This is a genomic window from Sulfolobus sp. A20 (assembly GCF_001719125.1).
Taxonomy (GTDB): Archaea; Thermoproteota; Thermoprotei_A; order Sulfolobales; family Sulfolobaceae; genus Saccharolobus.
In genome coordinates this window covers 515,232-572,219 of record NZ_CP017006.1, presented here as the reverse complement: position 1 = coordinate 572,219, position 56,988 = coordinate 515,232, and the positions used below count along the sequence as shown (strand labels likewise).

71 protein-coding genes (2 of these 71 running past the window's edge) are annotated in these 56,988 nt (G+C 34.8%); 39 read left to right on the top strand and 32 right to left on the bottom strand.

Annotated elements, in window-relative coordinates:
* The 3 genes from BFU36_RS03125 to BFU36_RS03115 form a co-directional block, all read right to left on the bottom strand.
* Window positions 1-172: the 5' end (the start) of an acetolactate synthase large subunit gene (locus tag BFU36_RS03125; protein WP_069282225.1), read on the bottom strand. 1,547 nt of this gene lie to the left of the window's left edge; only the first 172 of its 1,719 coding nucleotides appear in the window; the start codon lies at window positions 170-172; its stop codon lies beyond the left edge, outside the window.
* Between the two features lie 207 nt (window positions 173-379).
* On the bottom strand, window positions 380-877 hold the full coding sequence (locus BFU36_RS03120; RefSeq protein WP_069282224.1) for a magnesium-dependent phosphatase-1: 498 nt from the start codon (window positions 875-877) through the stop codon (window positions 380-382).
* On the bottom strand, window positions 870-1,655 hold the full coding sequence (locus BFU36_RS03115) for a GTPase (protein WP_069282221.1): 786 nt from the start codon (window positions 1,653-1,655) through the stop codon (window positions 870-872). Before BFU36_RS03115 ends, BFU36_RS03120 begins: the two co-directional genes overlap by 8 nt.
* Window positions 1,656-1,689: 34 nt before the next feature.
* Here BFU36_RS03115 and BFU36_RS03110 point away from each other — a divergent pair, with 34 nt between their 5' ends.
* A complete protein-coding gene (locus BFU36_RS03110; protein ID WP_069282219.1) occupies window positions 1,690-2,667 on the top strand; it encodes a hypothetical protein in 978 nt (325 codons plus the stop codon).
* On the opposite strand, the gene BFU36_RS03105 is transcribed toward BFU36_RS03110, so the two are convergent.
* The gene (locus BFU36_RS03105) at window positions 2,664-3,506 is read right to left on the bottom strand and encodes a UbiA family prenyltransferase (RefSeq protein ID WP_185957847.1); all 843 of its coding nucleotides are present in this window, start codon (window positions 3,504-3,506) and stop codon (window positions 2,664-2,666) included. The genes BFU36_RS03110 and BFU36_RS03105 overlap by 4 nt on opposite strands.
* Window positions 3,507-3,517: 11 nt before the next feature.
* On the opposite strand from BFU36_RS03105, the gene BFU36_RS03100 reads away from it, so the two are divergent.
* Window positions 3,518-3,748: a DUF6995 domain-containing protein gene (locus BFU36_RS03100; RefSeq protein ID WP_069282217.1), complete on the top strand. Its 231-nt coding sequence runs from the start codon at window positions 3,518-3,520 to the stop codon at window positions 3,746-3,748.
* Here the strand turns inward: BFU36_RS03100 and BFU36_RS03095 are convergent.
* Both BFU36_RS03095 and speD read right to left on the bottom strand, forming a co-directional pair.
* A complete protein-coding gene (locus BFU36_RS03095; RefSeq protein ID WP_231961223.1) occupies window positions 3,719-4,594 on the bottom strand; it encodes an NAD(P)/FAD-dependent oxidoreductase in 876 nt (291 codons plus the stop codon). The genes BFU36_RS03100 and BFU36_RS03095 overlap by 30 nt on opposite strands.
* 41 nt (window positions 4,595-4,635) lie before the next feature.
* Complete coding sequence (gene speD / locus BFU36_RS03090; protein ID WP_069284564.1) at window positions 4,636-5,007, bottom strand: adenosylmethionine decarboxylase; 372 nt, start codon at window positions 5,005-5,007, stop codon at window positions 4,636-4,638.
* A 115-nt stretch (window positions 5,008-5,122) separates the two neighbouring features.
* On the opposite strand from speD, the gene BFU36_RS03085 reads away from it, so the two are divergent.
* A complete protein-coding gene (locus BFU36_RS03085) occupies window positions 5,123-5,398 on the top strand; it encodes a DUF211 domain-containing protein (protein WP_069282213.1) in 276 nt (91 codons plus the stop codon).
* Entirely contained in the window at window positions 5,395-6,372 is a 978-nt protein-coding gene (locus BFU36_RS03080; RefSeq protein ID WP_069282211.1) for a TIGR00269 family protein, read from the top strand. The genes BFU36_RS03085 and BFU36_RS03080 overlap by 4 nt, the downstream gene beginning before the upstream one ends.
* Here the strand turns inward: BFU36_RS03080 and BFU36_RS03075 are convergent.
* Entirely contained in the window at window positions 6,348-6,872 is a 525-nt protein-coding gene (locus BFU36_RS03075) for a cob(I)yrinic acid a,c-diamide adenosyltransferase (RefSeq protein WP_069282209.1), read from the bottom strand. The two genes, BFU36_RS03080 and BFU36_RS03075, sit on opposite strands and share 25 nt — an antisense overlap.
* A gap of 82 nt (window positions 6,873-6,954) precedes the next feature.
* On the opposite strand from BFU36_RS03075, the gene leuS reads away from it, so the two are divergent.
* Window positions 6,955-9,786, top strand: a complete 2,832-nt coding sequence (leuS, locus tag BFU36_RS03070; protein ID WP_069282204.1) for a leucine--tRNA ligase — start codon at window positions 6,955-6,957, stop codon at window positions 9,784-9,786.
* On the opposite strand, the gene BFU36_RS03065 is transcribed toward leuS, so the two are convergent.
* Window positions 9,770-10,363: a hypothetical protein gene (locus tag BFU36_RS03065; protein WP_069282202.1), complete on the bottom strand. Its 594-nt coding sequence runs from the start codon at window positions 10,361-10,363 to the stop codon at window positions 9,770-9,772. The genes leuS and BFU36_RS03065 overlap by 17 nt on opposite strands.
* 10 nt (window positions 10,364-10,373) lie before the next feature.
* Here BFU36_RS03065 and hisC point away from each other — a divergent pair, with 10 nt between their 5' ends.
* Genes hisC through serS form a run of 11 tightly spaced genes read left to right on the top strand, consistent with a single transcriptional unit; the run spans window position 10,374 to window position 18,630 of the window.
* Window positions 10,374-11,498, top strand: a complete 1,125-nt coding sequence (gene hisC, locus BFU36_RS03060) for a histidinol-phosphate transaminase (protein ID WP_069282200.1) — start codon at window positions 10,374-10,376, stop codon at window positions 11,496-11,498.
* The gene (gene hisG / locus BFU36_RS03055; protein WP_069282198.1) at window positions 11,476-12,336 is read left to right on the top strand and encodes an ATP phosphoribosyltransferase; all 861 of its coding nucleotides are present in this window, start codon (window positions 11,476-11,478) and stop codon (window positions 12,334-12,336) included. The genes hisC and hisG overlap by 23 nt, the downstream gene beginning before the upstream one ends.
* Window positions 12,337-13,044, top strand: a complete 708-nt coding sequence (gene hisA / locus BFU36_RS03050; protein ID WP_069282197.1) for a 1-(5-phosphoribosyl)-5-((5-phosphoribosylamino)methylideneamino)imidazole-4-carboxamide isomerase — start codon at window positions 12,337-12,339, stop codon at window positions 13,042-13,044.
* Entirely contained in the window at window positions 13,028-13,609 is a 582-nt protein-coding gene (hisBd, locus tag BFU36_RS03045) for an imidazoleglycerol-phosphate dehydratase (protein WP_069282196.1), read from the top strand. Before hisA ends, hisBd begins: the two co-directional genes overlap by 17 nt.
* The gene (gene hisF, locus BFU36_RS03040; protein ID WP_069282195.1) at window positions 13,606-14,361 is read left to right on the top strand and encodes an imidazole glycerol phosphate synthase subunit HisF; all 756 of its coding nucleotides are present in this window, start codon (window positions 13,606-13,608) and stop codon (window positions 14,359-14,361) included. The genes hisBd and hisF overlap by 4 nt, the downstream gene beginning before the upstream one ends.
* Window positions 14,358-15,569 (top strand): histidinol dehydrogenase, encoded by a 1,212-nt coding sequence (gene hisD, locus BFU36_RS03035; protein ID WP_069282193.1) that lies wholly within the window; start codon window positions 14,358-14,360, stop codon window positions 15,567-15,569. The genes hisF and hisD overlap by 4 nt, the downstream gene beginning before the upstream one ends.
* Window positions 15,559-15,846: a phosphoribosyl-ATP diphosphatase gene (gene hisE / locus BFU36_RS03030; protein WP_069282191.1), complete on the top strand. Its 288-nt coding sequence runs from the start codon at window positions 15,559-15,561 to the stop codon at window positions 15,844-15,846. The genes hisD and hisE overlap by 11 nt, the downstream gene beginning before the upstream one ends.
* A complete protein-coding gene (hisH, locus tag BFU36_RS03025; RefSeq protein ID WP_069282189.1) occupies window positions 15,843-16,442 on the top strand; it encodes an imidazole glycerol phosphate synthase subunit HisH in 600 nt (199 codons plus the stop codon). Before hisE ends, hisH begins: the two co-directional genes overlap by 4 nt.
* Window positions 16,427-16,792: a phosphoribosyl-AMP cyclohydrolase gene (gene hisI / locus BFU36_RS03020; protein WP_069282187.1), complete on the top strand. Its 366-nt coding sequence runs from the start codon at window positions 16,427-16,429 to the stop codon at window positions 16,790-16,792. Before hisH ends, hisI begins: the two co-directional genes overlap by 16 nt.
* 40 nt (window positions 16,793-16,832) lie before the next feature.
* Complete coding sequence (locus BFU36_RS03015; RefSeq protein WP_069282185.1) at window positions 16,833-17,231, top strand: metal-sulfur cluster assembly factor; 399 nt, start codon at window positions 16,833-16,835, stop codon at window positions 17,229-17,231.
* A 25-nt stretch (window positions 17,232-17,256) separates the two neighbouring features.
* Entirely contained in the window at window positions 17,257-18,630 is a 1,374-nt protein-coding gene (gene serS / locus BFU36_RS03010) for a serine--tRNA ligase (protein ID WP_069282183.1), read from the top strand.
* Window position 18,631: 1 nt separating this feature from the next.
* Here serS and BFU36_RS03005 read toward each other — a convergent pair whose 3' ends face one another.
* From BFU36_RS03005 to pyrB, 12 genes are read right to left on the bottom strand one after another with little or no spacing between them, the layout of a single operon-like run.
* A complete protein-coding gene (locus BFU36_RS03005) occupies window positions 18,632-20,155 on the bottom strand; it encodes a radical SAM protein (RefSeq protein WP_197490541.1) in 1,524 nt (507 codons plus the stop codon).
* A gap of 40 nt (window positions 20,156-20,195) precedes the next feature.
* Window positions 20,196-20,435, bottom strand: a complete 240-nt coding sequence (locus BFU36_RS03000; protein ID WP_069282179.1) for a hypothetical protein — start codon at window positions 20,433-20,435, stop codon at window positions 20,196-20,198.
* Window positions 20,436-20,470: 35 nt separating this feature from the next.
* Window positions 20,471-20,776: an RPA12/RPB9/RPC11 RNA polymerase family protein gene (locus BFU36_RS02995; RefSeq protein WP_069282177.1), complete on the bottom strand. Its 306-nt coding sequence runs from the start codon at window positions 20,774-20,776 to the stop codon at window positions 20,471-20,473.
* A 40-nt stretch (window positions 20,777-20,816) separates the two neighbouring features.
* A complete protein-coding gene (locus BFU36_RS02990) occupies window positions 20,817-21,290 on the bottom strand; it encodes an Lrp/AsnC family transcriptional regulator (RefSeq protein ID WP_069282175.1) in 474 nt (157 codons plus the stop codon).
* 54 nt (window positions 21,291-21,344) lie between these two features.
* Window positions 21,345-21,953, bottom strand: a complete 609-nt coding sequence (locus BFU36_RS02985) for a MarC family protein (protein WP_069282174.1) — start codon at window positions 21,951-21,953, stop codon at window positions 21,345-21,347.
* Entirely contained in the window at window positions 21,950-22,258 is a 309-nt protein-coding gene (locus tag BFU36_RS02980; protein WP_069284563.1) for a hypothetical protein, read from the bottom strand. The genes BFU36_RS02985 and BFU36_RS02980 overlap by 4 nt, the downstream gene beginning before the upstream one ends.
* Window positions 22,245-22,556, bottom strand: a complete 312-nt coding sequence (locus BFU36_RS02975; RefSeq protein WP_069282172.1) for a hypothetical protein — start codon at window positions 22,554-22,556, stop codon at window positions 22,245-22,247. The genes BFU36_RS02980 and BFU36_RS02975 overlap by 14 nt, the downstream gene beginning before the upstream one ends.
* Entirely contained in the window at window positions 22,557-23,432 is an 876-nt protein-coding gene (gene pyrD / locus BFU36_RS02970) for a dihydroorotate dehydrogenase PyrD (RefSeq protein WP_069282170.1), read from the bottom strand.
* The gene (gene pyrC / locus BFU36_RS02965) at window positions 23,429-24,598 is read right to left on the bottom strand and encodes a dihydroorotase (protein ID WP_069282168.1); all 1,170 of its coding nucleotides are present in this window, start codon (window positions 24,596-24,598) and stop codon (window positions 23,429-23,431) included. The genes pyrD and pyrC overlap by 4 nt, the downstream gene beginning before the upstream one ends.
* A complete protein-coding gene (locus tag BFU36_RS02960) occupies window positions 24,582-25,178 on the bottom strand; it encodes a 2-polyprenylphenol hydroxylase (protein WP_069282167.1) in 597 nt (198 codons plus the stop codon). Before BFU36_RS02960 ends, pyrC begins: the two co-directional genes overlap by 17 nt.
* Complete coding sequence (gene pyrI / locus BFU36_RS02955) at window positions 25,175-25,654, bottom strand: aspartate carbamoyltransferase regulatory subunit (protein WP_069282165.1); 480 nt, start codon at window positions 25,652-25,654, stop codon at window positions 25,175-25,177. The genes BFU36_RS02960 and pyrI overlap by 4 nt, the downstream gene beginning before the upstream one ends.
* Before the next feature lie 3 nt (window positions 25,655-25,657).
* Entirely contained in the window at window positions 25,658-26,563 is a 906-nt protein-coding gene (gene pyrB, locus BFU36_RS02950) for an aspartate carbamoyltransferase (protein ID WP_069282163.1), read from the bottom strand.
* 62 nt (window positions 26,564-26,625) lie between these two features.
* Between pyrB and pyrE the strand changes: the two genes are divergently transcribed.
* The 3 genes from pyrE (at window position 26,626) to BFU36_RS02935 (ending at window position 28,496) form a co-directional block, all read left to right on the top strand.
* A complete protein-coding gene (gene pyrE / locus BFU36_RS02945; RefSeq protein WP_069282161.1) occupies window positions 26,626-27,213 on the top strand; it encodes an orotate phosphoribosyltransferase in 588 nt (195 codons plus the stop codon).
* The gene (locus tag BFU36_RS02940; protein ID WP_069282160.1) at window positions 27,203-27,844 is read left to right on the top strand and encodes an orotidine 5'-phosphate decarboxylase / HUMPS family protein; all 642 of its coding nucleotides are present in this window, start codon (window positions 27,203-27,205) and stop codon (window positions 27,842-27,844) included. Before pyrE ends, BFU36_RS02940 begins: the two co-directional genes overlap by 11 nt.
* A 247-nt stretch (window positions 27,845-28,091) precedes the next feature.
* Complete coding sequence (locus BFU36_RS02935) at window positions 28,092-28,496, top strand: hypothetical protein (protein WP_185957807.1); 405 nt, start codon at window positions 28,092-28,094, stop codon at window positions 28,494-28,496.
* On the opposite strand, the gene BFU36_RS02930 is transcribed toward BFU36_RS02935, so the two are convergent.
* From BFU36_RS02930 to BFU36_RS02915, 4 genes are all read right to left on the bottom strand, one after another.
* The gene (locus tag BFU36_RS02930) at window positions 28,480-29,493 is read right to left on the bottom strand and encodes a phosphate uptake regulator PhoU (protein WP_069282156.1); all 1,014 of its coding nucleotides are present in this window, start codon (window positions 29,491-29,493) and stop codon (window positions 28,480-28,482) included. The genes BFU36_RS02935 and BFU36_RS02930 overlap by 17 nt on opposite strands.
* Window positions 29,494-29,506: 13 nt before the next feature.
* On the bottom strand, window positions 29,507-30,016 hold the full coding sequence (gene cdvB3, locus BFU36_RS02925; protein WP_069282154.1) for a cell division protein CdvB3: 510 nt from the start codon (window positions 30,014-30,016) through the stop codon (window positions 29,507-29,509).
* Window positions 30,017-30,060: 44 nt separating this feature from the next.
* Window positions 30,061-30,381 carry a winged helix-turn-helix domain-containing protein gene (locus BFU36_RS02920; protein WP_069282152.1) on the bottom strand — a complete coding sequence of 107 codons (321 nt, stop codon included), beginning with the start codon at window positions 30,379-30,381 and terminating at the stop codon, window positions 30,061-30,063.
* A 464-nt stretch (window positions 30,382-30,845) separates the two neighbouring features.
* Entirely contained in the window at window positions 30,846-31,247 is a 402-nt protein-coding gene (locus tag BFU36_RS02915; RefSeq protein ID WP_069282150.1) for a hypothetical protein, read from the bottom strand.
* A 35-nt stretch (window positions 31,248-31,282) separates the two neighbouring features.
* Between BFU36_RS02915 and BFU36_RS02910 the strand changes: the two genes are divergently transcribed.
* The gene (locus tag BFU36_RS02910) at window positions 31,283-31,903 is read left to right on the top strand and encodes a tRNA-wybutosine modification methyltransferase TYW3 (RefSeq protein WP_069282148.1); all 621 of its coding nucleotides are present in this window, start codon (window positions 31,283-31,285) and stop codon (window positions 31,901-31,903) included.
* On the opposite strand, the gene BFU36_RS02905 is transcribed toward BFU36_RS02910, so the two are convergent.
* Genes BFU36_RS02905 through metG form a run of 3 tightly spaced genes read right to left on the bottom strand, consistent with a single transcriptional unit; the run spans window position 31,844 to window position 33,793 of the window.
* Window positions 31,844-32,476: a 7-carboxy-7-deazaguanine synthase QueE gene (locus tag BFU36_RS02905; protein ID WP_069282146.1), complete on the bottom strand. Its 633-nt coding sequence runs from the start codon at window positions 32,474-32,476 to the stop codon at window positions 31,844-31,846. The two genes, BFU36_RS02910 and BFU36_RS02905, sit on opposite strands and share 60 nt — an antisense overlap.
* A gap of 1 nt (window position 32,477) precedes the next feature.
* Entirely contained in the window at window positions 32,478-33,455 is a 978-nt protein-coding gene (locus BFU36_RS02900) for a GTPase (RefSeq protein ID WP_069282144.1), read from the bottom strand.
* On the bottom strand, window positions 33,449-33,793 hold the full coding sequence (gene metG / locus BFU36_RS02895) for a methionine--tRNA ligase subunit beta (RefSeq protein ID WP_069284562.1): 345 nt from the start codon (window positions 33,791-33,793) through the stop codon (window positions 33,449-33,451). The genes BFU36_RS02900 and metG overlap by 7 nt, the downstream gene beginning before the upstream one ends.
* A gap of 110 nt (window positions 33,794-33,903) precedes the next feature.
* Here metG and purC point away from each other — a divergent pair, with 110 nt between their 5' ends.
* The 15 genes from purC to lysX all read left to right on the top strand — a co-directional run bounded on the left by purC (window position 33,904) and on the right by lysX (window position 51,075).
* Window positions 33,904-34,605 (top strand): phosphoribosylaminoimidazolesuccinocarboxamide synthase, encoded by a 702-nt coding sequence (gene purC / locus BFU36_RS02890; protein ID WP_069282142.1) that lies wholly within the window; start codon window positions 33,904-33,906, stop codon window positions 34,603-34,605.
* Between the two features lie 14 nt (window positions 34,606-34,619).
* Complete coding sequence (locus tag BFU36_RS02885; protein ID WP_069282140.1) at window positions 34,620-34,874, top strand: phosphoribosylformylglycinamidine synthase subunit PurS; 255 nt, start codon at window positions 34,620-34,622, stop codon at window positions 34,872-34,874.
* The gene (gene purQ / locus BFU36_RS02880) at window positions 34,871-35,545 is read left to right on the top strand and encodes a phosphoribosylformylglycinamidine synthase I (RefSeq protein ID WP_069282138.1); all 675 of its coding nucleotides are present in this window, start codon (window positions 34,871-34,873) and stop codon (window positions 35,543-35,545) included. Before BFU36_RS02885 ends, purQ begins: the two co-directional genes overlap by 4 nt.
* A complete protein-coding gene (purL, locus tag BFU36_RS02875; protein WP_069282136.1) occupies window positions 35,536-37,671 on the top strand; it encodes a phosphoribosylformylglycinamidine synthase subunit PurL in 2,136 nt (711 codons plus the stop codon). The genes purQ and purL overlap by 10 nt, the downstream gene beginning before the upstream one ends.
* Complete coding sequence (gene purF, locus BFU36_RS02870) at window positions 37,664-39,016, top strand: amidophosphoribosyltransferase (RefSeq protein ID WP_069282134.1); 1,353 nt, start codon at window positions 37,664-37,666, stop codon at window positions 39,014-39,016. Before purL ends, purF begins: the two co-directional genes overlap by 8 nt.
* 6 nt (window positions 39,017-39,022) lie before the next feature.
* A complete protein-coding gene (locus BFU36_RS14040; RefSeq protein ID WP_069282132.1) occupies window positions 39,023-40,231 on the top strand; it encodes an amidophosphoribosyltransferase in 1,209 nt (402 codons plus the stop codon).
* Complete coding sequence (gene purD, locus BFU36_RS14035; protein WP_069282130.1) at window positions 40,232-41,671, top strand: phosphoribosylamine--glycine ligase; 1,440 nt, start codon at window positions 40,232-40,234, stop codon at window positions 41,669-41,671. It abuts the gene before it with no gap.
* Window positions 41,665-42,636: a phosphoribosylformylglycinamidine cyclo-ligase gene (purM, locus tag BFU36_RS02855; RefSeq protein ID WP_069282128.1), complete on the top strand. Its 972-nt coding sequence runs from the start codon at window positions 41,665-41,667 to the stop codon at window positions 42,634-42,636. The genes purD and purM overlap by 7 nt, the downstream gene beginning before the upstream one ends.
* A gap of 57 nt (window positions 42,637-42,693) precedes the next feature.
* Window positions 42,694-43,149 (top strand): hypothetical protein, encoded by a 456-nt coding sequence (locus tag BFU36_RS02850; protein WP_069282126.1) that lies wholly within the window; start codon window positions 42,694-42,696, stop codon window positions 43,147-43,149.
* Window positions 43,150-43,242: 93 nt separating this feature from the next.
* Window positions 43,243-43,392: a ribbon-helix-helix protein, CopG family gene (locus tag BFU36_RS02845; RefSeq protein ID WP_069284561.1), complete on the top strand. Its 150-nt coding sequence runs from the start codon at window positions 43,243-43,245 to the stop codon at window positions 43,390-43,392.
* Between the two features lie 76 nt (window positions 43,393-43,468).
* Window positions 43,469-44,644: an argininosuccinate synthase gene (locus BFU36_RS02840; protein ID WP_069282122.1), complete on the top strand. Its 1,176-nt coding sequence runs from the start codon at window positions 43,469-43,471 to the stop codon at window positions 44,642-44,644.
* Window positions 44,645-45,985, top strand: a complete 1,341-nt coding sequence (argH, locus tag BFU36_RS02835; protein WP_069282120.1) for an argininosuccinate lyase — start codon at window positions 44,645-44,647, stop codon at window positions 45,983-45,985.
* A complete protein-coding gene (gene carA / locus BFU36_RS02830) occupies window positions 45,963-47,072 on the top strand; it encodes a glutamine-hydrolyzing carbamoyl-phosphate synthase small subunit (protein ID WP_069282119.1) in 1,110 nt (369 codons plus the stop codon). The genes argH and carA overlap by 23 nt, the downstream gene beginning before the upstream one ends.
* Window positions 47,069-50,224, top strand: coding sequence for a carbamoyl-phosphate synthase (glutamine-hydrolyzing) large subunit (gene carB / locus BFU36_RS02825; protein ID WP_069282117.1), 3,156 nt, complete (start codon window positions 47,069-47,071; stop codon window positions 50,222-50,224). Before carA ends, carB begins: the two co-directional genes overlap by 4 nt.
* 2 nt (window positions 50,225-50,226) lie before the next feature.
* A complete protein-coding gene (gene lysX / locus BFU36_RS02820; protein WP_069282115.1) occupies window positions 50,227-51,075 on the top strand; it encodes a lysine biosynthesis protein LysX in 849 nt (282 codons plus the stop codon).
* Here lysX and BFU36_RS02815 read toward each other — a convergent pair.
* On the bottom strand, window positions 51,056-51,658 hold the full coding sequence (locus BFU36_RS02815) for a haloacid dehalogenase (protein WP_069282113.1): 603 nt from the start codon (window positions 51,656-51,658) through the stop codon (window positions 51,056-51,058). The genes lysX and BFU36_RS02815 overlap by 20 nt on opposite strands.
* A gap of 238 nt (window positions 51,659-51,896) precedes the next feature.
* On the opposite strand from BFU36_RS02815, the gene BFU36_RS02810 reads away from it, so the two are divergent.
* Window positions 51,897-52,880, top strand: coding sequence for a 3-hydroxyacyl-CoA dehydrogenase family protein (locus tag BFU36_RS02810; RefSeq protein ID WP_069284560.1), 984 nt, complete (start codon window positions 51,897-51,899; stop codon window positions 52,878-52,880).
* Window positions 52,881-52,904: 24 nt separating this feature from the next.
* On the opposite strand, the gene BFU36_RS02805 is transcribed toward BFU36_RS02810, so the two are convergent.
* Both BFU36_RS02805 and BFU36_RS02800 read right to left on the bottom strand, forming a co-directional pair.
* On the bottom strand, window positions 52,905-53,450 hold the full coding sequence (locus BFU36_RS02805; RefSeq protein ID WP_069282111.1) for a cupin domain-containing protein: 546 nt from the start codon (window positions 53,448-53,450) through the stop codon (window positions 52,905-52,907).
* 70 nt (window positions 53,451-53,520) lie between these two features.
* Window positions 53,521-54,072 carry a hypothetical protein gene (locus BFU36_RS02800; protein WP_069282109.1) on the bottom strand — a complete coding sequence of 184 codons (552 nt, stop codon included), beginning with the start codon at window positions 54,070-54,072 and terminating at the stop codon, window positions 53,521-53,523.
* 49 nt (window positions 54,073-54,121) lie between these two features.
* Here BFU36_RS02800 and BFU36_RS02795 point away from each other — a divergent pair, with 49 nt between their 5' ends.
* On the top strand, window positions 54,122-54,523 hold the full coding sequence (locus BFU36_RS02795) for a hypothetical protein (RefSeq protein ID WP_069282107.1): 402 nt from the start codon (window positions 54,122-54,124) through the stop codon (window positions 54,521-54,523).
* Between the two features lie 84 nt (window positions 54,524-54,607).
* Window positions 54,608-55,096: an adenosine-specific kinase gene (locus BFU36_RS02790; RefSeq protein WP_069282105.1), complete on the top strand. Its 489-nt coding sequence runs from the start codon at window positions 54,608-54,610 to the stop codon at window positions 55,094-55,096.
* Here BFU36_RS02790 and BFU36_RS02785 read toward each other — a convergent pair.
* Window positions 55,025-55,462 carry a DUF309 domain-containing protein gene (locus BFU36_RS02785; RefSeq protein WP_231961285.1) on the bottom strand — a complete coding sequence of 146 codons (438 nt, stop codon included), beginning with the start codon at window positions 55,460-55,462 and terminating at the stop codon, window positions 55,025-55,027. The genes BFU36_RS02790 and BFU36_RS02785 overlap by 72 nt on opposite strands.
* A gap of 120 nt (window positions 55,463-55,582) precedes the next feature.
* Here BFU36_RS02785 and amrS point away from each other — a divergent pair, with 120 nt between their 5' ends.
* Window positions 55,583-56,638, top strand: a complete 1,056-nt coding sequence (gene amrS, locus BFU36_RS02780; RefSeq protein WP_069282102.1) for an AmmeMemoRadiSam system radical SAM enzyme — start codon at window positions 55,583-55,585, stop codon at window positions 56,636-56,638.
* On the opposite strand, the gene BFU36_RS02775 is transcribed toward amrS, so the two are convergent.
* Window positions 56,631-56,988, bottom strand: the 3' portion of a protein-coding gene (locus BFU36_RS02775) for an enoyl-CoA hydratase/isomerase family protein (protein WP_069282095.1). Its footprint extends 401 nt past the window's final position; the window shows 358 of its 759 coding nt (coding positions 402-759); the start codon falls outside the window, past its right edge — the gene reads right to left on this strand; the stop codon is at window positions 56,631-56,633. The two genes, amrS and BFU36_RS02775, sit on opposite strands and share 8 nt — an antisense overlap.

The window sequence follows — 56,988 nt, the reverse complement described above, 5'->3', positions numbered from 1 at the left end:
CGTGTGCAGCAGCTTGTTCATGCCTCATTAATACGTGCCTTAGTTCTCCATTCTGTAGATCCTCTACGAAAGCATCATAAATTTGCATGTTAGATAATCCTGGAATTCCGAATATTACCTTCACTCCTTCTCTTTTTAACGCATCTACCAAAATTCTAGCTCCTGTTGGCATTTATAATCACCTTTTCAACACAACTACTAGACGGAAGACTAACATAATATACAATTTTTTTACCTTGAACGAAAAATCCTTTAGAAGAATTAGTCGACTTGGAGGGAGAAATCACCTATCATCTTTTTCACGACTACTTATTTCAGTTTAAGTGTTTTTAAACTTTTTTATAGGATCGTTTAGATTACATGAAGATTAGATTAAAAATTATTTATCATTCACGTATGTGATCATATTAAGTATATCTTTATAACCCATAATGTCTTTCCACATTTCTAAACATTTTACATCACCTAAATATAGCCACACATTTCCAAAATGACCTCTTCTATCGTCCACAAAAAGTATCTCATTTGGTTTCACTTTAAGCCCAACCTTATCTAATTCTACGATTATTTGGCTAATCATCAAGAACTTGTATGGATATGGCCTGGCTACAATTACATCGAAATACTTCGAAAGGTCTAGCACATTAAAAACTTTTTTAGCTATTTCTTCTACATTCCACGTGGCAACCGCTAAAATTAGTCCTCGTTCTTTCAGTTCCCTCAAAGTCTCTCTAACATGTGGAAAAAGATTAAGCCTTCTACCCCTAGCGTCTTCCAACGTATTCTCGTCAAGTAATTTTAACGGCTCTTCGAACTCGGAAATATTGTGATGATCCCAAAGAGTTTTATCAGCATCAAATACTACTACTTTAATCATTCTTATTAAGACTAGGAGGTAAGGTATAATAAGCAATTTTGCCCTCATGATAATCCCTAATTATCGTCTTTGCTGACATCTCTATATTAGGTTCTTTATCACTCTTATAATACCATCCCCTCCTCTCAGCTATCTTAACTAATAAGTCGTAAGGATCTGAAAAATCTACCTTATAAACATCTTTAAGAGACTGTGGAGAATAATCAAGTATCCTTTGAATTAGGAGTATTGCAGGCTTTACTGGATCATCTAACTTGTCGACATTATATCCCCTAATTATTCTTTCCAGCACTTCACCATCTGGTGGTATAATCCCGGGCGTATCCCAAGCATATAACTTATTATCAATTTTGAATAATTGAATAGACCTAGTATAGCCGTGTTCCAAGGGATGCGCTGAAGTTGACGCTGAGTGTTTACCTTTAAGTGCATTTATTATTGAAGATTTTCCCGTTTTAGGATACCCTACGAATAATACGATACCTTTTTTACCCTTAAGTAATGATTTCATAGTGTCTCGCAGTACTTTAGTTCCTAGATGAATAGTGGATGAAATGTATACTGCTTTAAATCCTTCACTTTCAAAGTATTTTTTCCATTCTTGAAGAACACTTACTGGTACTAAGTCTCCTTTATTTAATATTAATAGTAACTTTTTATTATTTTTTAACACAATTTCTTCAATCTTCTTAGATCTTGTTAAGCTTGGCTCTCTCGAATCTAATACCTCAGCTACTATATCTGATCTCTTGACTAACTGAATGATCTTTCCTAGCATTCATTTTATTTTCTTGAGTTTACTCTTTTTATATATGCCTAAAGGAGAACTAGCGATATTTGATGAGGGCACATTCGAAGGAACTATAGATTATCAAATGTTTACAAAAACATCAAGATTGGATTTAAATAATAGAGAAATTAGCTTTCCAATAACGTTGTCCTCAAATCCGGAAAAACTCTATGTAATGATTCAAACCAAGTATAATAAATCATACAAACCAAGATGGAGAATTTGGTTAGATAGTTTCTCTTTGACTAAGGAGTTTAAGCCAAACGTTGAGTTGGACCTTGATGATAAATACGTCATATCTACTATAATTTATGATTTAACTCCCATAATTAAGGAAGGGAAACATGAATTAATCATCTCTCACTCATCAGTAAATTCACTTGAATTACTTAACGTATCTACAATATCGTTCTATAGACAACATGGATTTAGCACAACATATAGGTTAAGTAGTGGCCCTCTTGTTTTAAGTTGTAATGAGAGAGTGGAATTAGAGCTCTTAAATAAGGCATTCTTAGTTGCAAGAAATGAAAGCAAATTCGGCAATCTGAAATTTATCGATGATAAAGGTGACTTGATTTACGTTTTCAACCTTTCATCAGATAGTGAAGAATTAGAGATTCAAGGGAAACGTAAAGTGATTGTTACATTGGATTCAAAGAACGAGAAAGATTACGGTGTTATCTTAGCCTCATACAGTTTCGTTGAGGTAACCCCAAGGATAGATTTGAATATAAACAGTAGGTTAGATAGTAATTCTATAATCTTCGACATAAAGAACGTTAGCGAGATCAAGTTAGATAAGGTCATCATAAATGTTTTTGTGAATGGAGCACAAGTGCACTTTAGAATTGTCAACAATATGGAAAAGGATTCCAATTTAACTATAAAATTGCCTCTTCAACAGTCTCAACAGAACAAGAAATTATTAATAAACATGAGAGTCGTAGGGATAAAAGGTAGTTATAGACGAGTGTTTGATAGACAAATAACCCTTTAAATGAAAGGAATACTTCCAATTAAAAAGGCAATTATTCCACTTATAGCGGAAATTTTTAAATATGTTCTCGCCCTAGAAGCACCGTCGATAGACTCCTTCTGGGTAATTGAGAGTATAACGAAAGGTAAGAAGGTTATTGCTAACAATATAGGGTAAAGAAAATTAAAGCCCAAGAAATAAGGTATTGGCGATATTAATATTAATACTATTAGAAGCGCCTTGGCTATTTTCCAGGCTTTACTAATCCCTAATGTAGTGGCTAACGTTTTAACGTTATAGGCTAAATCACCATTATAATCCTCTATTCCCTTAACTATTTCTCTCGATAAAGTGAGAAAAAATGAGTAAAAAGTAGGGACAGTTATTCTAATTAGCCATTCTCCAGAAAAATATGCTAAACCGCCATAAAATATTGAGAGAGCAGTATTAGTTGCAACTAGAATATTTCCATATATTCCGGTTTTCTTTAGGCTCTTCGCGTAATATATAAGACTTATTGAAACCAATATGGCTAGAATGAAATTATATATCCCTAAGGAAATAGATAGAAAAATACCTGTCAAGAAAGTCAAAATTGTAACTACTTTAGCCATTTTTAGTGATACTCTACCAGATGGTAAAGGCCTATAAGGCTTATTTATCTTATCTATCTCAATGTCGTAAATATCGTTTATTACATAACCACCTGCTGCAATTAAACCTACTACTATTGCCGAAATAATTAACTGTTTGAGTTCAATGTGCCATCCCGATGATACTAAGAATCCCATGATCGCGCCTATCGATGCTCCTATAACGTTATGTATTCTCACTAGTTCTATGTAAGATTTTAAACTCACGATAACGTTAAATGAATCTAAGATTAAAATATCTTATGTCAGTCAGTGAGAAGGACATTAAGATAGCAATAGAGTACTTCAAGGCAAATCTATCTGTAGGGGAGATAATAGCTTCAATAGAGTTGAAAGCTAGGGGAGTATCCAATCCGGAATCCACAATATCGAAATTACTGGAAATGGGAATAATCGAGAGAGGAGAAGGCTGTTATAACCTAGTGAGGAAGCCTTCGGAAAAGAAGTGAATGAAGATCGAATTCCTCTGAGACATTAATTGTCTTATCATTGTACATCCTAAATAATATAGGAAGAAATTTCCATAACACTTCCAAAACATTTGTTATTCGATACTGCTTTCTTATTTCTCTAGCGATATTTGAGTACGTAAAAAAATATTTCTCAAAATTATTATTAGTTATTCCAGCTACAAGAGGGGATAGAAGTTTAGCTATACTAAATATACCTCCCCCTGTAAAAGTCTTTATTAATCCCGTAGAGTCACCTAATCTTAGATCGTAAATCTTCTTTTCAGGATAAACTCTTGGAATTGCTCCTCCGTGTTTATCTAAGACTCTCTTTTCGATCTTAGGTAAAAAAAACTCTGGATTAATATAAGAAATAGAACCTATTAACGTGCCATAAGGTAATGGAACAATCCAACTGAACCCACCCTTATTTCTACTATCAAAATAGACTATTATCTTATCCTCATTGATAGGTTCCGTAAGATATTCTATTGCTTTTAACCACTTAGCTTTACCTTTCCAACCCGAACAATCTATTATCACTCCCTCATATTTTTCATTTTCTGAAATTACAATATTCCCTTTGATAACAGCATCCCTAGGCCTTTTAGTTTTCACTTCCTCATCAAGCCAAATTTCTAATTTTTCCCTATTGAGTCTGGTTACATTAGTATTTACATGAACTGAATATTTATTATCGTAAAGGATCTCAATATTTTTAAATTCTCTATCTAAGAATTCTCTACTAATATTAAGAGAATAAAAAGTATCGTAACTTATTATTCCAGTACATTTCTTTCCAGCTTTCCTCCTTCTATCAAAAACTATAGGATCAAATTCTCTCAAGTTATACGCTAAAATTAATCCAGCTAGACCTCCACCTATTATTAAAACTCTGATGATCTATCAGCCTCGTTGATTGTATATCTCTTAGCCCCTAATTTTTCTACAATATACATAAATGCTCTATATGGATCGGTATGAGCTCCACACGAATATACGTCAACAGTGGCGAATTTATATTCTGGCCACGTATGGACCGTTATGTGGCTTTCCAATATAATTGCTACTATACTCGCGCCCTCCCCAATTTTCCAAGATTTTATATCAAGAACATTCATGTTACCCTCTCTTGCTGCCCCCTTTATTATTTCCTCTATTTTCTTATTATCCTTGAGGATATCCTCATCGCACTCGTACAAACTGCCATAAACTTGTTTTCCCACTACCTTCGGAAAAGATATACTTACCCCTCTCATCAAACCCCCCACTTAAACCCCTCTATCTAATCATATATAAATTTATTTCCCCATGAGTGGGGCTAAAAGCAAGTTTTTAATGCTAATGGATAAATACTATCTTATCTGATGAGGAGTGGCTATTAGACGACTAGTCTTAGATGTTTTAAAACCTATAAGGGGAACGTCAATAGTTGATTTAGCGGAAAAAATATCCCTCTTGAAAGGGATAGACGGTGTCAATATTAGTGTTACTGATATGGATGTAGAGACGATGGGGTTGTTAATCATAATTGAAGGAACTGACATAAATTTCGATGAGATTAAGAAAACGTTAGAGGAAGAGGGTTGTGCAATCCATAGTATAGATGAAGTAATAAGTGGAAATAAGATAGTTGAGGGAAAGAAATGATTTGCCAAGTATGTAAGTTAAGGGAAGCTGAAATATATCAACCACATACTGGAAGAAAACTTTGCAAACAATGTTTTATAGATGATGTTAAAAATAGGATAAAGATTGAAGCTGAGAAACAAGGCTTGTTGAAAGCTGGCAAGGTTCTCTTAGCTGTCTCTGGGGGAAAGGATAGTTTAGTCTTAGCTGATGCGTTATCTTCCTTTATCAACCCATCTAACTTGATAGCCTTTAATATTAATGAAGGGATTCATAATTACAATAGGGAAGATCAGACAAAAAAATTAGAGAAATATCTTACAGATTTAGGAATTGAATTAATTACTACGAGCTTTAAGAAAGAAGTAGGTTTTACGCTTGATGAGATGGTAATTGCGTCAAAGAATAAAGGGTTAAAGGTTTCAGCATGTACTTTTTGTGGAGGTTTTAGAAGGAAGCTGATAAATGAAGCTGGTTTAAATGTTAATGCAGATTATGTCGCTACAGGGCATAACTTGGATGATGAAGTACAAACTATAATTATTAACTTAATTAGAGGGGATTTACTCAGACTAGTGAGACTTGGGGATAAACCACTAAAGGTTAGTAACAAATTTGTAACCAGAGTAAAGCCGTTAAGGAAGATATATGAATGGGAAACTACCATGTATGCTTATTCTAGGGGCTTTGAATTTCAAGAAGTGGAATGCCCTCACATTTCAGAAAGACCAACTTTAAGGGCTAAAGTGAGAGAGCTATTATATCTGCTAGAGGAAAAGTTACCAGGCAGTTTGCTCAAGATTCTTGAGGAATTTGATGAAATCTCAGCTAGAATTAAGAAGAATTATACTACAATTGGTGAGTTGCCGAATTGCATAATATGTGGAGAACCTACAACTCCAGGGAGAAAAATTTGTAAGAATTGTGAACTCTTAATAAGAGCCAGTCTATTACCTCATTCAGAGGGATATCAGAAGTACTTACCTATATCATAAATTCTTTCCTCAACACCATTTCTCTTATTTGCAACAATTGCCATGGCAAACAAAAGGGATGATAATCTATTAAGATAAACTATTATCCACTTGTTGAACTGGACTTCCTTAGAATACTTTACAGCATTTCTTTCTATTCTCCTTGCTACACTTCTAACTACGTGTAACCTAGATGCTTCTTCCGACCCACCGGGTATTACGAATAATTTTACTGGACCACTTTCCTTTCTGTACTCCACAGTCCTTTTCTCTATCCATTTAACGCTCTCTTCTGTAATCTTCCCCTCATTTTTTACTGCCTCTTCACCTACTATAAATAGCTCTTGCTGAACTCTCATCAAATCTTGTCTAATATCTTCCCATTTTATTACACTTAGGGCAAACCCTATGAATGAATTCAATTCGTCAATATCGCCAAGAAAGTTTACCAATGGAGAATCTTTCCCTATACGCTTATTTATCACGTTGGTATTACCATCATCTCCGGTTCTAGTAAACATTGAATAATATTTAAAAAAGTCCTAGTTATATCATTTTTGGTGAAGTGAGATAAGCTCACGTTATAAGGACTTTGTTGATTTTCTGAACACTGTTGCAGTTAAGTGGCAAAAGAAGTGGGAGGAGGCTAAAATATATGAGTCGAATCCAGATCCTAATAGACCAAAGTTCTATACTACAGTAGCTTTTCCCTATCCGAATAGTCCTTGGCATATTGGTCATGGTAGAACGTACGTCACTGCTGATGTTGTAGCGAGATTCAAGAGAATGCAAGGGTACAATGTATTATTTCCCATGGGTTTCCATTATACGGGAACTCCAATTATGGCTATGGCTGATGGGATAGCTAAAGGAGATAAAGATCTAATAGATACATTTAAGGACATTTATGAGATTTCCCCAGATGTAATTCCTAAGATGTCAGACCCTCTATTCATGGCTAATTACTTCAAAGAAGATATAAAGAGCGCTATGAAGGAAATAGGATTAAGTATAGATTGGAGAAGGGAGTTCACTACTATTGACCCTGAGTTCTCCTCATTTATTATTTGGCAGTTTCACAAGTTACAAAGCAAAGGGTATGTAGTTAAGGATACACATCCAGTCGGATGGTGCCCAGTCCATCAACTTCCAGTTGGTATGCACGATACTAAGGGTGACGTGGAACCCGAAATTGGGGAGTTTGTATTAATATACTTTAATTCAGATAAAGGAATATTTCCTGCTGCAACGCTAAGACCAGAAACGGTGTTTGGGGCAATAGGTATATGGGTAAACCCGAATGAGAACTACGTTGTAGCCAATATTTTTGGAAATAGGATGATAATAAGTGAGAGGGCAGCCTTTAAGCTCTCCTTCCAAATAGATAAAGACATAGAAATTATAGAGAAAGTTAAAGGCTCTAAACTAGTAGGGATGAAGGTAAAGAATCCTATCACTGGTAAGGAGATAGAAGTTTACGGAGGTAGTTTTGTTGATGTTGATTTGGGAACTGGAGTTGTGATGAGTGTTCCTGCTCATGCTCCTTTCGATTATTACTATATGAAGAAAAATAATAAAGATGTTGAAGTAATCCCAGTTATTTTTGTAGAGGGATTAGGAAATACATTAGGCAAGGACGTTGTAGAGAAGAATAATCCTAAAAGTGATGCTGATCTAAAGAAACTAACTGAGTATGTCTATAGAACAGAATATAATAAAGGAGTAATGATAAGTGACCTAGAAAAATTGGTTAAGGAAGATTATAAAGAGGAATTAAGGAAGTTAAGTGGTCTTCCCGTACCTAAAGCTAGAGAGGCGATAACAGAGTTTATGATATCAAATAACATAGGGAGAAAAATTTTTGAAATAATGAATAAGCCAGTGTACTGTAGATGTGGTACAGAGATCGTAGTTAAGTTACTCAAAGACCAATGGTTTCTTGACTATTCCAGATCAGATTGGAAAGAGCTAGCTAGAAAATTATTAGGAAACATGAGGATTATCCCTGACGAGGTAAGAAAAGATTTCGAATTTACTATAGGATGGTTAGAGAAGAGGGCATGTGCGAGGACTAGAGGTCTAGGAACTCCATTGCCTTGGGATAAGAAGTGGATAATAGAAAGTTTAAGCGATTCAACAATATACATGGCCTATTACACGATAGCTCACAAGATTAAGAAATATAGAATAACCTTATCCCATCTTACCCCAGAGTTCTGGGATTATGTGATGTTGGGATTAGGAAATGTAGAAGAAGTAAGTAAGAGAACTGGTATAACAGCAGATGTACTTAAAGAATTAAGAGAAGAGTTCTTGTATTGGTATCCATTGGATATAAGACATAGTGGTAAGGATCTGATCCCTAATCATCTAACCTTCTTCATTTTCAATCATGCTGCGATATTTCCAGAGAACTTATGGCCTAAAGCTATCGCAGTTAACGGCTTAGTGTTATATGAAGGAAAGAAAATGAGTAAATCACTTAGGAACATAATACCATTGCGGAAAGGTCTGAAGATGTTTGGAATTGATATAATGAGAATAGCGTTATCTTCCACAGCTGACATGGGTTCTGATGTTAACTTTTCTGAAACCCTAGTTAAGACTATTGGAGAAACTGTAAGAAAAATATTTGATCTATTTAATAATTTGGATAACTATAAGGATGAAACACATGGTTTTCCAGAGAAGTGGCTTTTATCTATATCCTATAAGATGGTTGAAAATGTTACAAAATATATGGAAAACATTGAATTAAGAAATGCAATAAATGAAATCCTCTTTATGTTTACGTCTAATCTTGACGAGTACTTTAACATGGTCTCTGCAGAAAATAGGAACGCTAATGGTAGGATCCTAAGAGAGGTGCTAATTACGTGGTTGAAGCTAATTACGCCGTTTGCTCCACACTTAGCTGAGGAGATTTGGCATGAGATTCTTCATAGGCAAGAATTCATAGTTAATGAAAAATGGCCAGAGGTGGAGAAGGCTAAGATAGATGAATTAGCTTTGCTAGAGTATGAGTACATGAACAGAATAATCGAGGATATAAGATCTATATTAAACGTATATAAAGGAGAACCTAAAAAGGTCTCCTTATATTGTGTAAGAGATAAAGAAATTAAAGAATTATTAAAAGATGCTATTAAATCGAATGGACAGTCTAAGACTTTCATGGATTTACATAGGCCTAAGAACAAAGATGAAGCTAGGCTCTTTCAGAGAATATTTAATGAGTCTTTAGAACTTGATGATGACATGAAAAAATTAGCACTAAACTTTGATATAGATGAAACATCAGTATTAGGTCAATTATCAAGGTATATGGAGAAGAAGCTAGGAATTAAGGTAGAGATTAATGAGTATAATTTAAAGATTAAGGAATTGTATAAGAAAGACGCTTTACCTCTAAGACCAGCTATAATAGTTGAGTGAGAAACACTTTCTTGTTTTTTATATCTAGGATACCTAGTTGCTTAAGGAATAACAATTCTTGTCTAGTTGCATCTTTACTTAATCCGTATTTTTTTGATATAATATTAACCACATCACTCATATCAACCTCTCCACCATACTCCTTCAATAAGCTAACTATAGTCTCTTGCAATGGCTTTAATGATTCCTCAACTATGTTGTCATTTACTATTTTAAAAAGAAACATATTGCCTGCCTTGTTTTTAGCCTTATACATACTTTGCGAAATCTTTTCTATTTTTACTATCTCATCAAAGTTAGCTTTGATCTCGAAGGTACTTATTACTAGATCGTACCTCATAGTAAGATCGTCTTCACCTTTAGGTTCAAAAACTATTACATATGAATTCTCATTACAGCTTTGTTTTATTGAAAAGTTAACTATCTTTATTAGCTTCTCAAAATTAATGACACATATGTTGGAATTGTTTAATTTTTTAATTATATTATAAATTAGATTAACTTTTACATTGATGAAGTATGAGACTACTAAAACTCTATTACCTCTTAAACTTAATATGTAATCTACAATATTCACGGGATACTATATTTCATCAAAGCTTATTTACCTTTTTTACTTGTCTTATATAGGGTTTTGTATTGCACCAACCAACTTAATTAGAAATAAATTAAAGTCTTGGTTATTAACGGCAGAAGAATATGATTTTACAGATATCAAGGAAGGAACTAGATTACATCTAAACGAGTCACCCCTTGAGCCCCCTAAGTTCATAATCGAAGCCGTGAAAAACTATCTTGATAAAGGAAATAGATATCAACACCCTGACTTAATTAGAAGATATAGAGAGCTTGCTGCAGAGTACGCTAAGGTAGAATTGGATAACATTTACCCTTCAGTAGGAGCAGATGGGTCTTTAAGGGCAGTGTTCTATAACTTGTTAGAGCCTGGAGATCTGGTAGTTACTAATTTCCCTTCCTATAGTATGTACTCAGTTTACACAAAAGCTAGGGGAGCTAGAATCGTTAGAGTAGATTTAATAGAAGATAAAGAGTGGTGGAGAATGAACCTTGAAAAAGTTTTGGAACTAGCTAAGAATGCGGAACTGGTAGTGATAGATGATCCAAACAACCCTACGGGTTCACCAATGCTTGGAGGAAAAAAAGATTTAGTAGCTCAATTAGCTGAAAACACTAAAGGTTTTGTGTTAATTGACGAAGCATATCATGAATTTGCCAACTATACTGTATCTCCTTTAATATACGAATATCCAAATCTTTTGGTAGTCAGAACTCTAAGTAAGGCTTTTTCCTTGGCATCGTTTAGGTTAGGTTACCTTATTGCTAATGAAGAAATAGTCAAAGCTTTAATGAAGACTGCTACACCGTTTGATATACCTTTACCATCTTTAATAGCTGGTATTGAAGCACTTCAAAATTACTCTTATGTGAAAGAAGTAGTAGAAATGATAAATAGAAATAAAGAAATATTATACAATAATTTAAAGAAAATGAATCTAAAAGTTTATAGATCGTTAGCTAACTTCCTCCTTGTTAGAGATAAGAGAGATTTGTGGAAAATGCTGATCAAGCACGGAATTGCTATAAGGAAACTATATGACGATTTTTACAGAATATCTGTAGGTACGGAAGAGCAGTGTAATATGTTAATAGAAAAATTGGGTGGGGAACTTGAAAATAGCAATACCAAATAAGGGAAGACTTCAACAGCCAACTCTTCAATTTTTACAATCAGTTGGAATAAAACCCTCTGCAAGTGACGATAGGGCATTGATAGTTCCGACAAGTTGGGAGGGAGTTCAACTAGTAATGGTAAGAACGGAAGACATTCCAAGTATTGTTGAGAGTGGAGCATCAGAATTAGGAGTGACAGGTCATGATTATGTAGTGGAGAGCAATGCCAGCGTAGAGGAATTAATAAAATTAGACTTTGGACGATCTAAAATAGTCTTAGCTATTCCTCAAGTATGGAGAGAAGAGTCAGTTGAAGAATTAAGAAAAAAAGATTTGAGAATCGCAACGAAATATTATAATATAGCTAAAGAATATGTAAATAAAAAGGAATTAAATGCTAAAATAGTTAAGATAAGCGGAGCAGCTGAAGTGATGCCATCATTAGGTGCTGCTGATGCTATTATAGACGTTATGAGTACCGGCACTACACTTAAGTTACATGGATTAAAGCCAATAGATGTTGTAATGGAATCTTATGCTACAGTAATAGGGAACAGAAATTGGATGAAAAGTGATGAAGCTGAGAGGATTAACTTAGTTCTTACAATGATGAAGGGGGCTCTATCAGCAAAGGGTAAAAAGATGATCTTTATGAACGTACCTGACGATAAACTGAATCTAGTGATAACTTCATTACCTGCTATGTTAGCGCCTGCGATATCTAGACTCAGCAGGGCTGATATGTGGGAAGTGATTACAGTAGCCGATGAAAACGAGTTACCAGAATTAATCGCTAAGGTAAAAGTTGCTGGAGCAAGAGATATTGTCGTAATAGATATAGAGAAGGTGATAAAGTAAATGATTAAGGTATTACCAAGCATTGATATAAGTGAAGGAAAAGCAGTGAAAAGAATCAGGGGCGTAAAAGGTACTGGTCTGATTCTAGGCGATCCGGTAAAAATAGCATATAACATATATGAAGAAGGATATGACTCTATACATGTAATTGATTTGGACTCGGCAGAAGGTGTTGGAAGTAATGAGGAATATATTAAGGATATTTGCAAAATAGGTTTTAAGTGGATTCAGGTAGGTGGTGGCATCAGAAGCCTCGATAGAGCGAAAAAGCTAATTTCATTAGGAGTTTCCGCAATAATACTTTCCACATTACCATTTATAAATTTTAAGGAATTTAAACACATACTCGATGAGATTGGTGAGAATAAAGTTCTAGTATCTATAGATTATGATAACGATAGGAAAATTTTGATTAAAGGTTGGAAGGAGAGGAGTATTAATGCCGAACAAGCTATAGAAACTATAAATAGTCTTAATGTATTAGGAATAATACTAACATATATAACCAATGAGGGAACGGCTAAAGGTGTTGATCATAAAGTTAAAACTTTAGTTGATAAAATAAAGGGAATAAGAGAATACGCAGGAGGAGTCTCCTCACTTTCTGATATACAGTTTTTAGGAAGCATTGGTTTTAATTATGTGATAGTTGGCATGGCTTTCTATCTAAATAAATTGAGGGAAGGTAGACTTGGCGAGGATATCTAATCGAGTAAGGGAAACTAAGGAGACTAGGATTGAAATCTTTCTTGATATAGATAAGAGAGGAGAAATTAAAGTATCTACTCCAATTCCTTTCTTCAATCATATGCTCTCAACTTTATTCACTTATATGAACTGTACCGCCACAGTTAACGCCATAGATAAGTTACCATATGACGATCATCACATAATAGAAGATGTTGCAATTACATTAGGTAAAGCATTAGAAGAGGCGTTAGGAGATAAGAGAGGAATAAAGAGGTTTTCTCACGCTATAGTTCCAATGGATGAGGCGTTAATATTAGTTTCAATAGATATCTCTAGCAGAGGTATGGCATCTGTGAATCTTGATCTAAAGAGGGAGGAAATAGGTGGTATGGCGATAGAAAACGTATTTCACTTCTTTCAATCCTTTGCTTATAATAGCGGGATTACCTTACATATCATGCAATTAAATGGTTTTAATACACATCACATCATTGAAGCCTCGTTCAAAGGATTGGGGATGACATTATATGACGCAACTAGGATTATCGATAACGAAATAAGGAGCACAAAGGGAGTATTATGACAGCTAAAAGAATTATAGCTTGTTTAGATGTAAAAGATGGGAAAGTAGTAAAAGGAATTAATTTCCTAAATTTAAAGCTTAAGGGAGATCCAGTTGAGTTAGCGAGCAGATATGAAGAAGAAGGTGCTGATGAGATAGTGTTTCTAGACATAACCGCAACAATAGAGGGAAGAAAGACATTTTATAAGGTAATAAAGGATACTGCAAGCGTTTTATCAATTCCGCTAACCGTAGGAGGAGGTGTTAGAACTCTAGATGATATCTCTACAGCTCTAAGTTCAGGTGCTGATAAGGTTAGTATAAATACTGCAGCTGTAGAAAATAAAATGATAATAAGGCAAGGAGCTATGGAGTTTGGTTCACAAGCTATTGTAGTAGCTATTGATGGTAAAAAAGTCGGAGACAAGTGGTTAGTTTTTACAAAATCTGGTACTTACAATACAAATATTGATGTTATTAGATGGGCTAGAGAAGTTAATGAATTAGGAGCTGGAGAAATTTTACTTACCAGCATTGACAGGGATGGCACTAGATTAGGATACGACATAGAATTAACTAAGAAGGTAGTGGAAGAAGTTAACGTTCCAGTTATAGCCAGTGGAGGAGCAGGTAAGCTTGAACATTTCTATGAAGTTTTTTCTATAGCTAATGTTGATGCTGCGTTAGCTGCAGGAATATTTCATGATGGAATAGTTAGAATTAAGGAACTTAAGAAATATTTGAGAAATAAAGGTGTAGAGGTAAGAATATGATCCACCATTCTTTACCACAAAGAAGACCGAACGACTTCAGTAATGTTATTCCAACTGTAAAAGAGATAATACAGAAAGTGAAAGAGAAGGGAGACTCAGCACTTTATGAACTCACCGAGAAATTCGATAAGGTAAAAGTAAATAGTATAAAGGTTAGTCCTAAAGAGTTAGAAGATCAAGCATCAAGACTAGACGAAAAAGTAGTCAAAGCGTTAGACCTTATTTACGATCAGATAAGAGCATTTCATGAAACTACAGTTCCTCCCAACATAGGCGGGGGCTTAAGAGGTATAAGCTTTGGAATATTGTGGAAGAGCATAGAGAGGATAGGAATTTATGTCCCAGGGGGAAGACACTCCTATCCATCTACTTTATTAATGGCTGGGGTACCTGCTGAAGTCGCGGGAGTCAAAGAAATATACTTTGCTTCACCTCCAAACCCTAAAGGCGAAATTGATCCTGCATTGGCTTACGTTGCGCTTAAATTAAAAATAAAAGAAGCATATAAGATAGGTGGAGCTCAAGCGATAGCGGCTTTAGCATATGGTACTGAGTCAGTTAGAAAGGTTGACAAGATAGTTGGACCAGGTAACATTTATGTCCAGGCTGCTAAGTATTTAGTAAGTAGTGAGGTAGGTATAGACGGCATTGAAGGACCAACGGAATTAGTTATTATTGCCGACGAAAGTGCAGATCCAATCAATGTCTATTTTGATATGCTTGCGCAAGCTGAACATGGCAGTAATACCTTCATCGTATTACTATCTCATTCAGATGAACTGATAAGTAAAATCAATGAAAAATTGGTAAGTGAAAATTATAGTAATATAAACGACTATTATATCATAAAAACGAAAGATTTAGAAGAATCTATACAAATCGCTAATCAGATTGCCCCCGAACACTTGTCATTATATGTTAAAAACTATGATGTAGTGGTTAATGAGATTTATAACGCTGGAGCTATTAGCTTAGGAAACACTCCACCAGCCTTAATTGACTATTCAGCAGGACCTAATCACATATTACCAACTAATGAATGGGCAAGAATAAGAGGAGGAGTTACAGTTTATGACTATCTTAAACCGATAATGTATGCAAATTCTATAGAGCCATATAAGGAGATAATTGAGGCTTCAATGATATTAGCCAATTATGAGGGTTTTGTTATACATGGAAAGAGTATAGGTGTTAGGTATGGCAAATGATCAAATTATCAATGAATTGTATAGAGTAATAGTGGATAGAATAGAAAAGAAGCCTAATAATAGCTACACTGTTGAAATTGTGAGCAAGGGTAAGGGATATGTGGCTAGGAAAGTAGGAGAAGAATCTGTCGAAGTAATTGTAGCATCCTTAGCGGAAAGTAGAGAGAGGTTTATAAGTGAGATTGCGGACTTGATTTACCATTTACTGGTCTTAATGGCAATGGAAGGAGTGACCCCAGATGAGGTATATGAAGAGTTAGAGAGGAGGAGAAAATGAAGGCTTTAGTAATAAATTATGGTGTAGGTAATCTTTATAGTATATCTTCAGCGTTAAAGAGGCTAGGATTTGACGTAGAAATAAGAAATGAACCGCTAAAGGGTTATGACATTATCGTACTTCCCGGTGTAGGTGCATTTTCTGCCGTATCAAGTTTTATATCCAAATATAATGATCTTCTAAATGACTTAAGGAAATCTGGTAATATCTTTCTAGGTGTATGTTTAGGTATGCAAATTATGTTTGAGAAGGGTACGGAAGGTGGAGAAAGTAAAGGGTTAGGGTGGTTTAGAGGTGTTGTAGACAAGATTAAGGCTGACGTTAAACTACCACATATTGGCTGGGATTTGGTTTATAAAGCCAATGAAGGCTGTGAGCTATCAGAAGGTTTGGAGGGTAAATACGTTTATTATGTTCACAGTTATGTTGCCTATACTCCAGATAGTGAAAAAATATACATGAAAAGTAAGTATGGTGTAGAATATCCAGCGTTAATCTGTGATAGAAACGTTGTAGGGACCCAATTTCACCCTGAAAAAAGTAGCGAAACGGGAAGAATATTTTTAAAAAACCTTAAAAGGTGGGTAAAACGTTAAAATTAAAAAGTGAAGATATAAATAAGATTATTTCAACACTAAATTTTAGACATGAGGATAATACAGTAATTGCTGTAGTACAAGATTATAATACAAACGAGGTTCTAATGGTAGGTAATATGAACAAGGAAGCCGTGATAAAGACGTTAACTACTGGATATCTCCATTTCTGGTCATTAAGCAGGAAAAAGTTATGGCTGAAGGGGGAAACTAGCGGAAACTACCAGATAGTTAAGGAAATAAGAGTAGACTGTGACGCTGATGCTTTGCTTTTTAAAGTTAAATCTTTAGGTCCTATTTGCCATACTGGTAATCGTACTTGTTTCTTTAGAGACTATAGTCAACTATAGATAGTAAGAGTTAAAATTTACTTTAACATAGTTAAAGAATATGAGTACAAAACAACAAGATGTCAATAAGGAGGAGTGGAAGAAAAAGATAATAGATGCATTAAAGGACGTTTACGATCCAGAGATACCGGTAGACATAGTAAACCTAGGATTAATTTATGATTTAAAGATCAGTGATGATGGAGATATTTACTTAAGATTGGGACTAACTGCCCCTGGTTGCCCAGTTATAGATGATTTAATTTACACTGTTGAGCAGGTTATAAAGGAGACTGTTCCAGCTAAAAGCGTTGAAGTTGATATCGATTTAGATACCCAATGGACTCCATTAAAAATGACTCCAGAGGGAAGGGAGAAATTTAAACAACTATATGGTTACGATATCGTAGAGATGTGGGTCCAAACTTATGGACTACCTGCTGATGAACAGAAGTCATAAAATGGTTTAGTAGATTACTTATTTAATGTCTTGGAGCATATTAGAGCTTTTGCGCAAAAATCCTGATGAGTTAAAAAATAATTTGAAAAAGAGATTTGTAGATGTTTCTTTAATCGATAAAGCTGTAGAACTAGATAAAAAGTGGAGAACCGTATTACAAGAAGTGGAGAAATTAAGACATCAACATAATCTCTTAAGTTCTCAAATCTCTAAATTATCTGGAGAGGAAAGGAAAAAGAAAATAGAAGAAACTAGGCAACTACTGAAAGTACTTGAGGAAAAGGAAAAAGAATTAGAAAACATCGAAAGAGAGAGGGATGAAATGCTATCCTCTTTGCCCAATTTGGTAGCAGAAGATGTTCCCATAGGTCCAGATGAAACTTACAGTATTCCAATAAAGTTCTGGGGTAAATTTAAAGTATATGAAAAGGATTTAGAAGCCTTCTTAGCACAAACTAAGAACGCAAATGTAGAGTATGAAATAATTAAATGGAAACCAAAAGGTCATGCTGAAATGCTTGAGGACGTATTACATTTAGGGAATACGTTAAAGGCATCTGAAATTGCGGGATCTAGATTCTACTATCTTTTTAATGACATAGTTTGGCTTGATTTTGCTTTACTGCTTTTTGCAATAGACTTCATGACTCAACAAGGTTATACACTAGTCTTACCCCCTTACATGTTAAGAGGAGACGTGATAAAGTCAGTAATTGATCTAGATACCTTTAAAGACGCAATATATAAGATAGAAAATGAGGACTTATACCTTATAGCTACTGCAGAACACGCAATAGCTGCCATGTTCTATAAGGAAGAGATCGAGGCAGAAAAACTACCCTTAAAATTCGTTGGAATAAGTCCAGCATTTAGAAAGGAAGCTGGAGCTGCAAATAAGGATTTGAAAGGAATATTCAGAGTCCATCAATTTCATAAGGTTGAGCAATTTATCTTTTCGAACCCTCAAGAGAGTTGGAAATATCATGCAGAATTGATCTCTAATTCTGAAAATCTGTTTCAACAGCTTGAATTGCCATACAGAATAATAAACATAGCTTCTGGTGATTTAGGAGGATGTGCTGCTAAAAAGTTTGATCTCGAGGTTTGGATGCCAGCCCAAGCAAAATTCAGAGAAATGGTAAGTTGCAGTAATTGTACAGATTGGCAGGCTTTTAGGATGAAGATAAGATACGTAGATAGGAAAAACAATGTTAAAGGATACGTGCATACTTTGAATAGTACAGCTATAGCAAGCACTAGGACTATAACAGCTATACTAGAAAACTATCAAAGAGAGGATGGAGTAGTGGAAGTTCCTAAAGCTTTAAGAAAATATCTTGAAGTCTTCCCAAGTGCTCCTAAGGAGTATATTTACCCGTTAAAAAAGAAGATAATATAGATTATTTCTTTAACTGAGTTTCTAGCCAAGCTTCTACTTGTCTCATTTTCTTCTTAGCAAATCTTAAGAACAGTTTCAATGCGAATCTAACTGGCATATAAATAGGACTTTTCATGTAGAAGGAATCTATTATGTTTTCAGCCCAGTAGACATCATGCCAGAACACTTTTCTGTATAACTCTATGTGAGCCTCGCTTAATTTTACTCTCGTGAACCAATCTCTGTTCTTAAAGTAACCCATAGGCACGAAGAACATAGGTACTAGAATACTTCTATATGGTCTCAAATTATCAACAAGCTCAATTGTTCTGTAGACATCATCCTCAGACTCCTCAGGTAGTCCAACTATCATTGTACCAGCGGGTATTATGTGATTTTCGTGCATTATCTTAAAAGCCTCTTCGACCGTCTCTGGATATTCTTCTGGCTTATATGGGGCGGATTTTGCAGGCATTATTTCTTTAGCTAATTTTACTGATCCAGTTTCCACTCCTACCTCTACTCCTAAGTAATTCTGATTTCCATCTTCAAATATTATTTCCCTTAACTTACTGATTAGACCATACTTCTCTTCTGAGTATCTTATCGCTGCTAGGCTTGCATGACTCCAAGCAATTGTCTTATAATAGTTTTTAACGAGAGTGTGAAGCTTAATCAATGGCTCTGGTCTAGGATATATACCTACTGCACCATAGAAAAGCACATCATCACTATGTATTACACCATGCCTTATTCCTGCCTTAACATTTACTTGAAGTTCTTTCTCTATTTTCTCTAGGGGATAATATCTAGTTGGCCTTATTGTGACTGAGCAGAATCTGCAAGACCTTGCACATCCTCTCATTATTTCAATCATACCATTTACACTGCCTCCCTTAATTTCCGGTATATCATCAATATCTGGTACATCATCTCCGCTCACGTACATATATTTCGGCAAAGGTTCGTTATCAAGAATCATTTGGGCAAGTTTAACTATTACTTTTTCTCCTTCTCCATCAACTAAGGTGTCAACACCTACTTTTTCAATCATGTCCTCCCTCCATAACCATTGCCAAGTTGATGGACCGCCAACAAGGATTTTCATTCCTCTTTTCTTAGCCTCTTGGATTTCTGGCTTATTTATCAATGCTTGGAAGCTCTTATAGTTTACAGGCTCCTTTTTTGTAATTCCCCACCAAGTTGAAGAAGGTGGTCCAAATGCGAAATAATCATGATGAGATAGAAGTAATGCCTTAGCATATTTTAGATGTCTATCTAGATGGTCAGGGTCAATTATAGCAGCTTTAAATCCCTCATCAATTAACTTAGCCTCTATTTTTCTCATTCCATAAGGGGCTTCTTTAGGTCTTCCTAAATCATCTACACCTATTTTAGGACATGCTAACCATTTCCAAACACTCTCTGGTAAGCCAACTGCTGGACCGGTTGCTAAGAAACCTAAAAATTCTTTTCCATGATGGTTAGTCATTAGGCATCTGTCTGTCGTTATTATGAAATCAAACGTTTGATCCAAAAAAGTCACCTTTTATTTTCCTTATCTTGATCTTATATATAAACCCTTTTTATAAAAGTTGTAGTAATTTCCTAATATTTCTCTTCAGGTCTTCTGAAGAATTACTCCTATCTAGGTCCTTAGCGTCATCAATCTTTGGAGACCATTTTTCGCCATTAGGTAAATTGACTGATATTAGAGAAGTGTAAATGTATATAGTTTCTCCTTTCTCATTTCTTGCCTCTTCAATTATTACTTCTGATCTTCCAAATTTTGTCTTATATTTTGATGAAATTTCACTTATCTTCATTACTTTAGTTATAAGAAAGATGGCTAATATAAGATTTACTCTTCTCCACTTTCCTCTTCATTACCTTCAAATTCTTCCCTTAATAATTCTAAACCTACTTCCTTGTAATACTCCTCTCTCTCCTGTTGCAATTCTTCACTCAAATTCCTTCCCTCCTTGTCACTTACTATTGACGTTGTTAGCACTCTATTACTTTTATCCCTACTCTCCTTTACACTATATTCTTTCTTTTCCTTCTCGCTCAATAACATCTCATATCCGCACTTTGTGCACCTTAACATTTCCTTACCATCCTTCTTAGTCGGAATCATTAATCCTCCACATTTAGGACAAAACTTCATAATTCTAAATAATGCCTTAAAATGGTATAAAAAGTTTTGCTTAGAATATTCTTATCCTGGGATCCTCTTTTACAACATTGAGTACTATACTAGTATAAGTCCTTTCTATCTTAGGATTCTTTAGTAATTGTTTTAAGAAACTATCTAACTCTTCAACGCTTCTAAACTTAGCTATTATTACAACATCGTACTCCCCTACTACGTCGTATACCGCAATAACATTATCTGCATTAGCTATCTCTTTTTCGAACTCCACTAAATGTTTTCCATCTACCTTAGCCATAATAATACTAGTTAGTGCAAAACCTAGTTTAGAGTAGTCAAGCAATGCGACAAAACTCCTAATTATACCTTCTTGAACCATTCTGGTCATTCTATTATGTAATGTTGCTGGTGAAACGTTCATCTCTTCTGCAAGTCTCCTAAGGCTAGTCCTAGCATCTCTAGTTAGTTCAATTAATAACCTTCTATCTATTGCATCTAGATCTGGAATGCGTTTTTTACTATCAGACATCTCAATATAAAGTTAACTGACATGTTAAAAAATTTTCATTACAACCCGAATTCTTCATATCAACTTTATTTGAGATATACCATTTAGTATAAGCTGAACTCCAAAGGCAGCTATTATAATTGCCATAAATCTTCCGGCAGCTACAGTACCCGTATTGCCTAGTACTCTGATTATAACAGGACCTAGTAACAGTGACAGATAAACTAGAAGAGACGCTAATAAACTACCTACTATTAACACGATAACGTTATTGTTAACCGATAACGTAATTAGAGCCGTCATAGTACCCGGACCTACAATTAACGGGGTAGCAATAGGTGTTACAATTGCCTCTTCAATTCTGCTAGATAGAAATTTCAATTGCTGAAACCCACCCAAAGTATCGACTCCGAGATATACTAATACTATACCTCCCCCTATTTCTAGTGCTGACGTACTAATTCCTAGAAAAGCCAAGAGAGGACCACCTAAAATCGAGAAAAAAATCAAAAGAGCTACTACTGCGATAGATATCTTATTCACTAAAAAATTCCAACCTACCTTAGTTTGCGAATTACGATTAAACTCCTCGTACAATGCTATGAGATATGGTAATATTGAAAGAGGATCCATGATCGCATATAACTTAAATGCAATTTCAGGTATTGCAATAATGTTAATCATTCTAGTAAACCAAGAATATCTTTTAGATTTTGAATTTTCTCATTTTGATCTCGTGTTGTTAAGGCTATTAATAACTTACTGATTATGAGATAAAGTTTCGATATTTCCTTCTTACAATCCTCTGCTGTTTTACTAAGCTCATCTACTTTTCCCTGCATGCTCTGTAAGTTGAGGTAAAGCTCACTTAATAATTCCTCAACTCCATGTTCGTGCTCATGCTGATGGTGTGTCTCTTCAACCTCTCTTTGAATTTCTTCCATGTCTTTATCATTTTTCGGTATTTTATCTATTCTAAACTTGACCATTTTCTTCTCCCTCCTCATCTGACTCAGTAGTATCCACGTTCTTAACGTTTGACATATCGTTCTGAGTTATAATATACTTTCCCACACCTAACCTCAAATAATGTTTGATAACCGTGGAGATCTTACCTGCTGCTCTTAAAGGAATGCAATCTGTTTCTACTTCCTCGTTGGTATCAGTTATCCCTACTACCTTTGCCATCTTTTTTTCTTCATCACAGTATTCCAGTTTAACCTCCTTAAGTCTGCCTAAAAACACGAGAGTTTCCAAATCTCTACCTTTCATTACCGGCCTTACCATTTATTTCTTCACTGAAATACCTATCAGATCCTCAATTTTTAAACCCTTTTCAACTAAGTATTTAGTTATATTATCCCTTATCTCATCAATGATTTTAAACCCCCTCTCTATTAAGACGGTACCTAATCCAACTAGTTTAGCTCCTACTGCTAACATACCAATAACATCAGTCCAATCGAATACTCCTCCAATCCCAATAATATCGGCATCATACTCTTCATAAACTTCCTTAATTATCCTTAAAGCTATAGGATAGAGACACCTACCGGATACTCCACCAGTTCCATAACTTAATATGGGCTTGAAAGTCTCTATATCGATCAATAAACCTTTGATAGTGTTTATCAACGTTAATCCATCGGCACCTTTTTCCAATGCTTTTCCGGCTAGCTCAACTACGTTGTCCCATGGTCCTAGTTTTATGAATAACGGCTTATTAGCTATACTTTTTGCATTCTCGACTATTTGACCTACATATTTTGCCAAAGATTCTCCGTAACCTTTCCTATTAGGACTACTTACATTAACCTCTAACATACTTGCAATATCTTTTACTGCTTCAATGACCTTAACTATCTCGTCAATAGAAGAGCCACCAACACTCACTATTAGTGGACATGACATTTTACTCATCTCATTTATTTTATAAGCTCCAGGATTACCTAGGCCAATAGCGTTCACGTAAATACCGTCGTGTAGTTTAATTAAAGTAGGAGGTTTATGTGGCTCCAATGGGTTTAGCGTTACGGTCTTAGTTGTTATAGCAGATGGCTTATATTTTTCACAGATTTCTCCAATATATTTTGGAATATCCGGCAAAATACCAGAAGCTACTATCAGAGGATCGTAAAAACTTATACCTTTAATTTGAATCATGCCATATCACTAAATGGATTTATTCCCTTTATCGGAAATACTTCTCCTTGATAATTACTTACCTTACCTTGTACAATAGTCATGTATACTGAAGCCTCTAAGGGAAAGTTATCTAAAGGAGTCTCAGTAACTTTAGAATATTTAGTTGAATATCTCCAATGTTTAAATTCAATTATAGTAAAATTAGCGTAATTTCCCTCTTTAATCTCGCCATAAGGTAAGCCTAAAATCTTTGCAGGATTAATTGATATTACCCTTACTGCGTCGTCTAGGCTTAGTATATCCTTTTTTACCAACGAAAAAAGGAAGGGAACAGTGAACGAAACTAGGGCTACTCCAGGTGGACAGATTTCGTACGGATAAGATTTCTCAAAGTTAGCATGAGGGGCATGATCGCTGACTATAGCATCAACTTCATATAATCCTTGCAATAGTTGTAATCTTTCTGTGATGCTCCTAATTGGTGGATTGACCTTATTAATACAATTCTTTTCATCAGTTAATAGAATATGATGCGGGGTAAGATCAACGGTGAAACCCATCTTCTTCGCTAACCTTATCGTATCTATGTTTGTTGCATGAGTTATATGGATCCTTTGATATTTTTCTAAGTAAAATAAAGCCCCTATTTCATACCATCTGTTAAGTCTTAACCTCCTATTCCCCCTTAATGCTATAGGTACTTCTGGATGAAGTATCTTCAACTTCTTAGACTTTAATACTTCGTAAGTTTCTTCCTTTTCTAGATCTTCTGGAAATATCTTATAACCTCCTACTGGAGATTTGTCAACTTTTTCAAATTCTTTCGTAACTCCAGAGTAGATTACATAATCCACTCTTGAATAATACTCGAATTCTTTAAGTTTAGAATTTATAGTTTCTACATTATTTATATAGGGGATAGTATTAGGCATATCTCCAACAAGTGTTATTCCGCCATATGATGCCTCACTAGTGCCAGACACAACGTCTTCCTTATATGCCATCTTTAGACCCCTTATATGAGTATGTAGATCAATTGCGCCGGGTAATAGCAATGTGCCTTGAGGTAATGAAATGTCTGGCTTACAAGTTGGTTTTATTCCCTTAATTTTTCTATCAAACTCTACACATATATTTTTCACTTCACTGTTTATGTATGCTTTTCCACTAATCCACAATTTCATCAAGCCTCATAAATGGACCTTTTATACAAGCTAAGTTGCCCTTTACCTCACATACTCCACACACTCCAAGCATACAGTTCATTTTCACCCACCTCACATAAACCATAGTCTTCTCTTTTGGCAATTTAATCATTGATAAATCTTGAAAGGGAACCGAAACTAAGAATAAATCCGCCTCAAGCTCACTAGGTTCTTCGTAGTTTAGTTTACAATTTATACACTTAGCGTAAACCTTTATTCCTTGCAACTTAGCCATTTTTAAGGGATAAATTAAATCGTGATAATACTCCCCTTTAGCAATACCTATTACTTTCTTAACATTTCTTAGGTTAATTGGATTTCCTAATGGTCCTTTTATCAATATTCTCCTACCTATCTTGTTAAATAATCGTTCAGACTCGATGTATAACTTAAGTATGTTTCTTTCATGATCGTAATCTCCAACTCCTAGCGGTATTTCATTTTCATTGGGAATGATTAGACTGACAAATTGACCTGCTTCAGGATATTTATCAAAATTTATGGTAACTTTATATATATTTCCATCTCTTATTTTCTCCAAAACATCGTAGTACTTCATAGTATCTGCCTTAGCACATCCTCTTCAGTGATATATGTTTCGCAGTATTGACACTTGAGCTTTAGCGGTTTTACAGAGATAGTTAAAAACTTACTTTCAGCTTCTACATCATTATTCGTTATACATTGGGGATTAGGACATTTAACTATACCTTTAACGATCTTTGGCAGCTGCATCTTTCTCTTCTCAACTACATTATAATTTCGAATTATGTTAATAGTTGCGAAGGGAGCAATAAGTGTGATTAAGCTAGCCTCCTTCTCATCTATTTCCCTGTCTTCAATCTTAACTATATCCTTTCTACCTATTTTTTTACTTTCTACATTCATAACTAGAGCTATTCTAAATCCTTCATTTCCCTTTATTCCTAAGATTCTTAACACTGAAAGTGCCCTTCCTGCAGGTATATGATCAATTACTGTACCATTCTTTATCTTACTTACAATTAATTCATTTCCCTTAGTCGGACTTATCATTCCTCATCCCTCATTAAATATCTTATACAGTAAACCCATTCTAACTGGTACGCCTAATGAGGCTTGATAAAAGTATTTAGCTTGTGCCAGCTTATCCACTTTTCTATCTATTTCATTGACTCTTGGCAATGGATGAAGAATAATGCTTCCCTTTTTCATGAATTCTACTAGCTTCGTGTCAACAACATAGCTCTCTTTAACTTTCTCATATTCAACTTCATCCACAAATCTCTCTTTCTGGATACGTGTAACATATAATACATCAATTTCTTGTATAACGTCGTACGGGTTCTCAACTTCAATTGTCTGGTAATTTAATTCCTCTACTATTTCTTTTCTAGCCTTAAGTTGAGGCGGGGAAATCAGAAAGACTCTCTTAGGCTTAAATCTAGTTAAGGCTCTTAATAAGCTATTTACCGTTCTAGCATACTTTAAGTCGCCCAATAATCCAAAGTTTAAATTGTCAATTGTATTAAACACCTTATAAACTGTATAAAGGTCTATAATGGCCTGTGTAGGATGTTCATGCTTTCCATCTCCGGCATTTATTATTGGTACTTCACTTATCTCGCTCGCAAATAGTGAGGCTCCATCAAATTTATGTCTCATTATAATACAGTCAGAGTAATTATTTAACATTCTTACAGTATCAGCTAGATTTTCACCTTTAGCTACAGATGTAGATTCTTCTGAACTAAAGCCAATTACGTTCGCTCCTAATTTAATTCCTGCTGTTTGAAAACTTTGAGCCGTTCTCGTACTAGGCTCGAAAAAAGCTAAAGCTAATACTTTTCCCTCCAAATGCGTCAGCTTGCCTTTAACGTTAGCGAATTTGTCGGCGTATTCAAAGATACTAAAATAGTCCTCTCTCTTTAAATCAAGAGAGGATATAATATGTCTTAATTTCACAAAAGCCCTAGATAGTAATTAGAGGAGAAGTAATTTAAACTCTTTTTCCGAGAATTCTCCCGATGAATTTCGCAGATGTACTGTTTGAAAAGAAAATGCTATTAATTGGAAATTTCGTGCTAACATCAGGGAAGGTCAGTCCTTATTATTTAGATTTAAGATCACTACCAAGCCATTCAGAGTTTTATGACGTTGTAAAATTAGCATTAGAAAAGGTTAAACAGTTACCACATGACATGATAGTAGGAATTGCTACTGGAGGTGTACCTTTAGCCTCCTTCATAGCTTGTAACCTTAGAGAACCCATGGGATACATAAGAATAGAAAAGAAAGGCCATGGGGCTAATAAATTGTTAGAAGTTGATGTAAGAGGAAAGAGGGTACTACTAATAGATGATGTAGCTACCACTGGTCTGTCCTTAGAGAAGGCTTCAGTGGAGATATTAAATCAAGGAGGAAAAGTAACTGACGCATTAGTTATAATCGATAGACAAGAAGGAGCATCAAGAAGATTAGCCAAGATAGGTATTACACTTCATTCACTTTTTAAAATTTCGGAAATTCTCAATGATCTGTTAAAGACCAATAAGATTGAGGAGACCGAGAGAAAAACTATAATGGAATATTTGGTGAAAAACGTTGAAAAATAAAATAATCTTGGCTCTAGACAAACACATCCCCAGAGAAGTTTTACTAGAGATTTCAAACGAAATTCATGGAATAAAGATAGGATTACCCTTTGTCTTAGATGTGGGATTAATTAAATTGAAAGAAATCCTAAACGATATAAAACTTGAAGAAATTATAATAGATTTCAAATTAGCAGATATAGGGTTCGTGATGAAGCAAATAGTTGAAAGGTTAAGCTTCGCTGACGCATTTATAGCTCATTCTTTTGTAGGGATCGAGGGCGCATTAGACGAGTTAAAGACGTTCCTAGACTCACAGAGGAAGAACTTATATCTGGTTGCAGCCATGTCACATAGAGGATGGAATAATGAGTTTAATAATTATATAAAGCAGATAATACAGAAAATTGAACCTAAAGGTATAGTAGTCGGAGCGACTAGGCTTGATACAATAAGAGAATTTAGATTTATGTTCCCTAAAATAACTATAATTTCTCCAGGGGTTGGTACGCAAGGAGCTAACTATGGTGATGCAATTTGTGCCGGTGGAGATTATGAAATAGTTGGAAGAAGCGTCTATAATTCTCCAGATCCAATTAATGAAATAAGAAAGATCAACGAAATTATTCGTAATAAGGTGATGAGTTGTTAAAGAAGAGTTCATCGGAAAGGACGAGAGTAGCGAAAAAATAGCAAAACTTTATGGACTTACTAAGGTAGCAGAGGATATTCATGAAGAATTTGATATTATTCCTTTCACTGATTTTAATTATTTATATGTAAGAAGTAATGTAGAAATAGAACACTCACTAGTTAAGATTGGCAATAATTATAATCTCAGTTATTTTTCGATTTACGATGAAGTCCTAAAAGTATATATGAAATTTCTGAAGGAAGTTATGATGAATTATGCTAAAAGGACTATTTCTTCCGATATAGAGTATATGAACATAATTCTTGAGGATGGTTCATATTACATCTTAGAAGGCGATGAACGTAAGGTCAACGTACCGTTTCCTAAAGGTATAGCTACTTCACACACACACCCCGGAATCTGCTTATTTTCGTATAAAGATCTAGAAACAGCCGATTCCTTGTTTAGTATAGGTTATGTAATAGTTTCAGTTATGAACACTGAATGTATATCATCTCTATATAGGCGCGGAGTTTACACTTTTGAGGATAAGTTATCTCTAAAGGGAACTTCAAATAAATTGAAAAAAGCTAGAACTATGAACGATGTAATTTCAATATATAAAAACTTATCATTTCAGAACTTAAAATTCGTTACTTACCAGATTTAGCTAACATATCTATTGTTGCCTCTGCTATATCTGAGGAGTACCTGGCTATTCTCCTCAAAGACTCGATTACCATAGAAGTTGATGTTACAATTTTTGGACTATCATTACTCTTTATTGCACTCTCTTGCATCTCTGCAAGCTGTTTAAAGATATTAATATTTGAAATTAGATCATGTGAGACATCTTTCTTTCCGTTTAGGAAAGCATTCATTGAAGTCTTATAGGTATCAAGAATATTATATCCTAAATTTGTTAATTCATCTTTTTTGCTAAACTTACTAACGTCTTCAGCTAAAGTGGCAATTCTGTCTGCATGATCCGCCACTCTTTCTATGACCTTAGCTACGGAATAGATATCTACAAGTTGAGCTATATTATAACCTTCAGATTCTAATATACTTAGCATATTCACAGAGAGTGTTAATTGTCTAGCTATATAGAAGAAAAACCTGTCTACCTCATCATCCCTACCAGCTATTTCTTTAGCTAATTCAATATCAGCTAGTCTTATCGACTCCAAAGAGTCTCTTAACATGTTAAATGATATTGTAAATGCCCTAGACATGGCTTTCTTAATTGGTAATTCCTTTTCGTCTACGAGGAACTGTATGGATATAGTATTAGCATCCTCTTCAACAACTTCTGCCCCTAATAATCTTCTCCTTATTTCATCTTTTATTAACATCCTCACAGAAGTAGTCATCTTAGGACAAGAGAATATCACTGAGGAATATCCTGCCATGTAGTGTGCAATAAACTCTCTAATGATTGCTTCAGCAGAAATTTTTTCACAATTTAGAATTTTTCTAAGCTCATTCTGATCACGAGTGTTATTTACTTTAGGCACAATTACTAATCTCATATCTTTATCTTGAACTATTTCAACCTCATCTCCATTCCTTAAAGAAAGTGCTTTAATCCACTCTTTTGGCAGTGAGACTATATAGGTTGATCCTCCAGTTAGCTGAATCTTCCTGGTTATTGATTTACTTGACATAATCTATATAGATCTATGTATTTACTTCATAATAAATTTCTCTTTTCTCCTTCAATTCAGCTATTTTCTTCGCTTCTTCAATAACGCCCTTCGCATCTTCTTTGCTTCTGATCTTAATATCTTTAGGCACATCGATACTTTCGAAAAAGTCTTCGTAAATACCGTCTAATAGTATCGAAATTTCAGGCAGACTACCTATTTCATCTTTGAGCGACTTTATTGCCTCTACTACAGCAGGAGCATCGTTTACTATATAGCCTATATAAATTATTGTCTCAACTTTTATTTCTAATAACTCTAACATCACATCAATAGTCACTAAATAATTCAATACTTTTTCCAATATCTCCGATTCTCTTAGTAACATTTTTGATAAATGAGGAAATCTAGAGACATTTACAAGCGAAGAATTATTGTACATTTCTATCTTTCCTTTTATACCATTCATTAAGCTTCTTACTTTATTTCTAGCAATTCTTATGTTAATGATGAGCTCAGCGAGAGTCTTAGCTTTCCTCTTCACAATGTACTTATTATATGAATTAAGGCTTAAAAGGGATTTGCTATCTATTTTTTATTCATAATTTTTCTTCTTTCCTCTTTTTCTAGATCGTCCAGAATAAATTTGTAAGTCTTATAGAAAGAAGTAAGTTTATATGGGATACCATAGCCGTCGGCTTCTTTGTACACAACATGGTTCTGAATTAAAACTTCGAGGTGATGAATAACTGTTTTATAGTCAATATTTAAAGCTGTAGATATTTGATTTGGGTTTAACGATTTATCTTCAAGTAATCTGACGATTTTTAGCCTAGTCAATCCTCCACGAGAAGAAAAAAACAAAAATTTAAACAGTTTCCTAACTTCCTTTACCTCTTTCTCATTCATTATTCAGAAGTAATTGTGAGTCAACTAGTTTATATTCTTCACTACAATTCTTAACGGTTGGATAACAATTTTCAAACCATAGGATAACCTTGCGAAAAGTTTAAAACATTCTTCTCTAATAAAAATCTTTTCATTAAAAAACATGAAAACTATTTAATTCAAGAATTAACATAAAATGAACTTATGTCAAATTAAAACTGAGATTTAAGAGGGTGAAAAACTAAAAGGGAAATATAGTTCTGTACCTCTCCCTTAAAATGCATATCTTTTTAGTCCCACGGAAGGTGATGTGAAGGCAACTCCACCAGAGAGATAGGGGTAAAACGGTTGAAGATGTTCCGTGGTTTATTACTAATCGAATAGACCGGTTAAGTAATCTCACCGCTTAATAACTATGAAGCAATAAAGGCGAGATAAACCTATAAACAGCCATGAGAGAGAGCCCTTTAAGGTGAAAAACGAGATTAATATCTGATAGTTGAAGCCTTTTCCCTCTTAAGGATATACTCTTTAAGCTTTTTTAACACAGCTACAAGATCCTCATCTTCTGTATAGCATTTTTCATTTAAGGCTAGATATTCAATTTCTGTGTAAACGCCATACTTTCCATGTATATCACCTAACGGGATAGAAAGGTCTAGATAATCCTTTATAAACTCTATATGTCCACATTTAGCTATAATCTGCAAAATACCTAAATCCACTAACCTTTTACGACCGTTCTTACCTACTAAAATCACCCTAGTTCCAACCCTTATTTCATCAAGTTCTAAGAACTCTTTAGCGTCATTAATCTCATTTTCGCCTACTTCAATTACAGACTCTTCGCTCAGTAGGTATTTTTTTATCACATCCCTTAGACTCACAACTTTATTATCTAAAATTTACAGAGTTAAATAAGTTGCTGGCGTGGGAAGAGTTAAGGAAGAAAGCTATAGAGAGGATATATCATGATAGGGAAATAGGATATTTAGATCCAGACATCTGGGATTTCTTAATGGCATTTTATAATTACAGCGAGAAAATTTTCACACAAAGTAGCTGTAGTGGAAGAGTCACAATTGTTGATGCTGAAGTGCCTTGGGATAGGAAAAATTCTTCAGTAATATATAAGAACCACATGGGAATTTCCCTGGAAGACCTTAAAGCTGTCATCAGTAAAGGTCAAGTAAGTAGACTTTGGTTAATAGTACAAGGTCCAATAGTACATGTATATGCTAAGGATATGGACACCGCATGGAATGTTTTACAAATAGCTAGAAACGCGGGATTTAAACATAGCGGAATCTTAGTATCTAACTATAAGGGAATCTTATTAGAGTTGAGAACGGGTGTAAGAATGACGCATTTATTAAAAAATAAAGTAGATGAGAAAGTGGAGAATTTATCTGGTTTAGTTGAAGTAGCTAATGAAGTTTTAAGAAAAGGTAAAGAGAAAATGATAAGACTGACAGAGGCTCTTTCATCTAATTCCAAGAATCCTATGGAATTGAGGAAGAATCCTAAATTGGAGACCTTTTGACAGTAAAACTTCTGTTATCTCTGAAATTGCGTCAATGTAATCTTGTCTATTCCCATCGGGTTGTAAAATTACCTTCTCTGGATTAATTGCTTGAGACTCTACAAATTTCACTACCTCATCTATGTCTTTATGAGGATAAACTATTACAAACTTGTAATATGTGGCCCAATCGTCATCCTTAAAGTTATAGTTAATATTGTGTCCAGAATTACTTAACTTTGGCGAGACCGAAAATACGTCAACAAGCTTCCTTAGTTTTTCTGAAGGCTTTATAGTGCCATTAGTCTCGATTACTATCTTATGACCTAACCTACCCTTTAGTACTTCTGCTAATGGTTCTAAGTTTTGGAGTAATGGTTCACCACCGGTTATTGTGGTCAACTTTATTCTATTGTCTAATCTAGCTACAATTTCATCAATATCCATTAAAGTTCCCACACTCCAAGAATACTTAGTATCACACCAAACACATCTCAGATTACAAGTAGCTAACCTTATGAAGTTAGATGGTCTACCAATTACCTCTCCTTCCCCTTGAATCGAGGTAAATATCTCAATTACTCTGTATTTCATTCTACCTACTAATGTTTAGACGATTTAAAAGATCTTTCTTTAACTCTTCCAAACCTAACCCACTTTCAGCACTTATTTCATACCACTTCATGCTCCTCCTTGATAGCTCTTTTACTATGGAATCATAATTATTAATATCTTTATCATCAATCTTATTTATAACTGGAATTACCACTTTTTTGAAAGTCAAAATTTCCTCAAAGAGATGAATTTGCTCATCGACAGTTAGAATAGAGGAAATTGAAGGATCGAACATGTATACGATTATTCCATCTAAATTTTTTAAAGCATTTATAGCCTTGGCTTCTATCTTATTTCTCTTCTCGTTTGGTCTATCTAAAATACCTGGAGTATCAATAACTTGAACGTAATTATCGTTAATAATTATATGCCCCACATGAATTTCCTTAGTAGTAAATGGATAGTTTGCTACTTCCGGTTTAGCTGTAGAGAGTCTAGATACCAAAGTAGATTTGCCCACGTTAGGAGGACCGGAAACTATAATTGTTGGTAGTGTAGGGTCTATTGCCTTCATCTTCTTCAGTTGAACTGTAACGTCTATTATTTCATCGATATACTTTCTATATTTTCTCAATAGAGAGGAGACTCTACCGAAAGCTTCTCTCATGAGCTTATTAGATTCTCTGGAGTCACTTCTCCTAATTTCTTCCATATATTTTTTTAATATTCGCATAGATACTAAACTGGTTTTTTTAGTTATATATAAATCAACTTTAAGTTTATTAATATCTATTAGAATATTTATGGACTCTACATAAAACGGGTGAAGTTCATCTATCTTAGGAAAACTTAATACAAAATCATAATATTTTTCTATCCTTTGATAATATTCCATTAACCTCCTTATTTCTCTATCCTTTGGCGTATTACCATTTATTTTAGGGAGCCTATGCAACATTATCCTTATAGTATCATCTGCCTTTGCGGGGACTTTTACTTTATCAAATGGATTCAACATATTTTTGTTCCTGGAGGAATCTCTCCATCTACTGTTAGCACTCTAGGTTTTATTCCTTTTTGTTCGTCTTCCTTACATCCAGCGGCTAGCAACATACCTTGACTTTCAAAACCTCTAATTACTCTAGGCTTTAAGTTAGCTATAACTATTATTCTCTTATTTACTAATTCTTCTGGCTTATAATACTCTCCGAGCCCAGCTATGATTTGTCTCTGTTCACTACCTAGATCAACAACTAGTCTCAACAATCTGGTACCTTCTATTCTCTCAGCCTGTTTGACTAAACCTACCCTCAGATCGAGTTTAGCGAAATCGTCTATAGTTACCTGGGAACTCATGTTCTTAAAGAGTCCATATAAGATTATAAGGGTTATCATTTACATAAATAAGTAAATATTAAAGGATTATTTTAGCAAAGTTTTTATACCAGTCATGTAAAATAGTCGTAATGGAGCTAACCAAGATTTCTGAGGGAAAAACGAAGATAGTTTACGAGTATGAGAATAATTACGTATTACTCAAGTTCAAGGATGATATAACCGCTGGTGATGGTCAAAGAAAAGATGTACTAGAGGGTAAAGGCGTATTAAATGCTCAAACCTCAGCCTTATTGTTTAGATTGTTGGAGAGGAATGGAATAGAGACGCATTACGTTGGTATGTATGATGATAGGACGATGGTAGTTAAAAAGCTAAAGATGATCCCAGTTGAAGTAGTGTTAAGGAATATAGCGACGGGTAGTATAGTCAAGAGACTCCCGATAAAAGAAGGTGAAGTGTTTCAACCTCCTATTGTCGAGTTTTTCCTAAAAGACGATAAGCTTCATGACCCATTATTAAATTACTCTCACCTAGAATATTTTAAATTGCTTACAAGGGATGAGGCTAGATATATTGAAGAAGTTATGATAAAAGCAAACGAAGTGCTTTACAATTTTATAAAGAATAAGGGATTTATATTGTATGACTTCAAGCTTGAATTTGGCAGATTAGATAATAAATTAATTATAGGTGACGAGATAAGCCTCGATAGTATGAGGATTAGAGATAGTAATGGAAAAATCTATGATAAAGATTTATACAGAAAGGGATATGATCTCTCAACAGTTAAGAGAGCCTATGAAGAATTCTTGAAGAGAATTATACAATAAATTAGGTGTTAAAAATGATTTATTCTGTAGAATTAATAATAATAAATAAGGATATAGTTAGAGACCCTGAAGGAGAGACCTTACAAAAATATGTTGTAGAGAAGTATAGTAAAAATGTACTAGAAACGAGAGTTGGAAAATATATTAGGTTTAAGATAGAGGCTAGTGACGAAAAATCCGCTAAAGAAATAATTGAAAAAGTTGCTTCAGAAGGCAGATTATACAACCCTATTGTACATAAAATTATTGTAAGAGTGAGTAAAGAATGATCGCAGTTATAAAATTCCCTGGAACTACTTGTGAGTCTGACGTATATAAAGCGTTACTGGAAGCAGGTGTACAAGCAAAAGTAGTAAAGCATCAAGAATTTGATCCAGATAAGTATAGTGGAGTTATACTACCTGGTGGGTTTAGTTTTGGTGATTATTTAAGGGCTGGTAGTATAGCGTCTAATACTGAAGCTGTAAAACTCGTTAAAGAGATTGCTGATAATGGAAAGCCAGTAATTGGAATATGCAATGGCTTCCAAATATTAGTGGAGAGCGGTCTATTAAAGGGCGCATTATTACCTAATTTGAAGCTAAGATTCATTTCTAAATGGACTTACCTTAAGGTAGTAAGATTTGATACCGTCCTAACTCGTGGACTAGGCAAAAATATCATTAGGATGCCTATAGCTCATGCTGAAGGAAGATATTACATAGACGATGTTGACTATGCTAAGTCACACATGGTTATACAGTACGTTGACGAGATGGGAAAACCCACTGAAAAGGCTAACCCTAACGGTTCCCTACTGAATATTGCATCAGTAGCTAACGAGGAGGGGAATGTAATTGGGTTAATGCCTCATCCCGAGAGGGCTTCGTTTAAATTAATTTCACCGGATGGAAGCACGGATGGATTACTTTTATTAAGAGGGTTGGCAAAATGGGCGTAAACTTATTACCTATCGAAATGGATGAGGTAAGAAGAAGATTAGGAAGAGAGCCAAATGAAGCTGAATGGAAAGTACTAGATGCAGTATGGTCTGAGCACTGCTCTTATAAATCATCAAAAGTTTTCTTAAAGAGCTTTCCTACCGAAGGAGAAAACGTAGTGATGGGAATAGAAGACTGGCAAGATGCAGGTGCAATAGATATTGGTGACGGTTGGGCTATCGTCTTAAAAGTTGAAAGTCATAACCATCCATCGGCTGTAGACCCATTTAATGGAGCTGCAACAGGAGTAGGCGGAATAATTAGAGATATAATAAGTAAAGGAGCTAAACCTATTGCATTATTAGATATGATTAGAGTAGGGGATATTAGGAGCGATAGAACTCGTTGGTTGTTAAAAAACATAATAGCAGGAATAGCATTTTACGGGAATAGTATAGGCGTACCAGTAGTAGGTGGTGAATTAGCATTTGATGAATCATTTAACGATAATCCTTTAGTTGATGTGGCTTGTGTGGGTGTAGTTAGAAAGGATAAAATAATTCCTAGTGTAGTTAAAGAGCCTGGGTTAAAGTTAGTTTTAGTAGGTTTGACTGGGGTTGACGGTTTAGGTGGGGCTTCTTTTGCTTCAAGAAAATTGAGCGGAGAAGACGAAATTGGGGCTGTTCAAATAGCTGATCCTTTTGCTGGCAAAATAGTTTTAGACGCAACACTAGAGGTTTCAGATAAGGTAGAAGCTATAAAAGATTTAGGTGGAGGAGGCCTCGCAGTAGCTGTGACTGAAATCGCAAATGGACTAGGGGCAATAGTGAATATAGAAAAAATTCCTCTGCGGGTTAAGGGAATGGATCCAATAGACATAGTCGTGTCTGAGACACAAGAAAGAATGTTGTATGCAGTTAAACCTAATAAAGTAGATGAAGTTTGTGAGATTTTTAAACAATACGAATACCCATGTACGGTAATAGGCGAGATAGTTAAAGATCCTTATATAAAGTTTAGGTATAATAACAAGGATATAGTAACACTACCCTCTGATATTCTGCTTAACCCTCCTAGATTTATTTGGCCAATAAGAAGAAAGGAAAAAGATAGTGTTAAAAAAGAGACAAAATCTTCTATATCTCTTAAGGATGCCTTATATACTGTTCTATCTCATCCTGATTTAGTAAGTAAAGAGTGGGTGTATAGTCAATACGATTATGAAGTTAATACTTCTACTGTAGTTAAGCCTGGAGAAGCTGATAGTGCAGTATTACTTTTGCCTAACGGAAAACTATTAGCAGTGAAAGGTGATGCAAATCCAGATCTATGTGAAGAAGACTCCTATGAATGCGGTAAAGGTATATTTGCTGAAGCTTACAGGAATCTAGCGTCAGTTGGGGCTAAGGGAATAGTTGCAGTCGATCACCTTCAGTTTGGAGATCCTAAAAAGCCAGAAGTTTACAATGATTTTGTAGACGCAGTTAGAGGCATAGGAGAAGCAGCCAGATTTTTCAACATACCTATTGTAGGTGGTAAGGTTTCATTCTATAACGAGAATAACAGAGGTATTCCAATAAAGCCCACTCCATTAATAGTTATGGCTGGTATTGTACAAGGGAAATTCTTGAGGAACAGAGTTGAGGAAGATACTTACATAGTACTCTTAGGATATACTAGGGGAGAATTAGGTGGTTCATTATTTTCAAAAATATTTAATGTTATATCTGATGTCCCTAAGGTTAGACTTCAAGAGGATTTACTAGCATCACAAGTTGTTCTGGAATTAATCAACGATGAAAAGATAATTTTTGCAAAAGACGTTAACAAAGGTGGTCTGGCTTATTCATTATTTAGTATCGTTCATAATGGATTTGGAGTTAGCATAAATGATAAAAATGTAATAGCAGATACTGATGATTTAAAAAGAATTTTATTTTCAGAAAGTAGTGGAAGATTCATATTATTATCTAATGATCCAGATTGGATAATAAGGAAAGCAAACAGTAAGGGAATAGTTGCCTCGGTTATAGGAAATGTCGATAAAAATTCTGGTGTTTTAGAGATAAATGGTGAAAAATTCGATTTAAACAAGCTCGTTGATTATTATCGTTATTTCCTTGAGGAGGAGATGATTAATGGTTAAACTACATGAAAATTGTGGAATTTTTGCTATATCGTCAAGATATCCAATCAATATACAGTTAGTTGTAGAGGGGCTGAAATTACTTCAGCATAGGGGACAAGAGTCAGCTGGCATATCTTACTCAGAAAGGGAAAAGGTATATACTATTAAAGGGTTAGGGCTAGTAGAAGAAGTATTTAGGGACAAGCTAGAAAAGATAATACGTAATGGTATAGGACATGTAAGATATTCAACGACCGGAAGTAGCTCAATTGATGAAGCACAACCTTTAGGCGACTCTGATATTGTAGTAGCGTTTAATGGTACAATAAGTAACTATTATAAATTTGGCTCATTCAAAACTGATACTGAGTACATCTACTCATTCTTCAAAAAGAGGATAGTTAAGGATAGTATAATTGAGACTGTGAAGAATTTTATGGAAAATTCTGATGGAGCGTACTCCGCTTTAATTCTAATGAGTGACGGTAAGATAATAGGAATGAGAGACCCTCTTGGATTTCATCCATTAGTCTTAGGTAAATTAAATGATTCTCTAATACTTTCATCAGAGGATTCAATAATAAGACAATTAGGTGGGAAAATCATAAAGCATGTAAAACCGGGAGAAGTGATAATTTTAAAGGACGGTAGGATAATTTATGATGAAGTATTAGCTAATAGTACTTTATCCGCTACTTGTTCTTTTGAATATATATATTTCGCAAGATCAGATACCAACATAGATGGCTATTCAGTTTACTTTGCTAGGTACAGAATAGGAGAGATATTAGCGGAAAAACACCCTGCCGACGGAGACATTGTAATTCCAGTTCCAGATTCGTCAAGACCAGTAGCTTTGGGCTTCTCTAGGAGGAGTAAAATTCCGTTGGAGGAAGCATTAGTGAAAACTTTATCGTCGATAAGATCCTTCATTATGCCAAGCCAAGATAAGAGGAAAGAAGTCCTTGAAGAAAAATTTGGAGTAGTAGAAGAAGCAGTAAGAGGGAAGAAAGTTATACTAATAGACGATTCTATAGTTAGAGGAAATACCATGAGGAGAATAGTAAGTATACTACGAAATGCAGGCGCAACTGAAGTGCATATACGAGTTGGCTCACCCATGATCAAATATCCTTGCTATATGGGAATAGATTTCCCTAAGAGGGATGAGCTAGTAGCTTATAATAGGACAGAAAGGGAAATAAGTAAAGAACTATTGGCTGACTCAGTAGAGTACTTAACAGTAGATGAGCTAATTCAGGCTATAGGGAGGAAAGATTTATGTGTAGCTTGTTTTACTGGAAATTATCCATTAAAGTTTAAATATGATATTTCTGAGTTAGAAAAAATATTTGGAAAGTGATAAAAAATGGCAGGAATCCTCGGAATTTTAGCCTTCGATGAAGTATGGAACATCTCGAAGTTCTTATACTATGGAATTATTGGATTGCAACATCGAGGCTATTCAAAAAGTGGTTTAGCTTTACTCAAAGACGGAAAAATAACTTTAATAAATCAAGATGTTGCACCTGAGGATCTAAATATCGAGGGATTAAGTGGCTGGGCGGGAATAGGTTACGCAGGGACTAGGCATAAATATCCGATAATTTCTGGGGAAGGTTCTATAGTTGTGGATGGAGAAGTGAAGGATAATGACATATTTGCAGAGTTATTTAAAGATCCAGAGAGTGTTATAGAAAGGCTTAAAGCACCTATATCATTTATTGGTATAAGCAAAGAGGGTCAATTAATAGCATATAGAGATGAATTTGGACTAAAACCAATAAGTATAGGAGGTTTTGGGTTTGATTTAGCTGTAGTGGCGTCAGAACCAACAGCTATGTATGTTATCGGGGCTGAATATAAAAGAGATATAAATCCTGGAGAAATGATAATAATTGATAAATATCATATTGAAAGCAAGCAGGTAAGAAAACCTAAGAAGTCCTATTGCGCAATTGAATATATCTATCAGGCTAGAATAGATAGTAAAGTAAATGAAAGAGAAGTATATGATTTGAGGCTAAGAATAGGAGAACAGTTAGCGATTGAAAGACCTTTAAACGCTGATACGGTAATAGGAGTACCAGAAACTGCGCTACCTTTTGCTATAGGTTACTCAAGGAAATTAGGCTTACCTATGGATCTAGGATTTACTAGAACCGGAAGTCCAATTAGGACTATGTTAGCTTCAGATAGCTTTTTGAAAATAGTTGGAGTTCAATTAAAGCTAAATCCAATAAAAACTGCAGTTAAGGGAAAGAGAGTAGTGCTCATAGATGACTCAATGGTTACCGGGACTACTATAAAGAACACCGTATTTAATTTAAGGAAACTTGGAGCCAAGGAAGTTCATGTACTTATCGGAAGTCCTAAACTAATCTCAAATTGCCCATATGGGATTGAAGTGCCTGAGGAGAAGGAATTGATTTCTGCAAATCTAAACGATTCTGAAATAGCAAAAGTGCTTGGAGTAGACTCTATTTATTGGCTCAGCTTAGAAGGGCTAATTAAGGTAATAGGTCATAACTCATTATGTTTAGGTTGTATGACAAAAAAATATCCTGTGGTGATCTGAGTGAAAGTTCTTTTAATCGGAGATGGGGCTAGAGAGCATTCATTAGCTTATTCTTTGGGAAAATCTCCAAAAGGCTACAAGGTATTTGCACTTTCCACTTATATTAATCCAGGTATAAATGAAGTAGTAAAGAATACTAATGGAGAGTATTTTATCGGAGATACTTCATCAGTGGATAGAGTAAAGGAAGTAATAAAGAGAGTTAGTCCAGATATTGGGGTTATTGGTCCGGAAGACCCCTTATTCCATGGAATAGCTAACGTATTTAAAGAGGAAGGTATTCCCGTGTTTGGACCATTAAAGGAAACAGCTAAGATAGAAGAGTCTAAAGCCTGGGCAAGACAACTCATGTGGAAATACTCCATTCCGGGAAGATTGAAATATAGGACGTTTTATACAATCGAGGAAGCTGCAGAATTTATCTTAAACTACGGAGGTTCAATAGCGATAAAGCCAGCTGGTCAAGTAGGCGGAAGGGGAGTTAAAGTAGTTGCAGATTTAGAAGCATATCTGTCACAAGATAAGAGAGATGCATTAAGTAGGAGTGTATCGGGTATTGGAAATTTGTATAAGAAAGAAGGAGAACCAAAGATAATAATAGAAGAGAAAGTAGATGGACCAGAATATACCCTACACGTGATATCTGATGGTTACTCTACTCTACCTCTACCCCTTGCTCAAGATTACAAAAACGCATATCAAGATGGGATTGGACCAGAGACTGGAGGTATGGGCTCTATTTCTGGACCAGATCATCTCTTGCCGTTTATTACAGAAGACGAATACGTTTCAACCTATGAAATTATTAAGAAAACTATTAACGCAATATATGAAGAGACTAAAAAGAATTATGTAGGAATAATAGCAGGACAAATGATGTTAACAGAGTTATGGGGACCAACAGTAATTGAATTCTATTCGAGATTTGGTGATCCTGAGGCATCAGCTATAATTCCGAGGGTTGACTCTGATTTTGGAGAGATAATAGAGCTAACGGCAACTGGTCATCTGAGCAAGGCAAAAATCAAAGTGAAAGAGGAGTCATCTGTAGTTCGTGCAGTTGCCCCTCTAGGCTATCCAATTTCAAAACAGATGGCAAGTAATCATAAGATTATGTTGGACTTAAATAAAATAAAGGAAGTTGGTTGTATTGTATTTTTCGGCTCTGTGGCGTTAGAAGGGATGCAACTGATAACTAAAGGATCTAGAGCTTTAGAACTAGTTTGCATTGGAGATTTTAACACTGCCTCAGAGAAGTTAGATAAGTGCATAAACTATATTCATTCTGATACTAAGCTAATATATAGACATGATATTGGTAAGAATATAACAGAGCATATAGAAAAGGCAGAAATTGTAAGATACTCTTATAAAAATAGAATAAGAAATGGTACTCTTGGATCTTCTGGCATATGGAGTCCTAATGGTGGACTATGGTGAGCGAGGAGTATAAGAAAGCTGGAGTGGACTTAAACAAATTACGAAGTTATCATTCTGTAATTTCTAATGCAATTTCTAACACATATAAAAATACTGTTTTAGGCGCAGGGCACTACGCGGGTATAATAAGAATAGAAAATTTGAACATAGCTATCCACACTGATGGAGTAGGAACTAAGACATTACTAGCATTAAAGGCTGGAATTGTAAAACCAGTTGGAATAGATTGTGTAGCAATGAACGTCAATGATCTAATATCCGTAGGTGCAAAGCCAGTAGCTTTAGTAGATTATTTAGCATTTGAAAGACCAATGGACGATGTACTTACTCAATTGATGGAAGGACTAGTGGAAGGTGCAAAGGAGGCTAATGTAGAAATAGTTGGTGGTGAGACAGCTTTCATGCCTGACGTGATAAAGGGATTTGATTTATCGTGCACTGCAATAGGAATTGTAGATAAGTTGAAAACTGGTTCTGAAATAAGACCGGGAGATGTCGTTTTAGGCTTAGAAAGTAATGGTATTCACGCTAATGGATACTCATTGATCAGAAAATTAGTTGATCAAGGAAGAATTTCATTAGAGCAATATAAAGAACAATTATTATCTCCTACAAAAATTTATGTCAAACCAGTTTTAGAGGTAATAGACAAAGTTAAGGGTGTTGCTCACATTACTGGAGGCACTTTTACTAAACTTAAAAGACTTACTAGTTATAAGATAGTTTTAGATATGCCAGATCCACCTGAAATCTTTAAAATTATTGAAAGAGCTGGGGTACCACATGAAGAGATGTATAAAATTTTCAACATGGGTATTGGTTTAGTTCTATTTGTTTCAGAGGAACTTAGTGATGAGGTAAAAAGTGAGATAAGAAAATACGTAAATGTTTATGAAATAGGTAAAGTATATGAGGGAAGCGGAATTGAGATAAAGAGTTATAAGAACGTTATTCTTTATTTATAGAATTATGTGTATACCTTTTAAACTCTAAAGAATATAGAGGGTTCCAGTGACCTCTATATGAAACAAACAGATATAAAGTCTTTAGTAAATTATGTAGCTTTAAAAATATTAGGTGGAAGCGACTATCTATTGGATGCATTAGAAGAATACTTAGTTAAAGGTGAAGGACCAGCTACAGTTGCATATAAATATAATATCTCAAAACATCAGCTCCGTGGCTATGCCCAAAGGATCATCGAGAAAAGTGGAAGCGAAGGGAAAGCTAAAAAGCTCGTACCCATACTCAAAGAAATTTCAACAGACTTAAAGCCAATAGTGAAGAAGTCAAATGACGGCTCATATGAATGCTCAATTTGTAACATTATTTTAGCTAAGGAAGATAGTGAAGAACACGTGAGAAAATATCATAAAGATATTTTAAATGAAGATATTAATAACATGATCTCTAAATTGGAAAAGATAAAAGAGAAACTACAACAAAACAAAGCCGTAATATTTACTTCGGCAAGTTAATGCTTTTTTATATGTTCCGATCTTCAATAATGATTAATTCGAATTATAATTCAACACTTAGGTTTTTATTAATGTATGGGGGTTAGATATAATATGAGAAAAGTAGTTAGCGTAAGGTTAAGGGAAGACATTCTGAGGGACGTGGATGTTTACACCAGAAAACTAGGATTAGGAAGTAGAACAGAATTTATAAAAGAGGCTCTCGATTTCTATATAAAGAGAAAGGCTAAAGGAAACCTTTAACATTCTATACATAAAGAAAGCCTTATTTTAATGATCTCAAGTATTTTTAAGCTAGTTTTTCACGTTCTTTTCTGAAATGAAAATCGTCTTAGCTTACTCGGGTGGACTGGATACCACAGTTTCAATAAATTGGCTAAAGGAAACCTTTAAGGCTGAAGTTATAACAGTTACAGTAGACGTTGGACAAAGAGACGATTTCAAAGAGATTGAGAAAAGGGCATATATTGCAGGTTCTTCTAAGCATTATACAATAAATGCCATAGATGATTTTGCTGAAAAATATATAAAATATGCAATAAAACTGAACGGGCTATATGAAGGAGTATACCCTTTATCAACAGCTTTAGCTAGACCGTTAATAGCTGAAAAGGTAATTGAGGTAGCTAGAAAAGAGAAAGCTGACGCAATAGCTCACGGTTCTACCTCGAAGGGAAATGATCAAGTAAGATTCGATCTAATGATAAAAGCATTATATCCAGAGGCTAAGATTATTGCCCCAGCTAGAATATGGGACATGACAAGGGAAGAGGAAATAAAGTACGCTAAAGAAAAGGGTATACCGATAAAGACTGAAAGTAGTAAGTATAGTATAGATGAGAATCTTTGGGGAAGAAGCATAGAGGGGGATATTATATCTGATCCATCAGTCGAAGTTCCGGAAGATGCCTTTGAGTGGACTAAACTGACTAACACTGGAAAGGAAGAGATAAGTGTAGAATTTGAAGATGGTTTACCAATAGCAATAAATGGAGAAAAAATGGATCTAAGCAAAATAGTTAGTCTTTTAAACTTAAAGTTAGGAAGTCATGGATTTGGAAGAGTAGAGCATATAGAAAATAGAGTAGTTGGATTTAAATCTAGGGAGGTATATGAAGTACCCGCTGCTTTAGGCATAATAATGATGCATATGGATTTAGAGAAGACGGTATTTACACCGGCTGAACTGAGATTTAAGAGGTATGTTGATCAGCTTTGGAGTGACCTAGTATATCAAGGGTTATGGATAGAACCACTCAGAGACACGTTAAACAAGATAGCTGAAGAGATGAATAAGTGGGTTGAAGGGGAGGTAAAAATTGAGGTGAGTAATGGTGTATTAAGAATACTTGGAAGAAAATCAACATACTCTCCCTACTCAGAGAAGATTGCAAGCTACAGCAAAGGATGGTATCCTAGTGATGAGATGGCTAGAGGATTTATCGAAATCTGGGGACTCCATTCAGTGCTAGCCAGAAGAGTGAGGGGAGAATAAGTGTTATATAGAAGTTGGGGATCAAGTAAAGACGAAGTCTTATCCTTTACCTCTTCCATAGATAGTGACAATTTCATATTAGAGGAAGTTAAATTAACAATGAAAGCTCATATTATTAACTTATATTTAAATGGATATATTAGTAAGATCACTACAAAGAAATTATTAATTGCGTTAAAAGAATTCAAAGAGCTGAGTAAAGAATATGAAGATATACATGAGGCATTAGAGGATTTCTTAATATCTAGAGTTGGTGATGAGGCTGGTTGGATAGGTTTAGGAAGAAGTAGAAACGATCATGTAGCTACTGCATTAAGAATAAAACTCAGAAATGAGATAATAGAAATACTAAGCAAAATAAACAAACTAAGGGACGTATTACTGAAGAAAGCTAAAGAACATACTAATACAATATTTCCCTCATTTACACATCTTCAGCAGGCTCAACCAACAACATTCTCACACTATCTAACCTACATAGAAGAGGAGTTATCAACGAATTGGGACTTATTATTTTCAGAATTAAGTAAGGTTAATAGATCCCCTTTAGGGGCAGGAGCGATAGTTGGCACTAATGTGAAATTAGATAGATTCAAAGAAGCAGAATTGTTAGGATTTGAAGGAATTGTCTATAATACGATTTCAGCAACTTCATCCAGAGCTGATCTAATATCAGCTATTTCCCAGTTAGTTACTCTAATGGTGACGTTAAGCAGAATAGCCGAGGATATGGTTATTTACTCATCTAATAAAATAGTTACACTACCTGAAACACATGTTGCAACTAGTAGCTTAATGCCTCAAAAGAGAAATCCGGTGACAATGGAAATATTAAGAGCTAAGGCAGGGGAAGCTATAGGATTCTTAGTATCATTACTTTCTATCTATAAAGGGTTGCCCTCGGGATACAATCTAGATTTACAAGAGATGAACAAATATTACTGGATTACAACAGATTATATTAAATCTTCTCTCGAAATTTTAATTTCACTTTTTGATAATATTAAAATTAATAATGTTGAACTAGACTCATCAACTCTGGCAACAGATGATGCAGAACTGCTATCTCTTCAGCATAAAGCACCATATAGGTATGCTTATTTTGAAATAGCTAAAAGGGTTAAAGAGGGTTCATATAAGCCAACTTTAAATATAAGAGATTCGATTAAAATGAAGGCAGTAATCGGATCTCCTAATTTTGATTTAATAACTAATTTGATAAAAATAAGAGAAGATAAATTGCATGAAGATGTAAAAAAACTAGAAAGTTACAATATGAACATAAATTCTAAACTGGGAGAGCTAAGGGTGTTAGAAGATGAAATCGAACAAGGATCATGAGGTAGGATATCTTTACCTTGAAGACGGAACGTTCCTACAAGGCTACGCGTTTGGCGCTAAAGGTATAAGAGTAGGTGAAGTCGTTTTCACTACCGCTATGAACGGGTATGTGGAAAGTTTAACTGACCCATCATATAAGGGGCAAATACTAGTAATAACACACCCACTGGTAGGAAATTACGGTGTACCAGACAAGATATACGAGAACGGAATATTAACAAATTTCGAATCAGAGAAGATTCAGATTGAAGGCCTGGTAGTTACAGAAAATACTTATCCAGATAAGTGGAACGCTAAAATGTCGCTTCATGATTGGCTTAAATTAGAGAATGTTCCGGGAGTGTCTGACGTAGATACTAGAATGATTGTTAAAAAGATCAGAAGCTTTGGCACAATGATGGGAATTATAGCTTCGGCACTAGAAGTAGATGATCCTAGAAAGTATTTAGAGAAGAGGTACGACGAAATAAACTTTACTCAATACACCTCACCCAAATCTCCTATATTTCATCCAAATACTGGGAGCATGATAGTCGTTATAGATTGTGGAATAAAACATGGAATTCTATACCAACTTTACAAGAAAGGATTCTCGATAGTCAGAGTCCCATGTAACTATGATGCTAATCAAATAATTGAATATAATCCCAAAGGTATTGTATTCAGTAATGGTCCGGGAAACCCTAACTTATTGGATAAGCAGATCAACACGTTCTCAGAATTAATGGAATATAAGATTCCTACACTAGGAATTTGTTTAGGACATCAAATTGCCACCTTGGCTTTGGGTGGAAAAATTACAAAAATGAAATTTGGTCATAGAGCGATTAATAAACCAGTAATAGATACTTTAACTAACAAATGTTACATTACAACTCATAATCACGGCTACGGTATAATATCTAAGGAGGACATACCCCAAAATACTAAAGTATGGTTCTTCAACCCAGATGATGGAACTATAGAAGGTTTGATTCATGAGAAAATGCCTTTAATCACTACCCAATTTCATCCAGAAGCCAGGCCCGGACCTTGGGATTCAACTTTCGTGTTTGACAAATTTAAAGTCATGGTGAATGGAAAATGAGGGAGAGTATCAGAAAAGCATTAGTAGTTGGGTCTGGCCCTATAAAAATAGCGGAAGCAGCTGAATTCGACTATAGCGGTTCGCAAGCATTGAAAGCACTTAAAGAAGAAGGTATACAGACTATTCTAGTTAATTCAAATGTAGCTACAGTCCAAACTAGTAAGAAGTTTGCTGATAAGCTATATATGTTACCTACTGTTTGGTGGACTGTTGAAAAAGTAATTGAAAGGGAAAGACCAGATGCCATATTAATAGGTTTTGGAGGGCAAAGTGCATTAAATGTAGGGGTAGATTTACATAAAAAAGGCATTCTACAGAAGTATGGCGTAAAAGTACTAGGTACGCCGATAGAAGGCATTGAAAAAGCGTTAAGTAGAGAGAAATTCAGAGAAACCATGATCGAGAATAACCTTCCAGTACCACCAAGCCTTTCCGCTAGAAGTGAAGAAGAGGCAATTAAGAACGCTAGAATAGTGGGATATCCAGTAATGGTAAGAGTAAGCTTTAACCTTGGCGGTAGAGGTTCATTAGTTGCGTGGAGTGAGGAGGACTTGAAGAAAAATATCAGAAGAGCCTTATCTCAGAGCTATATTGGAGAAGTTCTTATTGAGAAGTATTTACATCACTGGATAGAGCTGGAATACGAGGTGATGAGAGATAAGAAAGGCAACTCAGCTGTCATAGCTTGTATAGAGAATTTAGACCCAATGGGAGTACACACTGGAGAATCAACTGTAGTAGCTCCTTGTCAAACCCTTGATAATTTAGAATATCAGAACATGAGAAAACTATCAATAGAGGTAGCCAAATCAATTGATCTAGTGGGAGAGTGCAATGTACAATTCGCACTAAATCCAAAAGCATATGAATATTATATTATAGAAACTAACCCTAGAATGTCTAGGTCAAGTGCCTTAGCAAGTAAGGCGACAGGTTATCCATTAGCATATGTATCAGCGAAGCTAGCGTTAGGTTATGAGTTGTATGAAGTAATAAATAAAGTATCTGGAAGGACTTGCGCGTGTTTTGAGCCAAGTCTAGATTATATAGTAATAAAGATACCAAGATGGGATCTCGATAAGTTTGAAAATGTTGATCAATCACTGGGCACTGAAATGATGAGCGTAGGAGAAGTAATGAGCATTGGTAGATCATTTGAAGAAAGTTTACAAAAGGCGATAAGAATGTTAGATCTCGGCGAACCTGGTGTAGTTGGAGGAAAAGTATACAACTCCAAAATCACTAAAGAAGAAGCGTTAAAGAACTTAAAGGATAGAAGACCGTATTGGTTCCTTTATGCAGCTAAAGCCTTCAAGGAAGGAGCGACAATTGAGGAAGTTTATGAAGCTACTGGAATTAATAAGTTCTTCTTAAATAAAATAAAGAACCTAGTAGAATTTTATGAAAGTTTGAAAAAAGAGGGAAAAATTAATAATGAAACGATAAAATTTGCCAAGAAATTAGGTTTCAACGACGAACAATTAGCTTTAGCATTAAGGTTACCAGTAGAGGAAATAAGGAAGTTAAGAGAAGAGCATAAAATATTTCCAGTAGTCAAACAGATAGATACTTTAGCTGGGGAATGGCCAGCCGTAACAAATTACATGTACTTAACTTATAACGGCTTACAAGACGATATAGAATTCTCGTCTGGAAACAAGTTATTAATTGTAGGAGCTGGCGGGTTCAGAATAGGAGTTTCGGTAGAGTTTGACTGGAGTGTTGTTTCATTATTAGATGCTGCTCAAAGATATTTTGACGAGGTTGCTGTATTAAACTTTAACCCAGAGACTGTATCCACAGATTGGGATATAACTAGAAAACTATACTTTGATGAGATCTCAGTTGAGAGAATATTAGATCTAATCAGAAAGGAAAACTTCAGATACGTAGCTACGTTTTCAGGAGGACAAATAGGAAATAATATAGCTAAGGGGCTAGAAGAAAAAGGAATCAAACTATTAGGCACTTCCGGAAGTTCAGTGGATATGGCAGAGAATAGAGAGAAATTCTCTAAATTATTAGATAAGTTAAATATACCTCAACCTCAGTGGATATCTGCGTCAAGCCTAAACGAGATTAAGAAGTTTATAAACGAAGTGGGATTCCCAGTGTTAGTAAGGCCAAGTTATGTATTAAGTGGATCATCCATGAAAATAGCGTACAATGAGGATGAGCTATATGAGTATATAAGGAAGGCAACAGAAATATCGCCCAAACACCCTGTGGTAATATCTAGATATATTGAAGATGCTATAGAGGCTGAAATTGACGCGGCGTCTGACGGTAAAAAAGTGTTAGGAATTTTAATGGAACACGTGGAAGAAGCGGGAGTTCATAGCGGAGATGCAACGATGTCTATACCGCACAGAAAATTATCAGATCAAAGTGTAGCCATGATGAGAGAATACGTAATTAGATTAGCTAATGAAATTAACATTAAAGGACCATTTAACACTCAGTTTGTTGTCAAGAATAATATACCACATATTATCGAACTTAACTTAAGAGCGAGCAGATCAATGCCATTTAGTAGTAAGGCTAAGGGTATTAACATAATTTCGGCAAGTATGAAGGCGATATTTGAAGGGTTTGATTTTAATGAAGAATACTATGAGCCTGAGTCAAAGTATTGGGCTGTGAAAAGCCCTCAATTTTCTTGGGCACAACTAAGAGGAGCTTATCCGTTCCTAGGCCCTGAAATGAAGAGTACCGGCGAAGCTGCAGCATTTGGTGTAACTTTCTATGATGCTTTACTAAAATCATGGCTCTCCTCTCTACCAAACAAGATTCCAAGTAAGGATGGTGTTTCCTTAGTATACGGTGAGAGAAATATACAATATCTTGAAAATGCGATAAAGAATTTAAATAAGTATGGATTAATAGTTTATACCTTGTCCGAAGTCGAAGTCAAGGGAGCAATTCCAATAGATAAACAGAAAGCAGAAGAACTGGTGAGATCTAAGAAGGTACAACTGATTATAACAGATGGATACTTGAAAAAAATAGATTATAGTATTAGAAGGTCGGCTGTGGATTACAATATACCTATAATTCTTAATGGGAGACTAGGTGAGGAGCTCAGTAAAGCATTCCTAGTTTCGGATTCTTTAACATATTATGAAGTTTCTGAATATGGTGGTGGTATATAGAAATGAAAATAGCGTTAATAACAGATATTATAAGACAAGAGGAGAAATTCATAATAAAAGCCCTTAATAGCAAAAGCATTGACTATGATGTAATAAATGTTGGACAAGAACCATTACCATTTAATAAAGAACTTAGAAAATATGATGTAGGAATTATAAGACCAGTCAGCATGTATAGAGCTTTGTATTCATCAGCAGTGCTAGAAGCCGTAGGAGTTCACACGATAAATTCCACGGAAGCTATAAGCACTTGTGGAGATAAGATATTAACGTATTCAAAATTATTCAGAAATGATGTTCCAATACCCGACTCTATAATTGCAACCTCTTCAGATGCAGTAATGAAAGCATATGAGCAAATTGGATTTCCACTAATCGATAAACCTCCAATTGGAAGCTGGGGTAGATTAGTATCACTAATCAGAGACGTATACGAAGGAAAGACAATAATTGAGCATAGGGAAATGTTAGGAAATAGTGCATTAAAGGTTCATATAGTTCAAGAATACATAAAGTATACTAATAGAGATATAAGATGTATAGTTATAGGTGAGGAAACTATTGGATGTTACGCCAGAAATATACCGCCTAACGAATGGAGAGCTAACGTCGCATTAGGAGGAAATCCTACTCCAATAAATTTAGATGATAAGTTAAAGGAGTTGAGTGTTAAGGCTGCTAAGATAGTAAGAGGAGAATTCATATCGATTGATATCCTTGAACATCCGACTAAAGGTTATGTGATAAATGAATTAAATGATGTACCTGAATTCAAGGGTTTCATGTTAGCTACCGGAATAAACGTGGCTGAAAAATTAGTAGATTATATTATCAAGACTTACCGATCTTAGCTAGAAATATATCATGGTTAGTCTCTTCTAAAATCTTTCTCAAAGCATCAATTTTTTGTCGTAGTCCAGGTACTAACGACTTTGGATACTCAAATCCCCATAATAGTTCGTACAACTCTTCCATTATATTATAGATCTTCTCGGCTTCATCAATGCTACTCCTCTTTAACAATTCTAAAACTCTTCTCCTCATTTCACCTATAGCGTCAGCAATCCCAGTGATATAGTAAATATCAGGAATTCCTAATTCATTAGGTAATTTTAATTTTTCACTAAAGTACATCGAGATTATCACAGTAGCCTCCGCTAACTCTTGAAAAGCAGTTCCAACATCACCATATAGCATTTCTGGAAAGTTTTTAATGATAGATCTTATCTCATTAGCTTTTTCTATTGCTTGGTGATATTTTTTTAACGCTTCTTCTTTTTTACCCCTATGAGATAAAGAGATCGTCTCTCCACAATATCTGATTAATTCTCTAGCAAGTAACAGTAGTTTCTCTCTGCTATCAAACCTCTCCAAAAGAGAGTTATTAACTGAACCTAAATATCTCTTAATTTCTTCCAATATCTCGTTACTCATTGTATTCCCAAATAGTAGAGAAAATTAACTTTTAAGAGTTTTGGGTTATAACGTAAGTATACAAGTTAACCAGTTAAAAAGAACAAGATTTTTCCATTCAAAGGTATAATGAATTATTTTGGACCATAATAGAATTAATAACTAAGAATATTGACTGCTAAACAGTAAAGAAGGCGTAAAGTTTTTGCCTAGTTCTCAAGACAATTAAAGGATGGAAAAATACTTATACTGTTTATACATGTTTAAAAATATGGAAAATGTTCGAACAGTATCAGTCATAGGGGCTGGCATTATAGGGGCTGGCTGGACTGTATTGCTCGTAACTAAAGGTTACAAGGTAAACTTCTATACTGAAAAACAAGAAACGCTAAATAAAGGAATAGAGAAAGTTAAAAATTATTTAACAATATTAAGAGAAGTAGGAATAATCGATAAGGGATATGAGGATTACTTAAATAACATTTCAATGACAACCGATTTGGATAAGGCAATAAGTAATACAGACTTTGTTATTGAAGCAATAATAGAGAATTATGATGCTAAGAAGAAGCTATTTAAATATCTTGATTCTAAATTGGATAAAGAAATAGTAATAGCTAGCAGTACTTCCGGACTATTAATGACTGAGATACAAAAAGCCATGGATAGATTTCCGGAAAGAGGTATTATAGCACATCCTTGGAATCCTCCTCATTTACTACCTTTAGTTGAAATTGTACCTGGAGAAAAAACATCAACAGATACTATAGAGAAAACGAAAAAACTTATGGAGAGTTTAGATAGGGTTATAGTAGTATTAAAGAAGGAAGTACCTGGATTTATAGGTAATAGACTTGCTTTTGCCTTATTCAGAGAGGCTGTTAATCTAGTAGATGAAGGAGTTGCTACTGTAGAGGATATAGATAAAGTTATGACGGCAGCAATTGGTCTTAGATGGGCCTTTATGGGACCATTTTTAACCTATCATTTAGGAGGTGGAGAAGGTGGTATTGAGTACTTCTTCTCAAGAGGATTTGGATACGGAGCTAATGAGTGGATGTCCACGCTGGCTAAATGGGATAAGTTTCCATATACTGGTGTAAAGAGGGTTATAGATCAAATGAAGGAGTATGAGACAATAAAGGGGAAAAGCTTTCAAGAACTGTCCAAGTGGCGAGACGAAATGCTAATAAAGGTGTTTAAGCTGGTATGGGGTAACAGGGGTAATAATAAGAATAAATAAAAACATTTTTATAGTCTTTTTACATTATTTATCCTCTTCTTTAAACTCTAAAATTCCTAGATTCTCTATTAAGCCTGAATCTGTAACGTCAAACAGAATAGCGTAGTCTTCTCCAATATTCACGTGGTAGTGAATTTCATTAGCTGGAACTACAAACACATCGCCTGACTCCCATTCTAACTTTTTATCACCTACTATGGAATATCCTCTGCCTTTCACCACTAAATATATTGAGGCCATGTTATGGGAATGTGGCTTGGTTGAATGTCTAGGTTTAATGAGTTGAAATCCTGCCATCATAGTAGGTGTAAGTCCTCTATTTCTTTCCGTAGAAGTAGAATAAAACATTACTTTTGCTACTCCTTTTTCGATAGTTCCTTCCTCTGCTACCATTTCTAATAATGGTAAGACCTTAGAAAACTTAATCAGCTTAGGCTGCACTTTCTTAGGTGGACTAGTATGCTCCATAAAAATGACTACTTTCAAATCCTCATTCTCTATTTCCTTTAATATGTCTTTAACCTTATTTTTTAGTTCAGTTTGAAGATCAATTCTTTCAACGAGTTGCATATGTATATACTGCTTTGAAGATTTAAAAGATTAATTACTTGGACTATACATAATATTATAATTATAAAGTTTATTTTACTATAAATAACATTAAAAATGATGTTATTAGACCAGCGATAATTAATTGCACCATGGTCAATGCTTTATCTCTCAATTTCTCCCCATACAACAGTCCTAAAATGCCTAAGAATACAAGTCCTAAAATTAAGGAAACCAAATAATTCCGAGAATATTGATAAGCATATAATACTAATAAGCCTAGAAAAGGGGAAGCACCATGAGAAATAGCAGACAATACAGCAGAAATTTTCCCGCTATAGTCATAAATCGTTCCTCTTAGGCTCTTTAAGACTTGTTTCTCTAGTCTTTCAAGCTCAGCTTTTTTCTCTCCTAATTCTACTACTAATGCATTCCACGTTGATGATACAGCTGTTGCTATAGTCCCACTAAAGACAGCTATAGTTATATCAGAAATAGGAAAGTGAGAAATTACACTAGACAATAATATCGACAAACTTAACAATATTCCATCGAAAGCTCCCAGTACGATATATCTTCTTATTGAAGATTTTAACTCATACTTAATAACATACTTGAACGCTTCATATAGTTTATCTGCCACATAACAAATTAGGATTGAACTTTTATATTAGATTAATGGAGAGGTTTTGATGAATAAGCAAATACTACTCGGAATAGCTTTCATTGTAATAATACTAATGGGATTAGGTATATATGAAGGACTAAAATATAAAACTGAAATTTATGTAAATAATATAGGTAATTCTCAAAATAATGGCTTATACACATTAAAGGTTGATGTGATAATGAACTACGGTCCTTTTGGAGGAAAATCACCCCTAGCTAGGGCTACTGTATGGATATATAAATATAATGGTTCAGCTTATACTTTTTATACGTTCAACTTCACAGATGGTAATGGAATCGCAACGTTTAATTTACCGCCAGGAAGTTACAAGATTCTAGTAACACAGTTGCATTTAACCTATATTATTAATTTAACTCAGAACGAAGAGGTTATAATTGACTACGCGTATCTAAATAGTGGATGAGGAGTTCGGGAGTACATCTGAGAAGTGATGTAGTGGTCCTACACTGAAAAACTTATTTTTGAGATATTCTTACATATTATTGCAATGAGCGTAAAAATAGATGTAGTTAGAATTGATATACCGGAAGGTACAAACGTAATTATCGGACAGTCTCACTTTATCAAGACGGTAGAAGATTTGTATGAAACCTTGTCTTCGTCTAGTCCAAACCTAAAGTTCGGAATTGCTTTTAATGAGGCAAGCGGGAAACGGTTAATCAGATATGATGGCAATGACGGAGATCTAATTAAATTAGCAATAGAACAAGCTAAAAAAATAGGTGCTGGGCACTTATTCGTAATTTATTTAAAGAATGGCTATCCCATTAATGTTTTAAATAGAATAAAGAATACTGATGAAGTAGTAAGAATCTTTGCAGCTACGGCAAATCCTTTACAAGTCTTAGTTGCTGAGACGGATCAAGGTAGGGGAGTTATAGGCGTAGTAGATGGATATACTCCATTAGGTGTTGAGACAGAATCGGATATAAAGGAAAGGAAGGAGTTCTTGAGGAAGATCGGATATAAGAGATAAGGCTTTATCAATAAGCATGTCTGACGTTTTTATATCATTTTTTAGATATTTGATCATGGATGCACAAATCAATATTAGAGCTTGCAAGTATTTTCTCTCCGTATCATCCTTAGATCTCCTCCATTTGTCTTCTAAAAATTCATGGCACTCCCAAAACCTCATGTCATAGAAAAACTCAACAAAGTTACCACTCATATGTTCAACATCTGTGATGAATAAAGGACTTCCTAATATAGAGGTCACTTTAGTAGGATCATCAAGTACATCTATTTCTAAATATTTACCCTTTCTTACGTCAACTACATTCACCCCTCTTTTACGTAAATCCTTTTTGATTTCATCTACGTTTAAGGATTGGTTAATCATGTAAAACAGTATGTATCTCATTAGAAATTATATGTACACTTTCCGGAAATAAATATTAAATAGTGAGGTTTAGCTTGTCAAACGAAATAGTTTATATTTATGGAGGATATAAATTAAATTATGTCTAAGGAAGCTACACTTTATAGGAAAGAGTCTAATAGGATTCGTTGTGTTGCTTGTGCGCGAAGATGCTTAATTAATGAAGGACAAGTAGGATTTTGTGGAGTAAGATCAGTTCGTGGAGGAAAATTGTATCTTGACGTCTATGGAAAAGTTGCTGCAGCACATATCGATCCTATCGAAAAGAAACCTTTAGTTCATTTTAACCCGGGTTCTAAAGTATTCTCCTTCTCCACCTTCGGCTGTAATTGGATGTGTATGTATTGCCAGAATTATGATATAAGTCAAAGGAGAAGGGCAGAGGGAACTGAGTTATCTCCAGAAGAAGTGGTTGAAATTGCATTGGGATATGACGTTGATGGTATGACTTACACTTATAACGAGCCAGCAATATTTTCTGAATTTGCTCATGATGTAGGAATCATTGCGAAGAAACACGGACTATTTAATACCATGGTGACTAATGGATATTGGACTCCAGAGTTAGTTGATTATGTCAAGGATTTCTTGGATGCAGTAACTATAGATTTTAAGGGAAATGGGGAGGCTAAATTCATGAGAAGATATACTGGCGCCAATGGACCAGAACCGATAATTGAAACTGCTACGAGTCTATACAAGTTAGGTATTCACGTGGAAATAACCGATTTAATTATACCTCAAATAGGTGATAATTTAGATTCAGCAAAACAATTGTTGAACAAGATTTATGATAACTTAGGACCAGAAACGCCTATTCATTTCTTAAGATTTCATCCAGACTATAAATTAGATTATTTGCCGTGGACTCCTATAGAAACGTTGGAAAAGCATTATAAGTTGGCTAAGGAGATGGGATTTAGATTTGTATATATAGGTAATGTTCCGGGTCATCCATATGAAAATACTTATTGCCCCAACTGTGGAAGATTAGTTATTAGACGATATGGATTTGACATAGTTGAATGGCACCTAACTGAAGACATGAAATGTAAGTATTGTAATTATAAATTGCCAATAAAGGGAAAATTGTCTAGACACGCGTTTAGAGAAAGATTTGAACCGGTTTTCATTTAGACCTTTTCGATAGAAATTCCTCAACTTTCCTTTTCTCATCTTCAGTAGCAAACACTATTCCCCAACCTAAACTTTCCATCATTAAACCACTTAGTATAGGTGAGTCACTACCATAAGTCACTAACGTTTTAATTAATCTTAACGCTATTGTAGGTTTCTCTGCTAACTTCGTAGCTAACTCTCTAGTTTCTTTTTCTAACATATCTGGACTCACAACCTTGTTAACTAAGCCTATTCTCTCTGCATAATCCGCCTTTATTCTCTCACCTAACATCATAATTTCTAATGCTCTACCTTTGCCTACTAGTCTAGTGAGCCTTTGAGTACCTCCAAATCCTGGAAAAATTCCC

Coding starts and splice junctions, on each gene's coding strand:
- BFU36_RS02840 (WP_069282122.1), top strand. CDS start 43,469: ATGAAAATCGTCTTAGCTTACTCGGGTGGACTGGATACCACAGTTTCA.
- purF (WP_069282134.1), top strand. CDS start 37,664: ATGGTTAAACTACATGAAAATTGTGGAATTTTTGCTATATCGTCAAGA.
- amrS (WP_069282102.1), top strand. CDS start 55,583: ATGTCTAAGGAAGCTACACTTTATAGGAAAGAGTCTAATAGGATTCGT.
- BFU36_RS03080 (WP_069282211.1), top strand. CDS start 5,395: ATGATTTGCCAAGTATGTAAGTTAAGGGAAGCTGAAATATATCAACCA.
- BFU36_RS03015 (WP_069282185.1), top strand. CDS start 16,833: ATGAGTACAAAACAACAAGATGTCAATAAGGAGGAGTGGAAGAAAAAG.
- carB (WP_069282117.1), top strand. CDS start 47,069: ATGAGGGAGAGTATCAGAAAAGCATTAGTAGTTGGGTCTGGCCCTATA.
- hisD (WP_069282193.1), top strand. CDS start 14,358: ATGATCCACCATTCTTTACCACAAAGAAGACCGAACGACTTCAGTAAT.
- lysX (WP_069282115.1), top strand. CDS start 50,227: ATGAAAATAGCGTTAATAACAGATATTATAAGACAAGAGGAGAAATTC.
- BFU36_RS02810 (WP_069284560.1), top strand. CDS start 51,897: ATGTTTAAAAATATGGAAAATGTTCGAACAGTATCAGTCATAGGGGCT.
- BFU36_RS02960 (WP_069282167.1), bottom strand. CDS start 25,178: ATGAAGTACTACGATGTTTTGGAGAAAATAAGAGATGGAAATATATAT.
- BFU36_RS02805 (WP_069282111.1), bottom strand. CDS start 53,450: ATGCAACTCGTTGAAAGAATTGATCTTCAAACTGAACTAAAAAATAAG.
- BFU36_RS02795 (WP_069282107.1), top strand. CDS start 54,122: ATGAATAAGCAAATACTACTCGGAATAGCTTTCATTGTAATAATACTA.
- BFU36_RS03000 (WP_069282179.1), bottom strand. CDS start 20,435: ATGAAGATAAGTGAAATTTCATCAAAATATAAGACAAAATTTGGAAGA.
- BFU36_RS02975 (WP_069282172.1), bottom strand. CDS start 22,556: ATGGTAAGGCCGGTAATGAAAGGTAGAGATTTGGAAACTCTCGTGTTT.
- purL (WP_069282136.1), top strand. CDS start 35,536: ATGGGCGTAAACTTATTACCTATCGAAATGGATGAGGTAAGAAGAAGA.
- BFU36_RS02930 (WP_069282156.1), bottom strand. CDS start 29,493: ATGTCAAGTAAATCAATAACCAGGAAGATTCAGCTAACTGGAGGATCA.
- BFU36_RS02815 (WP_069282113.1), bottom strand. CDS start 51,658: ATGAGTAACGAGATATTGGAAGAAATTAAGAGATATTTAGGTTCAGTT.
- pyrC (WP_069282168.1), bottom strand. CDS start 24,598: ATGAAATTGTGGATTAGTGGAAAAGCATACATAAACAGTGAAGTGAAA.
- BFU36_RS02905 (WP_069282146.1), bottom strand. CDS start 32,476: ATGAAATACAGAGTAATTGAGATATTTACCTCGATTCAAGGGGAAGGA.
- hisA (WP_069282197.1), top strand. CDS start 12,337: ATGATTAAGGTATTACCAAGCATTGATATAAGTGAAGGAAAAGCAGTG.
- pyrE (WP_069282161.1), top strand. CDS start 26,626: ATGAATTTCGCAGATGTACTGTTTGAAAAGAAAATGCTATTAATTGGA.
- purC (WP_069282142.1), top strand. CDS start 33,904: ATGGAGCTAACCAAGATTTCTGAGGGAAAAACGAAGATAGTTTACGAG.
- pyrI (WP_069282165.1), bottom strand. CDS start 25,654: ATGATAAGTCCGACTAAGGGAAATGAATTAATTGTAAGTAAGATAAAG.
- serS (WP_069282183.1), top strand. CDS start 17,257: ATGTCTTGGAGCATATTAGAGCTTTTGCGCAAAAATCCTGATGAGTTA.
- BFU36_RS14040 (WP_069282132.1), top strand. CDS start 39,023: ATGGCAGGAATCCTCGGAATTTTAGCCTTCGATGAAGTATGGAACATC.
- BFU36_RS02935 (WP_185957807.1), top strand. CDS start 28,092: ATGATGAATTATGCTAAAAGGACTATTTCTTCCGATATAGAGTATATG.
- BFU36_RS02990 (WP_069282175.1), bottom strand. CDS start 21,290: ATGTCTGATAGTAAAAAACGCATTCCAGATCTAGATGCAATAGATAGA.
- purQ (WP_069282138.1), top strand. CDS start 34,871: ATGATCGCAGTTATAAAATTCCCTGGAACTACTTGTGAGTCTGACGTA.
- BFU36_RS02845 (WP_069284561.1), top strand. CDS start 43,243: ATGAGAAAAGTAGTTAGCGTAAGGTTAAGGGAAGACATTCTGAGGGAC.
- BFU36_RS02885 (WP_069282140.1), top strand. CDS start 34,620: ATGATTTATTCTGTAGAATTAATAATAATAAATAAGGATATAGTTAGA.
- BFU36_RS03100 (WP_069282217.1), top strand. CDS start 3,518: ATGAATCTAAGATTAAAATATCTTATGTCAGTCAGTGAGAAGGACATT.
- hisH (WP_069282189.1), top strand. CDS start 15,843: ATGAAGGCTTTAGTAATAAATTATGGTGTAGGTAATCTTTATAGTATA.
- BFU36_RS02985 (WP_069282174.1), bottom strand. CDS start 21,953: ATGATTAACATTATTGCAATACCTGAAATTGCATTTAAGTTATATGCG.
- purM (WP_069282128.1), top strand. CDS start 41,665: ATGGTGAGCGAGGAGTATAAGAAAGCTGGAGTGGACTTAAACAAATTA.
- BFU36_RS03120 (WP_069282224.1), bottom strand. CDS start 877: ATGATTAAAGTAGTAGTATTTGATGCTGATAAAACTCTTTGGGATCAT.
- BFU36_RS02900 (WP_069282144.1), bottom strand. CDS start 33,455: ATGTTGAATCCATTTGATAAAGTAAAAGTCCCCGCAAAGGCAGATGAT.
- BFU36_RS02850 (WP_069282126.1), top strand. CDS start 42,694: ATGAAACAAACAGATATAAAGTCTTTAGTAAATTATGTAGCTTTAAAA.
- pyrD (WP_069282170.1), bottom strand. CDS start 23,432: ATGATTCAAATTAAAGGTATAAGTTTTTACGATCCTCTGATAGTAGCT.
- hisE (WP_069282191.1), top strand. CDS start 15,559: ATGGCAAATGATCAAATTATCAATGAATTGTATAGAGTAATAGTGGAT.
- metG (WP_069284562.1), bottom strand. CDS start 33,793: ATGAGTTCCCAGGTAACTATAGACGATTTCGCTAAACTCGATCTGAGG.
- BFU36_RS02980 (WP_069284563.1), bottom strand. CDS start 22,258: ATGGTCAAGTTTAGAATAGATAAAATACCGAAAAATGATAAAGACATG.
- carA (WP_069282119.1), top strand. CDS start 45,963: ATGAAATCGAACAAGGATCATGAGGTAGGATATCTTTACCTTGAAGAC.
- BFU36_RS03110 (WP_069282219.1), top strand. CDS start 1,690: ATGCCTAAAGGAGAACTAGCGATATTTGATGAGGGCACATTCGAAGGA.
- hisF (WP_069282195.1), top strand. CDS start 13,606: ATGACAGCTAAAAGAATTATAGCTTGTTTAGATGTAAAAGATGGGAAA.
- speD (WP_069284564.1), bottom strand. CDS start 5,007: ATGAGAGGGGTAAGTATATCTTTTCCGAAGGTAGTGGGAAAACAAGTT.
- BFU36_RS03115 (WP_069282221.1), bottom strand. CDS start 1,655: ATGCTAGGAAAGATCATTCAGTTAGTCAAGAGATCAGATATAGTAGCT.
- BFU36_RS02790 (WP_069282105.1), top strand. CDS start 54,608: ATGAGCGTAAAAATAGATGTAGTTAGAATTGATATACCGGAAGGTACA.
- BFU36_RS02920 (WP_069282152.1), bottom strand. CDS start 30,381: ATGAATGAGAAAGAGGTAAAGGAAGTTAGGAAACTGTTTAAATTTTTG.
- BFU36_RS02995 (WP_069282177.1), bottom strand. CDS start 20,776: ATGAAGTTTTGTCCTAAATGTGGAGGATTAATGATTCCGACTAAGAAG.
- BFU36_RS02785 (WP_231961285.1), bottom strand. CDS start 55,462: ATGATTAACCAATCCTTAAACGTAGATGAAATCAAAAAGGATTTACGT.
- BFU36_RS03075 (WP_069282209.1), bottom strand. CDS start 6,872: ATGTTTACTAGAACCGGAGATGATGGTAATACCAACGTGATAAATAAG.